Origin of the sequence: Lentibacillus salicampi (assembly GCF_004565465.1) — a bacterium.
Lineage (GTDB): Bacteria > Bacillota > Bacilli > Bacillales > Amphibacillaceae > Lentibacillus > Lentibacillus salicampi.
On the sequence record NZ_SRHY01000026.1, the window covers coordinates 1 to 47,117 of the forward strand.

General features: G+C 46.3%; 49 protein-coding genes. 2 read left to right on the plus strand and 47 right to left on the minus strand.

Going from position 1 to position 47,117, the window contains the following annotated elements:
* Nucleotides 1-141 precede the first annotated feature (141 nt).
* On the plus strand, nt 142-570 hold the full coding sequence (locus tag E4U82_RS13245) for a DUF2935 domain-containing protein (protein WP_135110649.1): 429 nt from the start codon (nt 142-144) through the stop codon (nt 568-570).
* A gap of 159 nt (nt 571-729) precedes the next feature.
* Here E4U82_RS13245 and E4U82_RS13250 read toward each other — a convergent pair whose 3' ends face one another.
* From E4U82_RS13250 to E4U82_RS13310, 13 genes are all read right to left on the minus strand, one after another.
* Complete coding sequence (locus E4U82_RS13250; RefSeq protein WP_135110650.1) at nt 730-1,050, minus strand: hypothetical protein; 321 nt, start codon at nt 1,048-1,050, stop codon at nt 730-732.
* 227 nt (nt 1,051-1,277) lie between these two features.
* Nucleotides 1,278-1,580, minus strand: coding sequence for a hypothetical protein (locus E4U82_RS13255; RefSeq protein WP_135110651.1), 303 nt, complete (start codon nt 1,578-1,580; stop codon nt 1,278-1,280).
* Nucleotides 1,581-1,785: 205 nt separating this feature from the next.
* Complete coding sequence (locus tag E4U82_RS13260) at nt 1,786-4,854, minus strand: efflux RND transporter permease subunit (RefSeq protein WP_135110652.1); 3,069 nt, start codon at nt 4,852-4,854, stop codon at nt 1,786-1,788.
* The gene (locus E4U82_RS13265) at nt 4,851-5,717 is read right to left on the minus strand and encodes an efflux RND transporter periplasmic adaptor subunit (RefSeq protein WP_135110653.1); all 867 of its coding nucleotides are present in this window, start codon (nt 5,715-5,717) and stop codon (nt 4,851-4,853) included. Before E4U82_RS13265 ends, E4U82_RS13260 begins: the two co-directional genes overlap by 4 nt.
* A 23-nt stretch (nt 5,718-5,740) precedes the next feature.
* Nucleotides 5,741-6,604, minus strand: coding sequence for a TetR/AcrR family transcriptional regulator (locus E4U82_RS13270; RefSeq protein ID WP_167751415.1), 864 nt, complete (start codon nt 6,602-6,604; stop codon nt 5,741-5,743).
* A gap of 357 nt (nt 6,605-6,961) precedes the next feature.
* Nucleotides 6,962-7,462 carry a competence protein ComK gene (locus E4U82_RS13275; protein ID WP_135110655.1) on the minus strand — a complete coding sequence of 167 codons (501 nt, stop codon included), beginning with the start codon at nt 7,460-7,462 and terminating at the stop codon, nt 6,962-6,964.
* Nucleotides 7,463-7,734: 272 nt separating this feature from the next.
* Complete coding sequence (locus tag E4U82_RS13280; protein ID WP_135110656.1) at nt 7,735-8,091, minus strand: hypothetical protein; 357 nt, start codon at nt 8,089-8,091, stop codon at nt 7,735-7,737.
* A 188-nt stretch (nt 8,092-8,279) separates the two neighbouring features.
* Nucleotides 8,280-8,699, minus strand: coding sequence for a 3-hydroxyacyl-ACP dehydratase FabZ (gene fabZ / locus E4U82_RS13285; protein ID WP_135110657.1), 420 nt, complete (start codon nt 8,697-8,699; stop codon nt 8,280-8,282).
* A 297-nt stretch (nt 8,700-8,996) separates the two neighbouring features.
* On the minus strand, nt 8,997-9,383 hold the full coding sequence (locus E4U82_RS13290; protein ID WP_135110658.1) for a DNA-directed RNA polymerase subunit beta: 387 nt from the start codon (nt 9,381-9,383) through the stop codon (nt 8,997-8,999).
* 213 nt (nt 9,384-9,596) lie between these two features.
* Nucleotides 9,597-10,427 (minus strand): flagellar hook-basal body protein, encoded by an 831-nt coding sequence (locus E4U82_RS13295; protein ID WP_135110659.1) that lies wholly within the window; start codon nt 10,425-10,427, stop codon nt 9,597-9,599.
* Between the two features lie 10 nt (nt 10,428-10,437).
* Nucleotides 10,438-11,241 (minus strand): flagellar hook-basal body protein, encoded by an 804-nt coding sequence (locus E4U82_RS13300; RefSeq protein ID WP_135110660.1) that lies wholly within the window; start codon nt 11,239-11,241, stop codon nt 10,438-10,440.
* 83 nt (nt 11,242-11,324) lie between these two features.
* Complete coding sequence (gene mreB, locus E4U82_RS13305; protein ID WP_135110661.1) at nt 11,325-12,326, minus strand: rod shape-determining protein; 1,002 nt, start codon at nt 12,324-12,326, stop codon at nt 11,325-11,327.
* 130 nt (nt 12,327-12,456) lie between these two features.
* Nucleotides 12,457-13,131: a hypothetical protein gene (locus E4U82_RS13310; protein ID WP_135110662.1), complete on the minus strand. Its 675-nt coding sequence runs from the start codon at nt 13,129-13,131 to the stop codon at nt 12,457-12,459.
* Here E4U82_RS13310 and E4U82_RS13315 point away from each other — a divergent pair.
* Entirely contained in the window at nt 13,118-14,161 is a 1,044-nt protein-coding gene (locus tag E4U82_RS13315; protein ID WP_135110663.1) for a nuclease-related domain-containing protein, read from the plus strand. The two genes, E4U82_RS13310 and E4U82_RS13315, sit on opposite strands and share 14 nt — an antisense overlap.
* Nucleotides 14,162-14,875: 714 nt before the next feature.
* On the opposite strand, the gene spoIIID is transcribed toward E4U82_RS13315, so the two are convergent.
* From spoIIID to rpiB, 34 genes are all read right to left on the minus strand, one after another.
* Nucleotides 14,876-15,160 (minus strand): sporulation transcriptional regulator SpoIIID, encoded by a 285-nt coding sequence (gene spoIIID / locus E4U82_RS13325; protein ID WP_135110665.1) that lies wholly within the window; start codon nt 15,158-15,160, stop codon nt 14,876-14,878.
* A 613-nt stretch (nt 15,161-15,773) separates the two neighbouring features.
* Nucleotides 15,774-15,905: a hypothetical protein gene (locus E4U82_RS20480; RefSeq protein WP_280689145.1), complete on the minus strand. Its 132-nt coding sequence runs from the start codon at nt 15,903-15,905 to the stop codon at nt 15,774-15,776.
* Nucleotides 15,906-15,994: 89 nt separating this feature from the next.
* Nucleotides 15,995-17,044 (minus strand): AimR family lysis-lysogeny pheromone receptor, encoded by a 1,050-nt coding sequence (locus E4U82_RS13330; protein WP_135110666.1) that lies wholly within the window; start codon nt 17,042-17,044, stop codon nt 15,995-15,997.
* 585 nt (nt 17,045-17,629) lie between these two features.
* Nucleotides 17,630-18,562, minus strand: coding sequence for a stage II sporulation protein SpoIIQ (gene spoIIQ / locus E4U82_RS13335; protein WP_135110667.1), 933 nt, complete (start codon nt 18,560-18,562; stop codon nt 17,630-17,632).
* Nucleotides 18,563-18,869: 307 nt separating this feature from the next.
* The gene (gene spoIID, locus E4U82_RS13340; protein WP_135110668.1) at nt 18,870-19,991 is read right to left on the minus strand and encodes a stage II sporulation protein D; all 1,122 of its coding nucleotides are present in this window, start codon (nt 19,989-19,991) and stop codon (nt 18,870-18,872) included.
* Nucleotides 19,992-20,132: 141 nt separating this feature from the next.
* Entirely contained in the window at nt 20,133-21,152 is a 1,020-nt protein-coding gene (locus tag E4U82_RS13345; RefSeq protein WP_135110669.1) for an ABC transporter ATP-binding protein, read from the minus strand.
* On the minus strand, nt 21,152-22,108 hold the full coding sequence (locus tag E4U82_RS13350) for a C40 family peptidase (RefSeq protein WP_135110670.1): 957 nt from the start codon (nt 22,106-22,108) through the stop codon (nt 21,152-21,154). The genes E4U82_RS13345 and E4U82_RS13350 overlap by 1 nt, the downstream gene beginning before the upstream one ends.
* A gap of 184 nt (nt 22,109-22,292) precedes the next feature.
* Nucleotides 22,293-23,213 (minus strand): S66 peptidase family protein, encoded by a 921-nt coding sequence (locus tag E4U82_RS13355; protein ID WP_135110671.1) that lies wholly within the window; start codon nt 23,211-23,213, stop codon nt 22,293-22,295.
* A gap of 334 nt (nt 23,214-23,547) precedes the next feature.
* Nucleotides 23,548-25,209 (minus strand): peptide ABC transporter substrate-binding protein, encoded by a 1,662-nt coding sequence (locus E4U82_RS13360; RefSeq protein WP_135110672.1) that lies wholly within the window; start codon nt 25,207-25,209, stop codon nt 23,548-23,550.
* A gap of 19 nt (nt 25,210-25,228) precedes the next feature.
* Entirely contained in the window at nt 25,229-26,236 is a 1,008-nt protein-coding gene (locus E4U82_RS13365; RefSeq protein ID WP_135110673.1) for an ABC transporter ATP-binding protein, read from the minus strand.
* A gap of 8 nt (nt 26,237-26,244) precedes the next feature.
* Nucleotides 26,245-27,201, minus strand: coding sequence for an ABC transporter permease (locus E4U82_RS13370; RefSeq protein ID WP_135110674.1), 957 nt, complete (start codon nt 27,199-27,201; stop codon nt 26,245-26,247).
* A gap of 1 nt (nt 27,202) precedes the next feature.
* Entirely contained in the window at nt 27,203-28,135 is a 933-nt protein-coding gene (locus E4U82_RS13375) for an ABC transporter permease (RefSeq protein WP_135110675.1), read from the minus strand.
* A 317-nt stretch (nt 28,136-28,452) separates the two neighbouring features.
* The gene (gene murA, locus E4U82_RS13380) at nt 28,453-29,787 is read right to left on the minus strand and encodes a UDP-N-acetylglucosamine 1-carboxyvinyltransferase (protein ID WP_135110676.1); all 1,335 of its coding nucleotides are present in this window, start codon (nt 29,785-29,787) and stop codon (nt 28,453-28,455) included.
* A gap of 33 nt (nt 29,788-29,820) precedes the next feature.
* Entirely contained in the window at nt 29,821-30,537 is a 717-nt protein-coding gene (locus E4U82_RS13385; RefSeq protein WP_135110677.1) for a YwmB family TATA-box binding protein, read from the minus strand.
* A 184-nt stretch (nt 30,538-30,721) separates the two neighbouring features.
* Entirely contained in the window at nt 30,722-30,955 is a 234-nt protein-coding gene (locus E4U82_RS13390) for a DUF1146 family protein (protein ID WP_135110678.1), read from the minus strand.
* A 176-nt stretch (nt 30,956-31,131) separates the two neighbouring features.
* Complete coding sequence (locus E4U82_RS13395) at nt 31,132-31,320, minus strand: hypothetical protein (protein ID WP_135110679.1); 189 nt, start codon at nt 31,318-31,320, stop codon at nt 31,132-31,134.
* Nucleotides 31,321-31,416: 96 nt separating this feature from the next.
* Nucleotides 31,417-31,560: a hypothetical protein gene (locus E4U82_RS19925; protein ID WP_167751416.1), complete on the minus strand. Its 144-nt coding sequence runs from the start codon at nt 31,558-31,560 to the stop codon at nt 31,417-31,419.
* A gap of 16 nt (nt 31,561-31,576) precedes the next feature.
* Nucleotides 31,577-31,705 carry a hypothetical protein gene (locus E4U82_RS20485; RefSeq protein ID WP_280689157.1) on the minus strand — a complete coding sequence of 43 codons (129 nt, stop codon included), beginning with the start codon at nt 31,703-31,705 and terminating at the stop codon, nt 31,577-31,579.
* A gap of 293 nt (nt 31,706-31,998) precedes the next feature.
* Nucleotides 31,999-32,397 carry a F0F1 ATP synthase subunit epsilon gene (locus E4U82_RS13400; RefSeq protein WP_135110680.1) on the minus strand — a complete coding sequence of 133 codons (399 nt, stop codon included), beginning with the start codon at nt 32,395-32,397 and terminating at the stop codon, nt 31,999-32,001.
* 280 nt (nt 32,398-32,677) lie between these two features.
* Nucleotides 32,678-34,081: a F0F1 ATP synthase subunit beta gene (gene atpD / locus E4U82_RS13405; RefSeq protein ID WP_135110681.1), complete on the minus strand. Its 1,404-nt coding sequence runs from the start codon at nt 34,079-34,081 to the stop codon at nt 32,678-32,680.
* Nucleotides 34,082-34,121: 40 nt separating this feature from the next.
* The gene (gene atpG / locus E4U82_RS13410; protein WP_135110682.1) at nt 34,122-34,985 is read right to left on the minus strand and encodes an ATP synthase F1 subunit gamma; all 864 of its coding nucleotides are present in this window, start codon (nt 34,983-34,985) and stop codon (nt 34,122-34,124) included.
* Nucleotides 34,986-35,080: 95 nt separating this feature from the next.
* Nucleotides 35,081-36,592 (minus strand): F0F1 ATP synthase subunit alpha, encoded by a 1,512-nt coding sequence (gene atpA, locus E4U82_RS13415; RefSeq protein WP_135110683.1) that lies wholly within the window; start codon nt 36,590-36,592, stop codon nt 35,081-35,083.
* 21 nt (nt 36,593-36,613) lie between these two features.
* Nucleotides 36,614-37,153 (minus strand): F0F1 ATP synthase subunit delta, encoded by a 540-nt coding sequence (locus E4U82_RS13420; protein ID WP_135110684.1) that lies wholly within the window; start codon nt 37,151-37,153, stop codon nt 36,614-36,616.
* Complete coding sequence (gene atpF, locus E4U82_RS13425) at nt 37,146-37,673, minus strand: F0F1 ATP synthase subunit B (protein WP_135110685.1); 528 nt, start codon at nt 37,671-37,673, stop codon at nt 37,146-37,148. The genes E4U82_RS13420 and atpF overlap by 8 nt, the downstream gene beginning before the upstream one ends.
* A gap of 118 nt (nt 37,674-37,791) precedes the next feature.
* Nucleotides 37,792-38,001, minus strand: coding sequence for a F0F1 ATP synthase subunit C (gene atpE / locus E4U82_RS13430; protein WP_135110686.1), 210 nt, complete (start codon nt 37,999-38,001; stop codon nt 37,792-37,794).
* Between the two features lie 98 nt (nt 38,002-38,099).
* Complete coding sequence (gene atpB, locus E4U82_RS13435) at nt 38,100-38,822, minus strand: F0F1 ATP synthase subunit A (protein WP_135110687.1); 723 nt, start codon at nt 38,820-38,822, stop codon at nt 38,100-38,102.
* Between the two features lie 24 nt (nt 38,823-38,846).
* The gene (locus E4U82_RS13440; protein WP_135110688.1) at nt 38,847-39,215 is read right to left on the minus strand and encodes an ATP synthase subunit I; all 369 of its coding nucleotides are present in this window, start codon (nt 39,213-39,215) and stop codon (nt 38,847-38,849) included.
* Between the two features lie 380 nt (nt 39,216-39,595).
* Nucleotides 39,596-41,782, minus strand: coding sequence for a S8 family serine peptidase (locus E4U82_RS13445; RefSeq protein WP_135110689.1), 2,187 nt, complete (start codon nt 41,780-41,782; stop codon nt 39,596-39,598).
* Complete coding sequence (locus E4U82_RS13450; protein WP_135110690.1) at nt 41,782-42,285, minus strand: hypothetical protein; 504 nt, start codon at nt 42,283-42,285, stop codon at nt 41,782-41,784. The genes E4U82_RS13445 and E4U82_RS13450 overlap by 1 nt, the downstream gene beginning before the upstream one ends.
* Nucleotides 42,286-42,524: 239 nt before the next feature.
* On the minus strand, nt 42,525-43,640 hold the full coding sequence (gene wecB, locus E4U82_RS13460; protein ID WP_135110691.1) for a non-hydrolyzing UDP-N-acetylglucosamine 2-epimerase: 1,116 nt from the start codon (nt 43,638-43,640) through the stop codon (nt 42,525-42,527).
* Nucleotides 43,641-43,658: 18 nt separating this feature from the next.
* Nucleotides 43,659-44,288 (minus strand): uracil phosphoribosyltransferase, encoded by a 630-nt coding sequence (gene upp, locus E4U82_RS13465; RefSeq protein WP_135110692.1) that lies wholly within the window; start codon nt 44,286-44,288, stop codon nt 43,659-43,661.
* A gap of 427 nt (nt 44,289-44,715) precedes the next feature.
* Nucleotides 44,716-45,951, minus strand: coding sequence for a serine hydroxymethyltransferase (locus E4U82_RS13475; protein ID WP_135110693.1), 1,236 nt, complete (start codon nt 45,949-45,951; stop codon nt 44,716-44,718).
* Between the two features lie 104 nt (nt 45,952-46,055).
* Complete coding sequence (locus E4U82_RS13480) at nt 46,056-46,628, minus strand: TIGR01440 family protein (protein WP_135110694.1); 573 nt, start codon at nt 46,626-46,628, stop codon at nt 46,056-46,058.
* The gene (gene rpiB / locus E4U82_RS13485) at nt 46,628-47,095 is read right to left on the minus strand and encodes a ribose 5-phosphate isomerase B (protein ID WP_135110697.1); all 468 of its coding nucleotides are present in this window, start codon (nt 47,093-47,095) and stop codon (nt 46,628-46,630) included. The genes E4U82_RS13480 and rpiB overlap by 1 nt, the downstream gene beginning before the upstream one ends.
* Between the last annotated feature and the right edge of the window lie 22 nt (nt 47,096-47,117).

Genomic DNA, 47,117 nt, shown 5'->3' on the forward strand with positions numbered 1-47,117 from the left:
TATGAATAAATCACAATTCATCATGAGCAGCTTAATCAGCTGCCGAACCATTAGCCACCGTGCTAAATGACGACATCATAACCCCCCGGTAAATGGCATAAATATTATTGGACAAAAGTTTTGATATCAGGAGGCTGGATCATGCAATTCTATTACGGAAATCAAATGCCGCTCAGGGTACTGGATGAAACGGAATTTTGGAAGCAGCAGGAAGCTGAGCACACAGTGGTCATGCGTGAATTAGTCACCAATTTGGAAGAAACGTATGTTGCTGCGCTGAAACGCTGGAAGGTTGAACTTGAGGCGTCACATCAGCACGTCAGACGGTTTATCGAGTCGGTCATTAGAAGCCATAACACCATTTCGCCGGCGCTGCATAAGCAAGTGCTCGAGCTCGTCTCATTCTGTCTCCAGGAATCGGTGGCTTTCATTCAATTTTGCAGGCAGGTCAAAAATGATAGTTCTGCTGTTTCAGACAATCAAACGGCAAAAGTTGTGATTGACCATATTGTTGATGAGTCAGAATACTTTATCGGCATTGCTCAAACGATTTTGTACGAGCAGACTTGAGTTTGAATAGCTATTGAGGAGAATTTTTGCAATGGACAAGCGGTTGTTGCACGATTGTAGGGGGATTAGAAGATAAGCCAGGTGTTACAAAAAGACTTGTATACTCAAAAAAGTAACAAGTCTTTTGCAAATTGTGATCGTTAAATTATTCAAACACTATTAAGCGATGGTTCCGCTGGCTTCTTCGACATTCCGATCCTTTTGCGCAGCATTGAGCATTAAGAATATTGCTGAAAGAATATGCATAATCATACCTACAAATGGAATCCATCCAATACAGGACGTTACGATACCCAAAATACTTCCTGTTGTTGCACCCTCATCCCTTTTAGTCATTACAAGCGTAATAATATGTAAAATTAACATGATTACAAGTGGTGACCAATAAAGACCTACGATGAATGCTCCTCCAATGACCGGTATTCCCAGAAATGCTTCAAATCCACCAGTTACCCATTTCAAAATTCGTGATGGCGACATATGAACACCTCCTATCAAAAAAATTATTTACATGAAATATAGGTATATAGTACCATTACTCTTTTCCTCTGTCTACATAAATTGACATATTTTTTATATTACTCTGGAAATAAAAAGAAAAAGAAATACCATTATCATTTATTGACTTGAGTATCTATTAATACCCGATTGCCGCAATGGTGTGCATGATTGATACTCGTAGGGACACCATTGAATCGGGGTGGCTTCTACGTCTGTGATACATGATCTCTTGTAGCGCCATCAATGATTAATATAATAGCGGTTATGATATGCATGATCATACCGATGACTGGAATAACACCGATAAACGAGGTGACCATACCGAGTGCGCTTCCTGCTATACTTCCTTTTTCATTGCGTGCGATAAACAGTGTGACGGTATGCAGGATGAACATGACGAACAGGGCTCCCCACGTTGTACTAAGGATAAACGACCCACCGATAATCGGAATACCAAGAAACGCCTCACATCCGCCAGTTACCCACTTCATAATCCTGGACAACGACATATGATGCCTCCATTCACTATTGCTCTTATTAGCATAGCATATTTTCGGGAGCAGAAACTATTCAGAGCTGGATAATTTTAAAAAATGTGTTGGTCGCGTGGGCGGTACTCGCTCGATTTCGGGCGCTGCTCGCTCGTTTGCCGGCACCACTCGCCCCTGCCCTACCATAAAAAGCTCCCTGCCGCGGCAGGGAGCTTTCATTCAATCATGATTCCGTCTTTTTTCGGCGCTTAAATTTTGCTGCCAGATCATCGAAAAGCGTGTACACGACCGGGATCAGCAATAACGTAAAGATACTTGAGATGGTCAGGCCGAATATAATCGTCACGGCTAGTGGCTGCTGCATTTCGGCGCCTTCCCCTAATGCGAGACCGAGCGGCACCATGGCCAGAATCGTTGTCAATGTTGTCATCAGGATTGGACGCAGACGGCTTGGGCCTGCTTCCAGTATGGCCTCGTAGCGAGCTTTGCCATTTCGTCGGACAATATTGATGTAGTCGACGAGTACAATCGAGTTGTTGACGACAATACCGGCGAGCATAATAATGCCGATAAATGCCGGGATGCTTAGTGGCAGACCGGTGACAAACAGTCCGAACAGCACACCGACAATCGTAGCCGGAAGTGAAAACATAATAATGAACGGGAACAGGAAGTTTTCAAACTGGATAGCCATTACGACATACACCAGAAATATCGAGAAAACCAGGGCGATGGACAGATCCGTAAATGAATCAGTCATGTCCTGTGCCTGACCGCCAATTTCATATGAATATCCTTCAGGCATGTTCAACTGCTCCAGCCGTTGTTCGACGTCCCCCATAATGCTCCCAAGGTCACGGTCGATAATTTCAGATGTCACGTTCACTTGCGGCTGCTGGTTTTCTCGCTGCAGAGTGACGGGACCTTGAATCTGTTCCAATGTTACGAGTGACTCTAGAGGAACCGCTGCGCCACTCTCTGACTGGATGGTCATCCCTTCCACATCACTGATGGTACTCCGTTCATCTTCCGGATACATCAGTGTCACATCCATTTCATCGCCTTCTTCACGATACTGTGCTGCCGTCTGGCCCGTAAACTGGAGCTGGATTTGATTGGTAATTTGCTGCTCAGTCAGTCCGTACATCGCAGCTTTTTCCGAGTCGACTTCGATACTCATCTGCGGGACGCCTTCTTCGGCTGATGACGTCGCATTATGGACGCCCTTAACTTCAGAAATGGCCCCTGTTACCTCGCCCGCTAACTCACGGAGCACATCATGTTCAGGCCCTTTAAGACTGATTTGGATTGGGTCGCCGGTTCCTGTGGCACTGTCTGTTGCCATCACGGATATTTCCGCACCCGCAACAGATGCCATGTCGTCACTGATATCTTTCACCACGTCATTTGTGCTAACAGAACGTTCAGATGCAGGAATCAACTCCAGCATATATGTCGCCTGGTTGCCTGATGAACCCATGCCCATACCGGCACCGCCGCCACCGACATTCAAATAGTTCATTTCCATCACATCATCATACGCCTCTAATTTTTCACTGACTTGTTCGGTTACTTCCTGTGTATGTGCCAGTGAACTTCCCGGCTCGGTTTCCACCGTTACTTGGAGTTGTCCCTGGTCAGATGACGGGATAAATGATGCACCGATCATCGGAATAAGTGCCAGACTTCCAGCAATAATGGCAATCGTTCCAAAGACGGTCGTTTTCCGGTGGCCGAGAACCCATTTCAAAACAGCGCGATACCCATTGTTGACACGGTCCAGAAGGCGGTTGAACCAATAACGCCGCCCACTTTCCTGAGTAGCTTTGGCAAGCAGTTTAGATGATAGCATCGGTACCAGTGTCACCGCTGCAATGAGTGATGCGATCAGTGAGAATGAAACAGCCAGGGCCAATGGTGTGAACATATCAGATGCGATGCCGTCCACAAAGACCATCGGCAGAAAAACCACCAATGTCGTTGTCGTGGATGCAATGACGGCGGGTGCCAGTTCAGAGGCCCCTTTAATCGCCGATTGCACCAGTGAGTAACCACGCTGCCGGTACGTATAAATATGTTCGAGTATGACAATGGAACTGTCGACCATCATACCAAGGCCAAGCGCCAGTCCGCCCAAGCTCAGCACGTTCAGTGTTTCCCCGGTAAAATACATCAGGGTGAACGTGGAAATAATAGCGATTGGAATCGACAGCCCAATGACAATCGTTGCCCGAATACTTTTCAGGAACAGTAGCAGAATCAGGAACGAAATGATGCCGCCTATCAGGATGTTTTGCACAACTGAACTGATCGACATTTTAATGTATTCAGACGTGTCAATGATCACATCCGATTGGACATCTGCAGGCAGTTCTTCTTCAATGTCTGCCATACTTTCATTGATGTTGTCCGCCACCTCAACCGTATTGGCATCGGTTTTTTTCATGATGGACAGGACGACGGCGGATTCGCCATTCACTAGTGTTTCACCTGACGATTCCTTGTGCGTATCGTTCACCTCACCAAGTTCATCAACATGAACAGTGCCATCTGACTCGGTTTGAACGAGAGTTTGTTTAATATCGTCTATCGACTCAAATTCACCGGTCACCCTTAGTTGCAGATCCTTGTTGCCTTTTTCAACAGTACCAACTGATGCCGATTGGTTGGAACTGTTCAAGGATTGTGTGATAGTTTGCGCCGTCACACCATACTGTTGCATTTTCGCCTTGTCGAGGACAATCTGAATCTCCCGTTCTTTTGCACCCTCCACAGTGACAGAAGCGACACCGCTCTGGCGCTCAAAATACGGCACAATCTGATCATCAGCAACTTCTGTGAGTTGAGCCGCTTTGTCGCCGGTCAAACCGACCCACATAACAGGCAGCTGATCAGGGCTGAACCGCATAATATTTGGATCGCCGGCCCCATCCGGCAGAGCACCTTTCACCTGATCAACACTTTCACGCACATTGAGCAAGGCCTGGTCAAGATCTGTGCCATTATTGAACATCATGAGAACAAGTGATGAGCCAGCCTGGGATTGGGACTGTACAGTTTGAATGCCTTCCACCGAACTGACTGAAGATTCGATTGGACGGCTGATTAAATTTTCGACTTCCTGTGGTGCAGCATCCTGATACGATGTTGCGACAACTGCAATCGGTAAATCAATTTTGGGAAAAAGATCGACGTTCAGATTGCGCAGTGACACCGTCCCGAGGGCGATAATCGCCAAGACGATCATGATGACACCGACAGGCCGTTTAACGGATGTATTGACGAGCTTCAAGAATGATCCCCCTCTTCGGTGACGTTAACTTCCATGCCATCCGACAGGGTCAATAAGCCATTGATAACCACCTGATCGCCTTCTTTGACATCACCTTTGACAGCTGTTTCGTCAGACTGGGTTTCCTGGATGGTCACGGTCTTTTTCACGGCTTGATTGTCTTCTACTGCATAAACAAAGGTTTCGCCACCTTCAGTGACAACCGCTTCTGTCGGCAAAAGAATCGTATCCTCCACACGTTTCTCCGGGACATTCACAGCGGCGACCACACCGGGCAGAATGTTGTCATCTTCATTACTGACTTCAGCTTCGATCGGGTAAAGCCCTGTATCATCAGGCATCGAGCTGACAGATGTCATTTCCGCTTCATATTCCTCATCATCAATCATAACCGGGTACGTGTCCCCTGTTTCCAAAAGATCAAGAGTTTCTGCGGCAACGGTTAAATTGACAGTCATCGTGTCAAAATCAGCGATGACCATAAGCGGCTCTTCACTGGAAGCCATTCCACCCTCTTCTGTTGTCAATTGTGCAATTTCACCATCTGCCGAAGCGTAAATGGTTTGATTGCCAGCAGACGTCTTAACGGTTGTCAAATGGTCATCCTCTTCAACCATATCGCCGTTTTCCACTTCAAGCGCAGCAACTTCTCCTGGAGACTGAACCATGACCGGCGTGGTGCTGCCCGGCTCTGTTCGCCCGTATAATGATTTTTCGACGACTAAATCACCGGTTGTCGCTTCAGCCGTTTCAACTGATGTAACCTGCTCCTCCTGTTCTTCATTGTCTTCATCGTTCTGACTGCATGCAGCAAGAATGCCAATCAGCATCATTGCCATTGCCACTACCACAAATTTTCGCATAGGTGTAACTCCTCTTCTTTGTTTTAATCAAGCAACTGAATATGTAAAAGGCGTGCCATCTCCTGACATTCCTGTTCAAATTCCGGGATTCGCTGAAAATGGACCAGGAGCCCTTGAATCACTGGCTTTTGCGGATGATCCTTTCCCGTTTCGGTGAACATGATTCCAATCACGTCTTCCAGTTCACGTACCTTTTCCGGAGTCAGCCCCAGTGTATCGATTTTATCTTTCATGGCTGTTAATATAGTTGATACGGGAACCTCTTCACGATACGGTTCAGGGATATCATCAGGCGTAACCAGTGGTGTCTCTTCCCGTTCAAGCAACCCACTGACAATGTCATCCATTCTTCTTACGATATAAGGGCCTAATTGGTTTCGTTCAATATGAATGTCGTCTATAATAATCCATTTAAAATAACCGCTTATCAAACCTTCCAGCTGGATGATCATATCCGGATAATAAGGCGCCATCTTATCACCATAAATACGATTCAAATTTTGCCGCAACCAGTGAAAATTTTCTGCGTTCATTTGTTTCATGAATACATCGGTATTTTCCCCGATTGAAATATTTTGATAGAGGTGCATCATGAGAAAATCCTTATACCGATAAATATATTTTGTGACCACTTCAATTTGTTTCGCAAAGCTGTCACGTGGTGCCAGGTTTTGTTTTTGGACGCTTTCGACCCGGGCCGTGATTTCTTGGTGATAATGACGAAATGCCGTCACGATAAAGTCTTTCTTAGATTGAAAATGCAAATAGAACGCACCTTTGGAAACGCCCGCACCCTCCGCAATTGCTTCAACCGAGGTCATATGATAGCCTTTTTCGGCAAACAATTTCATCCCGGTTTCGATTAATTTTATTTTTTTCTCTTTCATGTAAACACCCGGTTTCATGTTCATTAAATTGACAGGTGGCTTTACCAGCCCGAAAACTGGACTAACCAGTCAGTCATTTTTCAATTCTACATCTGTACACCTGTGAAAGCAAGTAAAATTAATAGACGATATGATAAAACGATCTCGTGTAAACTCCATCGTCATTAAGATAACGAGCTTCTCGTTTTATAGAACAGACAATCCCTCTCTCCACGAAGGTATGTCTGGTGCCCATATGTTATGTCGTTAAGAAGCCGTTCCAGTTTTTCTTTTGCCCTCCTAAAGATGGTTTAACTTATATAAAGATTCCGGTAACCCCTCTCCCCATTCGAAATGGAGAGGGGGTTCACCATAATCCTAAAATTGGCGCCACATGAACGGCCGACCCCCAAAAATGCGCGGCCGGTTCAGCTTGGCAATGATTTGGCTTGTCCGTTTATATTGCATGTCAAACGCGTTCTCGGACGTATTAATGAACAACCCGGTTCCATCATGAAACGTAATATATGTCTTGTCATCACGCTGTTCAAAATGTTCAATGTGATAAAAGGAAAGCCATACATTGTCTTTGTTTTTGATAGACGAGGTCGGCAGCATATAGACGCCTTTATCAGGGATAGCGGGCACCGGTATTTTGCTGTTCAATTTCAGCAAATCTTTCATTGATTTACGCCGGCCTTCCATGGTTGAACCGTATAACAGACATGTGTGATCAATAATTCGTTCGGGACTGTGCACGGAATGCCGTTCCCTGGACACTTCTATAATGCGCGAGCGGTAATAAGCGGACTCTTTCGTCATGATGGCTTTCGTTTGTCGGCCAATAATGTAAACTGGCGATGAAAATTGTCCTTCCATTTTAATTCTCCCCCTATTTTAATTATGTCAAAATTCCGTTTTTGATCCGGTACTATTGTACTACGAATAGGCATTATATACCAGACAATTTTAAAATAATTTGGAATAAAGTGGATGCGATTGGAAAGTTTATGTCTATCGGGGGCGGGGGTGTGCGCGTCCGTATCCGACAAGATAGGAAGACTCAGCTTTAAAATCTTCTTTCAGGGGGGGTCGTGGACAGGAACTGAAAAAATCCCCTTAATAGAAGGGGATTTTAAATGTCATAAACTTTATCGGTCGTCATCTTCATCAAGCTTGTTGTCATTATTGTTATTATTATCGTCCATGCCGTTTTTATTATCGTTCTGATTGCTATTACCGTTTCCATCTTGGTTCATACCATTGTCATTGTTGCCATCCTGATTTGTATCTGTTCCATCCTCATTCGTGCCATTGTCATTATCATTATCAAGCTGTGGATCATCCTGGTTGTCACCATTCATATCAGGATTATCTTCCTCCTGATTCAATGGCGCCTCATCTTCATTATCACCAACAGGATCATTCTGGTCGTCATTTCCGCAAGCGGCCACCAGTGACAATGCCAAAATCGGTGCACCAATTTTTATAAGCCATTTACGTTGCATAGATGTCCCTCCTTTACAGTTCATTTTCGCCTATAGCTTAACCATTTTATAAAAAGTGATACTTATTTTTACAAATTGTTACGGTGGAGGGAGCTTTGCATCAAGTCCAAATTCAATTGGAGAAAGGTTGATTAAAATCAAAAGGGCAAAAAAATTCCCCACGCCTAGGTGGAGAATGATATAACGCATTATTTGACGGCAAAGGTGATTTCCGCTTCACAGGCTATTTCCCCATCGACTGTTGCAACACCTTTCCCTTTGCCAACGGGACCTTTTATCCGAAGAATGTCGACTTCCAATTGCAGTTGGTCGCCTGGTTTGACCTGCCGTTTGAATCGGCATTTGTCAAGGCCTGCAAGAAAACCGATTTTACCCTGATTTTCTTCAATGCCAAGCACACCAATCGCACCGGTCTGGGCCAGTGCTTCCACGATCAGCACACCAGGCATGACCGGATAGTCAGGAAAATGCCCCTGGAAAAATGGCTCATTTGCGGTCACATTTTTCAGTGCGGCAACCCGCTTGCCTTCTTCTAGTTCGGTCACTTTGTCAACTAACAAAAACGGGTAGCGGTGCGGGATGGTTTGTTTAATTTGGTCGATCTCCATGCAATCGCTCCTTTACGATATGTATATGATTTTCATTATAACAGAAATTCAGGTGGTATCGGGATTAAAAAGAAGAGCTGTGATGGTGGCTTTTTTGCTATCACGCTCATGTTTGGAGGATTATGACTGTATGGCGGTTTGTTCCGTACATGACTTGAAGATCGTGCTCACGTTCCCATGTTCCATGTCTGCCATAAAAAATAAAAGCTGTGCGATTCGCATTCACTCACACTTTAATGAATAACGTATAATTCTGGACGCTACAATAAACATGCCCGGTAGCCAGTGGACATGCATTTATTCTTTTTTCACGACGATATCGATAATATGCTGCCATGTTTCCCATTTCAATGCATCTGTTGGATTGCCGCCTCCCATGACACCATAACCAACCATCAAGCCTGCTGCCAGTGCAACTGCCGAAATAGCCAGAACAACAATAATCCGTAGCCAGATTGGAAAAATACGGCGGCGGGGTTTTTTCCTTTTCCGCTTTTCCTGTTTACGGTCTTTCTTTTGTTCTTTCCTTGTTGTTTTGTCCGTTGACGTTTCCTGCTGCTTTTTCTGCTTTTGCTCTTTGCGGGTCACCTTGTCCGAATTCTTTTCCTGCTGCAGTTCTTGTTCCTGCTCTTCCGTTTGGCTGTGCTGTCCGGTCACCGCTTTTTCTTTCTGTTGTGTTGGCATGGCTTGTTTCTCCTTATATCTGTTGTTGCTTGTGAAGTCCTGATGGCTCATGAATGCCTGAACCCATTTGTAAAGACCCGTTTCCCGCCAAACGACGACGGATAACTGTCCCGAGTCGTTCAGGTCTCGGGAGGCATTGGCGATATTCGTGGCGTTCTTAGCCTTTATTCCCTAATATCCGTGGAAAAAACACCCACTGACTGCCGTTTCACTCTACCGCAGCTGATTGACGAGCCCCATCATTTGGTCTGTCATGGAGATCGTTCTGGCGTTAAACTGATATGACCGCTGCGTGTTGATCATGTCGGTCATCTGCTGCGCAAGATCCACATTCGATTGTTCCAGCGCACCACTTTGCAACGCATCCGTATTAGCTTCAGCCGGCTGTATGATATCGGCAATATCATATCCTAACTCTTCCAGGTCTGGGAGGCGGAATGCATTATCCCCGGTTGTTTCCAGCAATTCTGGCTGAATAGCTTCCGAGATTGCCAGACTCCCAGCATTTTCATTTACATTACCACGCTGAACCGAAATTTGTCCATTTGGCTGAATGGTTATGTCATCAAAACCGTCTGCTATGATGATTGGTCCATCTTCTCCCAACACTGGGTAACCGTCCTTCGTCGTGAGCATGACATCCTGATCATCGTTAACAGGGGTTATGTAAAAGGACCCGTCTCGTGTATACCGTGGTTCCGTGACCCCATTTTCGGTTACCTGAATTTCAAACAGATGATTTTCTTCCAATAGGGCGGTGTCAAGTGCACGGTCTGTTTCCTGGATCGAACCCGGCCTCAGATCAACGTTCACCGATCCAAGCTTAGCACCTGAGCCAACCCGCACACCATCCGGGGTCAGGCGCCCTTCAGCATTAGCAGGGTCTGTCATGTTGTCGATTTGCTGAAACAGCAGTGAGGAAAAATCCGCCTGCCGCGTTTTGTACCCGGTTGTCTGGCTGTTCGCCATGTTATTGCCGACAATATCCAATTTATTTTGCAGCTGGTTCATCGTTACAGCCGCCTGAATCATTGTTCGTGACATCCAACCCCTCCTAGCCTAATCGGGCAATTTCACTAACGGCTTTGCCCATGCTTTCGTCGTAAGCCTTCAGCACACGTTGGTTCGTTTCAAACATCCGATACGATTCCATCATTTGCGTCATGGACTGGGCTGCATCTGTATTCGACCGTTCCAGGACGCCCTGCCTGACAGTAAATGTAACTCCGACGGGCACTGGTCCGGCTTCCCCGTTGTACAGGCCATTTCCTTCCTTGGAAAATTGGTTGACATTTTCAGTATATGCGATGCCGAGCGGAATATTTCTCCCTGACATCTGTAAAATACCATCCTCAGTGACTGTGAATTCCATGCCATCTGTCTGAATCGGGTCACCTGCATCATCCAGCACGTAGTAACCCTGCGTTGTCGTGAGGAAGCCCTGTCCGTCCACGGTGAAATTGCCATTCCGGGTGTAGCGCGCTTCACCATCGGCATTTTGCACAGCAAAGAAAAGACCGCCCGTCTCATCCGGCATCTCACCGTTAACCAGCGCCATATCAGTAGGGATGCCTGTTTCCCGGACGTCACCCTGGCCATAATCCGGGATGTTTTCGTGGACATACACACCCGTGTTCAGCGGACCAATCGGATTCTGCCTTGGAAAATTCAATCCTCGTTCAGTCGGGACATTGGTTTTACCCATTTGGTCCATCAACAGTTCAGGAAAAGCGCGCAATGCAGGCTGGTCTGCTTTGTAACCAGGTGTCTGCGCATTTGTTATATTATTGGATAAAGCCTCCTGCTGTCGCTGCTGTGCAATCATTCCGCTGGCAGCTGTGTAAAATCCCCTCAACAATTGATTCAGCTCCTTTATACGATAGGTGGAAAGTCGTGGAATCCCGACGTGTTGTGGCAGGGGTGCTTCTCAAGCCGCTTTGGTTAAACGATCTTTTTCCGCTCGATTTTATCGATATTTTCCAGCATGATTCCCGTCCCTTTAGCAACACAATCCATTGGCTCTTCAGACAGGAGAACCGGCACTTTCAACTCATCAGCCAGAAGCTGGTCAATCCCGTGTGTCAATGCGCCGCCACCGGTCAGAATCACCCCGCGGTCAATGATGTCCGCTGACAATTCTGGCGGCGTTTGCTCCAGCACCTGTTTAGCAGCCTGAACAATCATGGCAGCCGACTCCTGCAGTGCCTTTTCGATTTCTTCTGAGTAAACCGTGATCGTCCTTGGCAGACCGCTCACCATATCCCGCCCGCGAATTTCCATCTGCTCGTGGCGCGAATCTTTCCAAACTGTCGCAACATTAATCTTGATCGCTTCAGCCGTCCGTTCACCGATCAGCATTTTGTATTCTTTTTTGATGTATTGCAAGATTTCCACATCAAATTTATCCCCCGCCATTTTGACGGATTGCGCTGTCACGATATTGCCCATCGATAGCACCGCCACATCCGTTGTACCACCACCGATGTCCACGACCATATTCCCGCTCGGCTGGTAAATTTCCATACCGGCCCCAACTGCCGCCACTTTCGGCTCTTCCTCCAAGTAAACCTTTTTACCGCCAGATTTTTCAGCCGCTTCCTTAATCGCCTTTTGCTCGACTTTCGTAATGTTTGTCGGACAGCAAATCAGCATTTTCGGTTTAGATAGAAATCCCTTCACATTTATTTTCTCAATAAAATGCCGCAGCATCGCTTCCGTCATATCAAAATCCGCAATCACACCGTCTTTCAACGGGCGAATCGCTTCAATGTTTCCCGGCGTCCGCCCTACCATGCGGCGTGCAGCTTCCCCAACCTCAAGCACACGGCCGGAACTCTTATCAATCGCCACAACAGACGGTTCATTCAAAACAATTCCTTTTCCTTTCACATGGATCAACACGTTAGCCGTTCCAAGGTCGATCCCGATATCTCTCGAAAACATTCATTAGGTCCTCCCTGCTATCAAATACTTCCCCGCATCCATACGTAAACATACTACTACTAATATTATATTTTACCACAAAATACAACATATAACTGCTATTTCCGAAAAAAAGATTAGGGAAAATTCACTACGCCTGAAGCTGGGGATGACCACTGATGTTGGGGGGTCTATCGTCGATGTCGAGGCTCCTGTCGTTGATATTCGTGCTTCTACCGTTGATGCTGGCACTCTCACCGTTGATATTCGCGCTCCCACCGTTGATGCTGGCTCCTCCACCGTTGATATTCGCGCTCCCACCGCTGATGCTGGCACCTCCACCGTTGAAGTTGGTGCTCCCACCGGTGATATTGGTGCTCCTGCCGTTGATGCTGGTGCTTCCACCGTTGATGCCGGCACCTCCTCCGTTGATGTTGGTGCTTCTACCGTTGATGTTGGCACCTCCACCATTGATGTTCGCGCTCCCACCGTTGATGCTGGCTCCTCCACCGTTGAAGTTGGTGCTCCTGCCGTTGATGCTGGCTCCTCCACCATTGATGTTCGCGCTCCCACCGCTGATGCTGGCTCCTCCTCCGTTGATGTTCGCGCTCCCACCGTTGATGCTGGCTCCTCCTCCGTTGATGTTCGCGCCCCCACCGCTGATGCTGGCACCTCCTCCGTTGATGTTCGCGCCCCCACCGTTGATACTCAATATTTTTTTGAAATATTTATGATTTAAAGCAGGAATTTGACTGACCATGTCGAAATATAATCTTTGAGAAAGAAAATATGTATAAAGGAGTGTTTCATTTTTGTTCCCGACCATTATAAAACATCGAAAAAAGCCGCACGAGCTACTGGCTTACGAGGCGCTATTCAGGCGTATTTTGGAACACTATCGGCAACATGAAGCCATCGTTTCGGAGTACAAGCGCGTAAAGGCAGGTTACGACGGTGAGAGGAATGTTGACTACAAACTTTCCACCTATCCACAAAAAAATTTCTTCGTTTTTCAAGGCATCCGTCTGCAAAACCCTCCATTTCCTTTTCAAATTGATACGCTCATTCTGACTGAAAAAATGATCTATATTCTCGAAGTTAAAAATCAGAAAGGGGTATTTCAATACGACTCAGAACAGCAACAACTAACGCAAATAGTTGATGGAGAGGTGAAATCCTACAAAGACCCAATTCTACAAGCCGAAGCGCAAAAAACACATTTGCAAGGATGGCTGGCGCGGCATGGCGTTTTCAATATGCCAATTGAAACCCTTGTCGTCATCGCTTACCCGTCAACCGTCATTGAAAATATCACGAAGGACCCGGAAGTTTATAAAAAAATCATTCATAACGAAAGCCTCCACGAGCACCTCAACAGGCTCAACAACCGTTATACAGAAAACATACTTACCAGTGCGCATTTAAAAAAATTGTGCCAGGCGCTATTGAATGAGGATACGCCACTCCGGACAGACATCTTGCAGCAACATAATATAGGATGGCAGCATATGATAAAAGGGATTCCTTGTGAAAAGTGCTATCAATATCCGATGGAGCGCTTGAATAAAAAATGGCAATGTCCTAAATGTTCTGCTGTCAGTTCCAAAGCTCATGAACGGGTTATTCTCGACCACTTGCTTCTTCATAGTACCACGATCACAAATCGGCAATGCCGTGAAATTCTTCAAGTTGATTCACCAGGGACCGCATATCTCTTAATGAAATCGATGAACCTTTCAAGGTCCGGTAAAAATAGCGCCAGGGTATATTATTCACCCTTAGTAAATGAATTTCCTCAAAGTTCCAACATTCCGATCAAGTTTAAAAATAATTTTGCAAAACAAAGCCTGGACTGAAAGATATTCTCACAACCAAGGAAGGGGATACTCTCTCCCCTTCTGTTAATATTTACGCGCTTCCACCTTTGATACCTTCGCCCCTAACGTTGATGTGCACGCTTCTACCATTGATACAACCACCTCTGCCACTGATGTTCACGCCCCCACCGTTGATGTTCGCACTCCCACCGTTGATGCTGGCTCCTCCACCGTTGATGTGCACGCTCCCACCGTTGATGTTCGCGCTTCTACCATTGATACAACCACCTCTGCCACTGATGTTCACGCCCCCACCGTTGATGTTCGCGCCCCCGCCGGTGATGCTGGCTCCTCCACCGTTGATGCTCGCGCTCCCACCGTTGATACCACCCCCCCACCATTGATATCATCGCTCCTACCGTCGATGCCCGCGCCTCTACCGTTGATGTTTCTATGCTCGCCTGTTCGCCGACGTCCACATCACCCCCAAAAACCCGGCCACACGTGGGCCGGGTTTTCAATATAAGTAATACCTCCTTGTTCAATAGCTTCGTTGGTTAGTGGGTGTCACCTCCTATGAAGTACCTGTTTGTACGATACGCAGGCTTACGATTAAAGCAGGCTTCGTTTATGCAGTACCCCACCTCCTTGTGAAGATGACTTGTTTCGGTATCAACTGCACCTCCCATAATGCAGATTGTGGTAATGCGGTGATACCACCTCCTTTAGTGCTCGTCAGTCGTGGAAAATCACTCATCCTACTGGCTTGAAGGTGGTGTCTTCTGTCCTATTATCTTCTCTGTATTTGTTTCGGGTTGCTTCGCCTCCACGAAGATGGCGGATTGATTTGTGATAGTCGAGTACGTCTTTGACCTGGTTGTAGAGTTCGGGATGTATTTCCGGCAAGCGTTCTGTTAAATCTTTGTGGACTGTGCTTTTGGAGACACCAAATTCCTTGGCTATCAATCGGACAGTTTTCCTCGTCTCCACGACATATTTACCTATCCTGATTGTCCTTTCTTTGATGTAATCGTGCACACCGTTCGCCTCCCTAAGTTGGATATTTCCGAGGTGTGGTTTGAGACAAGGTGATACAATGGACGCTGTTCACTTATCTTTTGGACAATTATTGTGTGCAGCTCTGGTTGTGTTTTCTTTATTGGATCAACTGTGGAAAAACCCCTTCACATATGACGTTTGTATGTATTGGATTAAAAATCGGATGGCTGGATGGAAAGCTACACAAGCTCTCACCTCAGACTTTTCTGAATGCTTGGTTTGTAATATTTTATTAACGGACAGCGTGGATTATGATTAAAATTACATGTTCGGGGAAATGGGGACAAGATGTATTTTTAGTCTGTTGCAAAAAAATGGCTTTTCGATGCTCATTGCAAAATCGGCTTATACACAAAAAATCCCGAAATCCTCAGGCAGCTCTTGTGCCTTTGGAAATACTTCGGGAGTCACTCGATTTTTTATTTACTTTGAGATATAATAAAAATGAAAACAGGGATAGGCTTTGAAGCTGTTTGCACACAGCTACGTAAATTGTCAATACAGAAAACCAATATACTGCCGGACTTGAGGGAATATCTTTTGCAAACTCATCCGGACTTTGAATCTTTTTAGTTATGAAACCCGACTGTCATTACAGCATATCACCGGTATCCGGATCATAATTCATTCCCGGTTGATCTGCGGGTGACCCCGTTGAGCCAATTGGCAAAACACCTAACAGTAATGTTGCAGCGACTCCTAAAGAAACAATAAATTTTTTCAATTGTAAGCTCCTCTCCGTGTAATTTTAAAAGCCTTCCCTGTTTTCATATCAAACAAATTGGCAGAAATGGTGCTCTCAATCCAGCGTATTCACAGTGTCTGCCGCCTTTCTTTTTGTTGAAGGACACGCAATGGCAGCCTGCTGAAAAAATAATCGCTTCGTTTTTCAATAAACTGGTTATACGCTTGAAGAAGAATGCTTTTATCCTGTTTAGCGACGCCCAAATAATACATTTTAAACGGGCTGTCCATTTCCATACGGTTTAAAATAGCTTCTGCTTTGGCATGGTTTCCTTTCGCGATTTCAATATGGGCTTGTTCACTTTCGTCCGTGGATGTGACGCCTTCTACCTTGCCAAAGTGCGCTGAGATAAAAGGAATATTCTGCTGTTCGATGATCTCCACAATCTTATGCAAATCTTCCTTTTGTGCGATTTTCAATGCTTCCGTAAAATGGTACATCGCCTGGAAATATGTGTCGTACGTGTACGATAATCCAAGACCCATGTGCAGACTAATTTTTGTTTCGGGATTGACTGTATGCGTAAGAATACGAAAAGCGTACTTGCGCGCAATAATCACTTCATTGCGGTAAAGGTAATAAATGAATAAGTTATGATATAACCGGCTGCGGAAACATTCGAGCAGAAATCCATCATTAATCTTTTCAAATAAATTTTGTTGTTTTTCCATGATATTGCCCAATTTTCCGTATTCATTCCATCTATAATAAATCGACGTTTTAATGAATTCCAGTAAGCACTTCAGCTCGGGTTCGTCTGTTTGCATTGTATTGGCCGACCTCAAAATGTCATGTGCTGAATACCGCCTTTTTTTACGGTCCAGTGTTAGTTGATAGACATCGGCCCAGTTTCGGTTGGATGAGGACTCTGAAGATTTATTCTTGATGATTAACCGCTGCAAATCATCATAACGGCCATTTGTAAATAAAAATTCCATGCCCTTTTTCCTGATATCATCGGAGGTTGCTTCCAGGCAAAATTTCCCCACCAGCTGCTGAACAGTGCGCTCATCGTATTCTTGCCGCAATACCAGTAATATTTGTTCCAAAGTCAGTTCATTATTGCCGGATAGGCTTACGATTGAATCAGACATAAGTTTCGCTCTGGAATTTGGCATGACTTCACCTCCTGTATCAAAAAGTTATCAGAATAAATTACTTCACAAAACATTCTGCAAAATCCTCTGTTTATATATATAATATCACAATTTTCGTCAAAATAAAGGGAAATCGTTCGACAAATTTTGCAGATATGGCAAAGTTTGGGTAGTGTGACACTTTATTCAGCAGATCGTTTTTTAATAATGTGAAAATCAACTGGAGACGTCAGCCATAAGAAAAGCGCAAGCGCCTTGTTCACCCCCGAAAAGCTTAAGCAAGAATTTGCAGTGGCGGGTTTGGCCACGTAAAATTATTGCTTAAGACCTCGAGGGGGTAGGCGCTGGCCGGCTAAGTTCGGCACGTCCTGTGCCAACGCCGGCACTAGTACGTCCTGTACGTCGAAGCTGGACATGGCTATTGCTGACAAAGAGCTTCATATAGCCGGAAATTTATACTTTCTTATCTTTAAAAAAATAACCCTAGTTACATTTACTAGGGTACTTGTGTTCATAGATTAAGTCTTATGTGATGTGGAAGATGAAGCAGCGTTCCTTTCACCTTCCACATCTATTAATCTTTACCGCCAGGTCTTGGCACATTATTTACGCGTCTTCCTCATCCCCGTCTGATTCTGAATTGTCATTGTCAGACGCATCAGATCCGCTGTCTTCTGCGCCATCGGAATCGGACTCAGTGCCGTCTTCTTTCGGAATGTCGGATTCAGTATTATCCTCTTCCGTTGCATCGGATTCAGATTCTCCCTCTTCCGTTGCATCGGATTGTTCATTTTCATGTTCGCTTCCGTCAGATTTCGGCTTTTCGTTTTCCGCTTTTTCATTTTCTGCTAAAGCTTCGTCAATAGCGCTCATTGGCTGATTGAAAAAGTTTTCCGGATTAACATCCTGGCCATCTTTTCTGATTTCAAAATGCAAATGTTTTCCGTTGTCTTTTCCGAAAAGGTTGTTTCCAGCGGTTCCAATCGTATCGCCTTGTTTAATTTGATCGTCAGCAGAAACCTGAACGTCTCCCAGGCTGGCATAATGGGTCGTTACGTCATTTTCGTGTGTTACTGTCACGACATTGCCCAGCATTGGATCTTCCTTGACTTCTGTAACTGTTCCACTTAATGACGCCAACACATCAAATGTTTCACCTTCAGCAGATGCAATATCGATACCTGTGCTTTGATAGTAACGGTCGTTGAATACGACAATTGCATTCTCCTGTTCTTCCTGGTCTGCATTGTAGTCATAGTATTTAGTTACGATTTCTGCTTGATCCATGTTTTCGACAGGCATTTGAATGACTTCCTGCTGATCCATGACAGGTTGTGCGTCCTCATCATGTTCGACTGGTGGATAGTCTTCTGTCCCCTCTTTCTGGCTTTCATCGATCTGGTTGCCAACGTTCTGGTACCAGACCACCAGTGACAGAAGGAGAGCAGCTAGCGTCAAGTACACTGCCGGAAAGAACCATTTCTTACGGAAAATGCGACTCCATTTATTTTTTGGAGTTCCGTTGTTTTCCTCATTCATTTGTCATCACCTCAACAACCATTCTGAGCAGAAAAATCGAAAACTATACATTTCGGGCAAAAAAATTCCCGTTTACATGCATTTTTTCTGACATACGGGATATATTAAGAGGTTTATCCGGCTGTTGAGCGTGACATGTTGACAATGTAGCTGCTGATTGGCATACCATTTGATCGCCCAGCCTAAGAGGGGGCCTATCCGGGTGGGCTCTCTTTTCGATAAAAATTAAACATACCCGGGATGTCATGGCACCCCGGGTATGCATTTAATTTACCACAGCACCCTCTCCACGGATTGACGCTTTCTTTTATTTAGCCACCAGCGCTGGAGCAGTATCGGATACGGTACTGACGTCCACCCCCTGATAATAATGCTTCACAATTTCTTGATAAGTTTTGCCGTCTTCTGCCATACCGTTTGCGCCGAATTGGCTCATCCCGATGCCGTGTCCGAATCCTTTCGTGGTAAAAATCAGATGGTCGTTCTTTTTTTCAATGGAAAAATCGCTTGACTTTAATCCCAGTTCCTCGCGAATTTTCCTTCCTGAATACGACTTTTCACCCATCGTGAGCTGATCGACGCGGTTTCCCTCCGTTCGGCTAACCTCCATTGACAGTTTATCAAGGGTTGGAAGGTCGGCTCCGAGCGATTCTTCCAGTTCAGTTTTAGTGAATATTTTTTGGTCCATAAATTTTTGTGTATTTGTATCCCATGGGCTTTCCACACTGCGTAAATAAGGGACTTTATTATCCCAATAGTCCTCCGAGTTTTCCGTATAGCCATTGCTTGTGGAAAAATAAGCGGCGGTAATCGGATTATTCTCATAGGTTAAAATTTCACCTTTTGTGGCGGCGACCGCTTTTTTTATTTTTGCCATTTCCTCCTCATAATCGCTTCCCATTGACTGTCGTAATTCCTGATCATTGTGATACACCTGATCACTTGTTGTGTCCGTTACATCCGATTGATCAGCACCATCTTGGTGAAGCAGGCGGTTGACGATAAATGTTCTCGCAGCCAGTGCCTGTGCCTTTAAGGCCTCCAGTTCAAATTCGGCCGGCGTTTCCGAGGCAACTACCCGAGAAACGTATGTCTCGAGCGGAACGGTTTCAACTTGTTCAGAGTTTGCCCGCATGACTTCGACCGCGAACGGGGAGTCCCCCATAGCGAGTTCAACATCATCACCTTTTTTTTCAACAGCTGCTTCCTCCTCGCCGGATTCGGTCATAAACGGTACAACAATTAATGTCGGAATGACCAGAATTATCGTCATTAAGCTGGATAAAAATAATATGGTTGATGCTTTCCATGCTGACGGAGATTTATTGATGTAAACCGGTTTCTTATTTTTTTGAAGCAGCTGCAGGGACTGTGCTTTACGCTGTTTATTCTTTTTTCTAATCCTGGGTATGATTTTATCTTTCTTCATGTATTGCCTCCTTCACAACATTTTCTGTACAGCCTCTAGCATTCCTCCTATTAAATTTTATACAGTTCAGGAAAACAATAGAACCAGAGATTATGAAATTCAATCCGTAAAATGCTCTAAAATCGAAATAAAGCCCGTGCATTATGACTGCACGGGCTTTTTCTTAATATGAACATCTGGACGATCGGTTTCATTCAATGTGTCTTCGTACAAATGACACGCGACATAGTGATCTTTTTCCACTTCTCGCCATTTGGGCGCTACCCTTGCACAGACATCCATTGCAAATGGACAGCGCGTGCGGAATACACAACCGCTCGGCGGATTAATCGGACTTGGCAGTTCCCCCTCCAGAATAATCCGTTCCCGCGTATCCTCAATATCCGGATCCGGGATCGGTATGGCTGACAAGAGTGCCTGTGTATATGGATGGAGTGGATTATCATAAAGCGAACCACTTGATGTCAGCTCGACCAGATTTCCCAGATACATCACACCAATCCGATCGGAAATTTGTTTGACCATGGATAAGTCATGGGCTATGAACAAAAACGTCAACCCTTTTTCCTCTTGCAGATTCTTTAATAGATTAACCACTTGGGCTTGAACGGACACATCCAACGCGGAAATCGGCTCATCGGCAATGATAAAATCAGGGTCAAGTGCGAGTGCACGGGCGATGCCGATCCGCTGCCGCTGTCCGCCACTGAATTCGTGCGGGTAGCGGTTGGCATGATCACGATTTAGACCGACTTCTTCCAAAAGCTCAATGACCCGGTCAAGTTGCTCGTTTTTGTTCGGATAAAGATCGTGCACTTCCATTGGTTCAGCGATCACTTCTTTAACAGTCGAACGCGGATTCAATGATGCATACGGATCCTGGAAAATCATTTGCATATGACGGTAAAATTGAAAGGTTTCCTTATCATCCAATTCATGCACATTTTGACCGTCATAAAAAACATCGCCTGCCGTTTTGTCGTAAAGCCCCATTATGGTGCGTCCGACCGTTGTTTTCCCGCAGCCCGATTCACCGACGAGTCCGAATGTTTCTCCTTTATTAATATGGAACGTCACGTCATTAACAGCTTGCAGTAATTGCCCTTTGCCCATCTTGAAATGTTTGGTCAAGTTGTTGATTTGTAATATTTTCCCATCCATTATGATTGCCCCTCCGCTTGCCTCCAGTATCTGGTTGCAGCACATAACTCTGTTTCATATTTTGTCCCTTTAAGTTCTATCAGTTCAATGCCTCTTCCGGTTTGTGGCGAGTGCAGCATTTTGCCGTTCCCATAGTAAAAACCGACATGATGCAGGCTGCCTTCCCCTTCTTCATAAGCAAAAAAGAGCAGATCACCCGGTTCAAGTGCGTCATACGCGACTTTTTGACCTGCCTGTGCCTGGTCACCGGCATCACGCGGAATCTGATAGCCATTTGCTTGATGCATGGCATAGGCAAACCCTGAGCAGTCATAACCGAATGAACTCATACCGCCCCAGAAATAATCCAGCCCCACGTAAGGTTCCCCGGCTTTTAACAGCTCGGTGCCAGGCTTTGTTGGCAATCCATCTTCTGACCGGAAAACGGTGACGTCTTTTTCGTGTAAAAACTGATACCCATGCGGCGTTTGCACTTTAACGCGATTGCCTGCTTTTTGTTCAACCGGTAAAACCGTCATATAACTGAGTTTCATGATGTTGGTGCCGTCTTCTGCTTCCAGCCACGCATGCGGTGTTGTGATAGCGGCTGATGCCTCATGCTGCCAATTCTGTTTGTTGACTTTTATCAGCTGATTCAGCGGAACCCAGCCTGGATACCCACGTTCATCCTTTACCGAGGGTTGCGCCGGGATGACGACATGTGCCCAGTCTTCCTGTATATCAGTAATCATGACCGCTTCCCCGTACAGTGTTTGTGTCTGGACACGATTTTCATCGGACAGGGCCACGGTGGATTCATAACTGAGATGGTTTAGCCAATTATCGATGTCAGTCGGATTGCTAATACCCGATTCATCCATTGCTCGCGGTGACGACGGTGATGTCCATATTGTTGCGACCTGCACCGCTGTCACCCATATTTCCTCTGAAAATTGATCAAACGTTTGTTTAGTCATCCGGTGCTCCCCCTTTAAGCTGATAATCTGATATTTGCTATTTTCGTACACCCTTCACCTTAGAAAAACTCGGCATTCGCCTCGTCTTATAGCGAGTGTCGAAGTTTTTCTTATAAGGTCAACCATCATTTATACTTTCTGACGTTGTGAAAAATTTCACGTCCTGTAATGGCGATCAATTTAATCACGCCTTTACACCCGCTTCAACCGTCAGTGACTTGTCAGCTGTCCTTAGTGTGGCAGTTTCCCCTAATGGAAGTGAAAAGTTCGGGAAACAGTGACCGATCTTAAATCCGGACACCACCGGACAACTCAGCCCGGAAAAATAGTGGTAAAAGACCTGTTCCAGCGAAAGGGATGGTTTTCCTTCCGGTGGCTCTGCGTCAGCAAAATCGCCGATGATAATTCCCACTGCCGCATGCAATTTGCCGGCAAGTTTCAGCTGATTAAGCATGGCATCAACCCGGTATGGTTCCTCACCGATATCTTCAAGCAAAAGCAATTTACCCTTCGTATCGATTTCAAACGGTGTCCCGAGTGTGCTGACGAGGAGTGACAGATTCCCGCCGACGAGTTCCGCTGTTGCTTCCCCCGGGACGATCACACTCAGCTGGGAAATATCATCTGAATAATGCAGTGTTACAGGATCGAACAGCTGCTCAAACATTTTGGCTGATAACGTGTCAAAGTTTTCATCAGCTATATCCGATACCGGCATCGGTCCATGAAACGTTGTTAAATCCGTCTGCTGGCGGATAGCCGTATGTAAATAGGTGATGTCGCTATAGCCCCATAAAATTTTAGGATGCTGCCGGATTAGATGATAATCCAACCGACTGGCGATTCTAGGCGTCCCATAGCCGCCGCGGGCAAAAATGATCGCGCGAATGGCGTCATCAGCAATCATTTGATGAAAGTCGGCAAGCCGTGCGTCATCTGTCCCGGCCAGATAGCCATGTTCCAGTTGGATCGTGTTGCCGAGCAAAACTCGCAATCCCATCTGTTCGAAAAACGGAATCGCTTGTTGTACAAGGCTCATTTCAGCAGGGCTCGCCGGTGCCGTGATGCCAATTGCATCACCTTTTGCTAAACGTTGCGGCTTCATGTTTAACCAGTCCTTTTTGATATGTATTAAAAAGTGAAGCGGAAGAAGGGCACACGCTGTGAACCCTTCCTCCTTCTGCACTTCTAACGTTTCGCGATTTTTCGATGATTTCGATCGATTTCGTGCTGTTCTCGCTCGGCTTTACGCCGCACTTGCTCGATTTGACAGCTTACTCGCTCGATTTGATAGCTTACTCGCTCGATTTGGCGTCGCCCTCGCTCGACTTTACGCCACTCTTGCTCGATCTCAACGCCCTTTCGCTCAAATTCTTTTTCCATTGGCATGAATGTTTCGGACTGGAGTTTGTCGCCCCCGTCGAAATCAACCCTATTTGCTATTCAATATCCGTCCATTTTAATTCCAAATAGCCAACCGGATGGCGTACCACGTCTTTTACGTTATCTTTGTAAATATAGACCTGGTTATAATAATGGATTGGGAAGAACGGCATTTCATCTGCCAGAACCTTTTCTGCTTCGGACATCAGCTCCCAGCGTTTTTCCTCATCCGTCTCTTGCTTGGCTTGGGCCATCAGTTCATCATACTCCTCATTTGACCAGCCTGTGCGATTCATGGAGGCGTCCGTAATAAAGCTTTCCAGGAAGTTGATCGGATCCCCATAATCAAAGATGAACGAGCTTCTGGAAAATTGCATGTTCAGTGATTTTTGGTCTTCCAGGAAGACGTTCCATTCCGTATTCGCCAGTTCAACGTCAACGCCAAGGTTTTCACTGTACATATTTTGCATCGTTTCAGCAATCGCTTTATGCTGTTCGTCTGTGTTGTATGTCAAGGTCACTGGTGGCAATTCGTCATAGCCTTCCTCTTCCATGCCTTCTTCCAACAATTGTTTAGCCTTTTCCGGGTCAAAGTTTACCAGCTCACCATTCGCTTCACGGAAGTCATCCCCGGATGGAGTCGTAAAGCCTGGTGACACGAACGCTTTCGCTGCTTTTTCTTTGTTCTTGGTCACATAGTCAACAATATCCTCCTGGTTGGTGGCCAGCGCGAATGCTTTCCGGATTTTCTTATTCTGGAATGGTTCTTCCGTGACATTAAAGCGGTAAAAGTAAAGCCCAGCCTGCTCTTCAATAACGACATTGTCGCCGTCAATCAACTGATCCGCCAAATCGGATGGAATTTCAGTCATATCCAGTTCATCACTTTCAAACATCTGGTACTCGGTATTGACATCGTTCACCATGGCCCAATGCACTTTATCAAGGTTAACGGTATCGCTGTCCCAATACTCCTCGTTCCTGGCAAAGACCAGTTCCTGATCATGTGTCCATGACGTCAGCTTAAATGGTCCATTGGAAACGAACGAGTCTGCTTCCGAGTACCATTCCGGGTTTTCTTCGGCAACTTCTTTATTGACCGGAAAAAAAGCCGGGTTGGTCAGCACATGCAGGAAGAATCCTGTTGGTGCAGTCAATGTTACTTCAAACGTTTTTTCATCAATCGCTTCAACCGCCACATCGTCCGCTGAACCATCACCGGCATTGAATGCTTCACCGCCCTCAATGAAATAGCCGAGAAATGCTGCGGACGAGCCTGTTTCCGGATCCAGCAGCTGCTTCCATGCGTAGACAAAGTCTTCAGCCGTTACCGGATCACCATTCGACCAGTTGGCATCCTCCCGCAGGTGAAAGGTATACGTTTTCCCGTCATCGGATACATCCCAATCCTCCGCCATTGCCGGCTGTGGCATGTCATCCTTGCCGAGTCGTGTCAGACCTTCCATCAGGTTGTTCAATACAGTCCACGAAACGCTATCAAACCCGATCGGAGGGTTCAATGATGTCGGTTCTTCGCCATTATTCATGCGTAACACTTTTTCGTCGCCGCTGTCTGTTTCTTCTGTTGCCTCTGTGTCTGAATCCGATCCGGACGATTCCTCTTCACTGCTTCCATCATCTCCAGTTGACGTTGTACATGCCGCCAGCACTAAAACGAAAGCGGCAAACATGAGTAACAAAAACCCCTTTTTCTTCATGCTTTTGTTCTCCCCCTTGTTATGTTTTGTCGGCTGCTTGAGCCACAAGCTGTTCAGCCCGATCATCCTGGAGCCAGCAATCCACTTTGTGTGTATCGCTCAGTTCCGTCTGGAGCGGGTAAACTTTATCACACACCTCCATGGCCATGGAGCACCGCGCTGTGAACGGGCATCCTTGTGGAGGTGAGAATAAATCCGGCGGTGTTCCGTCAATCGGGATCAGATTCGCCCCTTTTATATCCAGTCTCGGCACAGATTTTAATAACCCTTTTGTGTACGGATGTTCCGGATGATAGAATATTTCCTTTCGAGTCCCTTCCTCGATAATTTTGCCGGCGTACATGACGACAATTCGATCAGCTATTTTCGCGACAACGCCAAGATCATGCGTGATTAAAATGATCGAAACGCCGGTCTGCTCTTGAATTGTTTCGAAGAGTTCCAATATCTGTGCCTGGATGGTCACATCAAGTGCTGTCGTTGGCTCGTCAGCAATCAGGAGTTCTGGTTCGCAAATCAGCGCAATGGCAATCACAATCCGCTGTCTCATGCCGCCGCTGAACTGGTGCGGATATTGCTTGAACCGCTCTTCCGGGTTCGGAATCCCGACCAGATTCATCATCTCCAGTGCTCTTTCCTTTGCCTCAGCTCTTGATGTTTTCCGATGTTCCATTAACCCTTCAACAAGCTGTGTGCCAATCGTTAAAGTCGGATTCAATGCCGTCATCGGATCTTGGAAAATCATTGAAATATCAACACCGCGGATCGAACGCATGGCTTTTTGCGAAAACTGGGTCAGATCCTTTCCCTTAAATTCAATTGTCCCGTTTGAAATTTTTCCGGGCGGATCAGGTATCAGGCGCATAATCGCATTTGACGTCACGCTTTTCCCGCAGCCGGATTCCCCGACAATGGCTAATGTCTCCCCTTTATGTAAATCAAAACTGACGCCCCGTACCGCTTGAACGGTCCCGCCAAATGTTGAAAAGGTTACGTGCAGGTCGTTCACTTCCAGTATTTTTTCCATCTGTACACCTACTTTCTCAACTTCGGATCAAGTGCATCCTGAAGCCCGTCACCCAGTACGTTAAACGCGAACATCGTAAATGAAATAAAGAAGGCCGGGAAAAACAACGTCCACCAATAGCCTGATAAAATCGCCCCCAGTGCATCATTTGCCATCACACCCCAGCTGGCGTATGGCGACTGGATACCCAGTCCAAGGAAACTTAGAAACGCTTCAGCAAAAATGGCGTTCGGCACTGTCAGGGTCATTTGAACAATGATCGGTCCCATCGTATTCGGGAGCAAATTTTTCCGGATAATGCGTGGCGTCCTGGTACCAAATGATTTCGATGCGAGCACAAATTCAAAGTTTTTGATCTGGAGGACCTGCCCCCTGACAATCCTGGCCATCCCGACCCAGCCGGTGACAGACAGCGCGATAATAATTGTTGTCAGGCTTGGACCCATCACTACCAGCAGCAAAATGACCACCAGCAGGTATGGCAATCCATATAAAATTTCAATAATCCGCATCATGAGACTGTCTGTCCGGCCGCCTTTATAACCGGACACGCCACCATAGATTACCCCGACAAAAAAGTCAATCAAGGCTGCCATTAACCCGACAAACAGGGAAATCCGGGCACCGTACCATGTCCTTGTGAAAACATCACGCCCGAGTGAATCGGTCCCAAACCAATGGTCAATGGACGGCGGCAGGAACTGGTCCGGGCGATTCTGGTCTGTGACCACGTATGGCGACAGAATCGGACCAATAACGGCAAGGATCCCCAATATGACCAGGAAAACCAGACCGGCCATTGCCAGTTTATTTTTTTTGAGTCGTTTCCATGCATCTTTCCAATAAGAAAGGGATGGGCGCGAAACGGTTTCAGCCGCCTCGGGATCTTTATCTTTCCATTTGAACCAATCATCCGGTATATCGGCAGGAGAATGAACAAATTTTGTTTGATCGCTTGAAGTCATGCTAGTCTCCTCCCTTTGTGTGCAGTTTAATTCTCGGATCAAGGAAGCCGTAAGCGATATCTACCAGGAACAGCATAACAATCAAAAAAGCACTGTAAAAAACGGTTGTCCCCATAATCACCGGATAATCTCTTTGGTTAATGCTTTCGACAAAATACTTCCCCATCCCCGGAATTCCGAAAATCTGTTCAATCACAAACGTCCCTGTCAAAATGCCGGCAAGGAGTGTCCCCATAATCGTCACAACCGGCATGAGGGCATTTTTCAGTGCATGCTTGATGATAATTTTCCATGGCTTTAACCCTTTTGCCCGGGCCATTTTGATGTAATCCTGTGTCAGGACTTCAAGCATCGTCGAGCGGGTCAGCCGAGCGATAATCGCCATTGGACCGGTCGCCAGCGCGATGGTTGGCATAATCATATGCACAGGACTTGACCATGTTGCGGCAGGCAAAATGTTCCAATACACAGCCAATGTTTGAATCAGCAGTGTCGCAAGGACAAAGTTCGGAATCGATATCCCTAAAACAGCAATCGTCATGGCGAGATAATCAATGATGCCATTGTGCTTCAAGGCTGCAAATATGCCGAGTATGATGCCGGAAATGACCGCAACGATGATCGTCGCCATCCCAAGCTCAAATGAAATCGGAAATCCCCGCCCGAGCAAGTCATTAACCGTTTCAGTCGGCTGTTTAATGGATGGACCGAAATCAAATGTGACAATTGATTTTATGTAAAGCAAATACTGTATGTAATAAGGCTCATCTAAATTATAATGTGCCTCAAGGTTGGCCTGGACTGTCTCATTGGTCGTCCGTTCCTCATTCAGCGGTGACCCGGGCAGTGTCACCATCAGAACAAACGTCAGTGTGATAATAATCCAAAGTGTCACAACCATGACGGCGAACCGTTTTAAAATATAACCCAGCATGCTGCCACCCCCCATGTAGATAGTTGTCTTCTGTAAGCGATTACAAATGACTGGTTCAGATATATTCTTTTTTCTACCAAAACGAAAAACGGTATGTGCTCTCCTAATTTTCTTAAATTTTACCATACTTTAAATAAATTGCAATATAAAATTAAACGAATAATCGACAAGGGAATGAGAGGAAAAGCCGTTGCAGGATATAGTTAATGGTTTAGGTATACGTATGAGTAACAAACGCGATGATGACAGACAAAAAACAGACGAATGCGCGATGCACCATCTGTTTTCTGCTGACCGTTTTTTATTTATTTTTCACTTCAGGATTCAGATACTTCTGCCACAGCCTCATCATTCACAATTTCTGCTTGAGCAAACGGATTGACAGGATGCCCATCTTCATCTACACGTTCAATATCGGCTCCCAATCCGGCCAGTTTTTCGGTGAAATCAACATAACCGCGGTCAAGATGCTTTAATTCGGTCACACGTGTATAACCATCAGCGACTAAGCCTGCCAATGTCAGTGCGGCAGCAGCACGCAAATCCGTCGCTGCTACTTCTGCACCCTGAAGACTGGCAGGACCTTCAATTATCACACTGCGGCCTTCAATTTTCATTTTGGTATTCATGCGGCGGAATTCCTCCACATGCATAAACCGGTTCTCAAACACCGTTTCTGTGATTACACTTGTGCCATAAGCATTCAGCATGAGCGCCATCATTTGCGATTGCATGTCTGTTGGAAATCCGGGATGTGGCAATGTTTTAATATCCGTAGCAAGTAATTTATCAGGACCAATCACACGGATACCATCTTCCTCTTCAAAGATGGTCACACCCATTTCTTCCAGCTTGGAAATAACAGAACGCAAATGTTCACTTTCCGCATTTTGGATCAGGATATTCCCGCCGGTTATAGCGCCTGCAACCATAAACGTGCCAGCCTCTACCCGGTCCGGAATAATCGTATGTTCGGCACCGTGCAGTTTCTCAACACCCTCGATACGGATTGTCTCCGTTCCGGCACCAACAACTTTGGCTCCCATTTTATTCAAGAAGTTAGCCAAATCTACAATTTCCGGTTCCTTTGCACAGTTTTCAATAATGGTTTTTCCTTCCGCAAGTGCTGCTGCCATCATAATATTTTCGGTTGCCCCGACACTCGGCATATCCAAATAAATCTTTGCACCATGAAGACGTCCAGGAGCTTCCAATTCCACGTATCCATTCCCAACATGTACATGTGCTCCCATTGCTTCAAAGCCTTTTAAGTGCAAATCAATTGGCCGCGAGCCGATCGCACAGCCCCCGGGCATTGCTACTTTTGCATGACCATAACGCGCCAATAACGGTCCAAGAACCAGTACAGACGCACGCATTTTTCGCACGTATTCGAAGGGAGCTTCAGTTAGAATGTTAGTTGACGCATCCGTATAAACGGTGTTATTTTCAAATTGTACAGTCGCATTCATGTTTCGTAATACTTCATTGATTGTATACACATCAGCCAGGACAGGGACGTCACGAATAACACTTTTCCCTTCGCTGGCAAGTATGCTGGCGGTTATGACTGGTAGAACAGCGTTTTTAGCTCCCTCCACTTTCACGGAGCCATTCAGTCGTTCCCCGCCTCTTACGATGATCTTTTCCATATTCTATTCCCCTTATAATCCAATTTCACTATATTAATATTCATTAATCAGGATAGGTGTGCCTATCATCAAACGCTTGCTGTCGTGTGTACCGTTTTGAACCACCATTTGCACGTTCATCGGTTGTTTCATCGTAATCGACTGTTCCCATAGTGGTGTATACCCGTACACGATTTTCTTAACCGTTGAATTTTCTACGTTATCAGTCTGTTTCCGGATATTCTTTAATTGCAATGATTGTTTCAGTTGTTTAAAAACATATGCATTATTTATTTTAGCATCAATGTCTGCTGTAAGGCAAGCAAATTTTGTCGACTTATGTGTAAAATATGTCGTATGTATGGCATCCATCCGACTGAAGTAACGCTCCGCTATAGAATCATTCCAGTTCTTCCCTTTTAATACAGCAACTAGTTCTGCCTGATGCATCGGGTTTTTCGGAATGACAACACTATACGTTTCGGATAGATGTGCTTCTTTTTGTACGCGTTCAATAAAATATTTTATCGCGTTTTCGTCTTTTGTACGAGAGACCTTATAACTATTTTTATTCTGTATTTTTTCCAAAATGCTTTCGATTGCTTCCTCGTTTATTTCTTCTTTTATCGTCACCTGCCAGTTGTCCACTGAAAAGTTATTGCTGGTCATCGCGTTTGCCAGGCCGGTCATTTCATCGGTCCGATTGGCAAATGCCGTTGTATTTATGGTCATTAAAATAAAAATACTCGTAATCAGTGCAAGCTTTCGCATACAAAAATCCCCCTTGTTCAACTATATAACCAGTATGAACAAGAGGGCTTTCTAACATACGCAAAATAATAGTTTTATAGAATTTGTTCAAAAAGTCCGGTGAAAATGATCCATCGTAGCAGTCGCTCCTTGTGATCCGCCTGTTTGAACAGGCATTTCAGAAAGCTTCTGAGGTTCCGTTAGATCAAAAAAGATACATCAGATCCTGTGACCATTGAATGAACTCAAGGAAAAACCTGCTGACGCCAGTGCCAATGAAAATTGCGATGAACATAATCAGCACTCTGGCTTCCGTTTCCCGGCCCTTTCGGATAAGCGGGTCAAAATTAATGGTCGTGATTACCCGCCACGTAATATAAATAAATATCAAATGCGAAATCATACTTATAATTGCCGTTACACCAATTGAAGAAAACATACTTCCACACCTTTATCTGTTATCAGGAAATTCTCTTTCCTCATGTCAATTGTTACTTTGCCACGGATCAGGCCGCTTGTCAAATCGCGCGACCCATTTGGCAGTTATATTGCATCGACAGCTATTATTATTACCCGGGAAATATCGACAGAAATATTACCCTTTTGGAGTTGCATTCATTGGAATGGCGCAGGGCCTCTTTGAAGGATTCCTGTTGATATTTGCGGTCTTCTGCCGATTCCCGCGCTCTTCTGCTGATTCTTCCGCTCTTCTGCCGATTCCCGCGCTCTTCTGCTGATTCCCGCGCTCTTCTGCCGATTCTTCCGCTCTTCTGCCGATTTCCGCGCTCTTCTGCCGATTCTCACGCTCTTCTGCCGATTCCCGCGCTCTTCTGCTGATTCTTCCGCTCTTCTGCCGATTTCCGCGCTCTTCTGCCGATTCTCACGCTCTTCTGCCGATTCTCACGCTCTTCTGCCGATTCCCGCGCTCTTCTGCTGATTCTTCCGCTCTTCTGCCGATTTCCGCGCTCTTCTGCCGATTCTCACGCTCTTCTGCTGATTCTTCCGCTCTTCTGCCGATTTCCGCGCTCTTCTGCCGATTCTCACGCTCTTCTGCCGATTCTCACGCTCTTCTGCCGATTCTCACGCTCTTCTGCCGATTCTCACGCTCTTCTGCCGATTCCCGCGCTCTTCTGCCGATTCTTCCGCTCTTCTGCCGATTTCCGCGCTCTTCTGCCGATTCTTCCGCCATCCATTCGCGCGTGCAAGCAAAAAATCTCTTATAACAAAATGGTTATAAGAGATTCTACCTTTATTCTATATATAACGGACCGTAACCCGCTAAAGCACGCCGGTAACTGTCCCTTAACGCCCAATTCAGCCGGACGTGCATGTTGCATACCACAAAGGTGTTGCAACAAGACAAGGAAAACTGGGTAAGTGGTCCATCACACGAGAAAAAGTGTTTTTGCTTTTTCGAGGACGCCCGATCACTTAGCCCTTTCCTTACGATCAGTGGGCAGAACTGCCTCACTGGTTGATGTTTCACGACCGTGCAGTATTCAAACGATTCATTGCGCGATTGAGTGCTGATTCCGCCCGCTGGAAGTCAATGTCATCCTGTTTGGACTGGAGGCGGCTCTCGGCACGTTGTTTTGCTTCCTCAGCCCGCTGCACATCTATCTCTGCAGGCTTCTCAGCAGATTGGGCCAGAATGGTTACATTATCCGGGCGTACCTCCAAAAATCCACCACTAACAGCTAGGTTTTTGGTATCATTTTCGAGCTTTAACCGTACTGAGCTGATTGTCAGTGGCGCGACCATCGGAATATGTCCCGGCAATATACCAAGCTCACCATTTTCTGCTTTACAGCTGACCATATCAAAACTGTCTTCCAATACTGGACCATCAGGAGTAACAACACTCACAGTCAGTGTTTTCAATGGAACCCCTCCTTGAGACAGGCTAATAGCTGGATGAAACATAGAGACTGTTCAAAGAGTTCAGCAAAAATGACCCTTCGAACTTTTGACGTGCAGGGCGTGCCCGTGCCGCGTTGAAGAATGTCGCATGAGAACTCAACTTGCTGGCATACAGGCCGTGCTAAAGCAGGCGTCCCTTGTGGTTGCCCGGGGATCGCCCGGCCTGTCCTTTTTATCCCGCTGGTTGAACATGCAACAGAGCTGTCTGACGTGGCTTTCATCCAGTATTATGTCTGCGTTATTATTCCATGCCTTTTGCTTTTTCCACGACTTCTTCAATGCGGCCAACCAGACGGAATGCATCTTCCGGCAGATCATCATACTTGCCGTCAAGAATTTCCCGGAATCCACTAACTGTTTCATTGATTGGTACATATGAGCCAGGCTGTCCGGTAAACTGCTCAGCAACGTGGAAGTTTTGGGATAGGAAAAATTGAATCCGGCGTGCGCGGGAAACCGTTAATTTATCCTCATCTGACAGTTCATCCATACCAAGGATTGCGATAATATCCTGCAATTCTTTATATTTCTGAAGTGTTTGCTGAACTTCACGTGCCACTTCATAATGATCTTCACCAACGACTTCCGGGTCAAGCGCACGTGACGTAGATGCCAGCGGATCCACGGCTGGATAAATACCTTGCTCGGACAAACTTCGGTCAAGGTTGGTCGTTGCATCCAAGTGTGCAAACGTTGTGGCCGGTGCCGGGTCTGTATAGTCGTCGGCAGGCACATAAATAGCCTGAATCGATGTAACCGACCCTTTATCCGTTGTCGTAATTCGTTCTTGTAATTGTCCCATTTCCGTTGCCAGTGTTGGCTGGTAACCAACTGCTGATGGCATCCGGCCCAGCAGTGCGGAAACTTCCATGCCTGCCTGAGTAAAACGGAAAATGTTATCGATAAATAACAGCACGTCTTGTCCTTCTTCATCACGGAAGAATTCAGCCATCGTCAAACCTGTCAAGGCCACACGCATACGAGCACCAGGTGGTTCGTTCATCTGACCGAATACCATGGCTGTTTTGGTAATAACCCCTGAATCCTTCATTTCATAGTACAAATCGTTTCCTTCACGTGTCCGCTCACCGACGCCGGCGAATACGGAAATACCACCATGTTCCTGGGCAACGTTGTTAATCAATTCCTGGATTAAGACGGTTTTACCAACACCAGCACCACCAAATAGACCAATTTTACCACCTTTGGTATATGGTGCTAATAAGTCAACAACCTTGATGCCTGTTTCCAGAATTTCAGTATCTGTCGTCAGACTTTCAAATTTAGGTGGTTCCCGATGGATTGGATCACGTCGTGTGTCTGCCGGTACCGGATCATCAAGGTCAATATGATGTCCAAGAACATTGAAGACACGGCCAAGTGTGGCATCACCAACCGGAACGGAAATCGGACCGCCTGTATCTTCAATGGTCATATTCCGTTTCAGACCGTCTGTTGAGTCCATCGCAATTGTACGAACTGCATTATCCCCAAGATGAAGCGCGACTTCAAGTGTCAGGTCAGTGTCGATATCATCTTCGCCAGGGCGGACAACTAATGCGTTATTGATATCAGGGAGCTGGCCTTCATCAAATTTAACGTCGACAACAGGTCCCATGATTTGTGTAATATGTCCTTTGCTCAATTGTTTCCCTCCTATCCTACTATCGAACGCCTCGAAAGAACTATTCCAGTGCAGCTACACCGCCGATGATTTCAGTAATTTCCTGTGTGATTGCTGCCTGGCGGGCACGGTTATACGATAATGTTAAGTCATCAATCAGCTCATTGGCATTATCGGTCGCACTGCGCATTGCGGTCATCCGTGCGGCGTGCTCACTCGCTTTGCCATCCAGCAAGGCGCCATAAATTAAACTTTCGGCATATTGCGGCAATAATACTTTAAGAATCTGCTCCTGATCCGGTTCATACTCATACTGGCTGCTGCCGGTATTTGCTGTTTCCACCATATTGGTTAACGGCAATAGCTGTTTTGCCGTCACAACTTGCGAAATAGCACTTTTATAATGATTATAATAGATCGTCAGTTCATCAATCTCTTCATCAACAAACATTTGAACCGTTTCAGATGCGAGTTCTTTTATATCATTGAAATCAGGCTGATCCGCCATTCCAAGAATACTTTTAGAAACGGGCATACCACGTTTTTGGAAAAACTCATAACCGACACGCCCAACAACAATGACTGTATACTCGTCGGTTGACTGATGGTTTTTTTGAATGGCTTCATACGTTTTTTTCAGAATGCCGCTGTTATAAGCACCTGCCAAGCCACGATCAGATGTGATCACAAAATAGCCGGTCTTTTTAACATCACGTTTCTCAAGCATCGGATGAGCGGCATCCATATTACTATTCGCGATATTGGCGACGACTTCCTGTATTTTTTCGCTATAAGGAACAAAAGATTTGGCGTTTTCCTCGGCTTTACTCATTTTTGAAGCCGACACCATTTCCATCGCCTTTGTGATTTGTTTTGTCTTGGTAGTCGAATCAATCCGTTTTTGTATATCTCTAAGTGATGCCAAGCATTTCACCACCCTTCCTTTACAGAGGTTGGAGGTTAGAAGTCAGAGGTCGGTATGAAGCCGTATCCTCCCGTCCAAACTCGTTTAAACGCATCCTACTGATCACTTGGTAAAAATGTTTTTTTGAAAGCTTCAATGGCTTTATTCATGTCGTCCGCTTCAGCCAGTTTTCCGGTTTCACGAATGGTTGAAAGCAATTCTTTTCCATTTTCATCAAGCCACGTATGGAGTTCTGATTCAAACCGGGTGATATCTTCCACCGGAACATCATCAAGGAACCCTTTTGTCAGAGCATAAATAATCATGACCTGTTTTTCAACAGCAAGCGGTTCATGCAAGCCTTGTTTCAAAATTTCTACTGTCCGTGCACCACGGTCAAGTTTTGCCTTGGTCGATTTATCCAAATCTGAACCGAACTGTGCGAATGATTCCAGTTCACGGAACGATGCCAGGTCAAGCCTTAATGTACCGGCAACCTTCTTCATCGCTTTCAGCTGGGCTGAACCTCCGACACGTGATACGGATAAACCTGCATTAATGGCGGGACGTACGCCTGAGAAAAACAAATCAGACTGCAGGAAGATTTGTCCGTCCGTGATGGAAATGACGTTGGTCGGGATATACGCACCGATATCGCCTGCCTGCGTTTCAACAAACGGCAGTGCTGTCAGTGAACCGCCGCCTTTCGCATCACTCAATTTAGCCGCACGTTCCAGCAAACGTGAGTGGACATAGAAAACGTCCCCAGGGAATGCTTCACGACCTGGTGGGCGACGAAGCAGCAAGGAAAGTTCACGGTATGCTGCTGCCTGCTTAGTTAAATCATCATAAACAACAAGTACGTGTTTTCCGTTATGCATGAACTCTTCACCCATGGAAACACCTGCATATGGTGCCATATACAGAAGTGGTGCAGGTTCTGATGCACCAGCGGAAACAACGATTGTATTATCCAGTGCACCATGGCGGCGGAACGTTTCAACGGTGCCTCTTACCGTTGATTCCTTCTGTCCGATGGCAACATAAATACAAATCATATCCTCATCTTTTTGATTCAGAATCGTGTCAACCGCGACGGTCGTCTTACCGGTCTGACGGTCACCAATGATCAATTCACGCTGTCCCCGTCCGATCGGGACAAGAGCGTCAATTGCCTTAATACCTGTTTGTAATGGCTCGTTAACTTCTTGACGATCCATAATCGACGGTGCAGGTGATTCAATCGGACGGTTTTTCGTTGTTTCAACCGAGCCTTTGCCATCAATCGGCTGTCCCAATGGATTGACAACACGTCCAAGCAGTTCCTCCCCTACAGGTACTTGCATAACCCTGCCTGTCCGGCGAACCTCATCACCTTCATTAATATCCGTGAATGGGCCTAAAATGACAATACCGACGTTACCTTCTTCAAGGTTCTGGGCCATACCCATGACACCATTGGAAAACTCAAGAAGCTCACCGGCCATGGCATCATCAAGTCCATGTGCACGTGCAATACCGTCACCGACTTCTATGACGGTGCCGACATCGTTGACTTCAATATCAGAGTCAAAATTCTCGATTTGCTGTTTGATCAGTGAACTGATTTCTTCAGCCTTAATGCTCATACCATTTCACCCCAGTCTTCATTAGTCTGCCGTAACAATATTCCGTTCAATCCGTTTTAATTTACCGCTTATGGTGCCATCATAAATCGTGTTGCCCAGCCTCAATTTCAGGCCGCCGATAATTGATGGATCCACAATGGTGTCAAGCTTAATGGCCTGTTTATTAAAACGTTTCGCAAACGTGATTTCAAGCTGTTCTTTTTCACCTTCTGACAATTGCCGGACGGTGTATACTTTCGCTTCTGCAATGCCTTTAGCATCATTGACCATCCGACCAAAATGATCGATAATAGCGGGCATACTTCCAATGCGATGCCGCTCCGTCAAGATTTTCACTGTGTTCAGAACATTTTCTGAGAACCCTTGAAACACATCATTTACAAACTGTCTTTTCTTATCATGATTAACGCGCGGATGTTCCAGGAACGCCACAAGCTTTTCGTTTTCATCAAAAATCGTTTTCAGGACACGCAATTCTTCAGCCAATTGTTCCAATGTTCCGTTTTCATTTCCAATCTGAAAAAGAGCTTCGGCATAGCGGCTGGCGACTACTTCACTCATTGCTCTCTCCTGCCTCTTTAATGTATTGATTAATCAGCTCTTCCTGATCCTGTGCACTGATTTCTTTTTCAATCACCTTGCCGGCAATGAGAACAGATAATGAAGCTACTTTGTCCTGAAGTGTCTGGATCGCTTTTTCTTTTTCATTTTCGATTTCTTCCTGCGCCGATTCTTTAATGCGGGATGCCTCAAGACGTGCAGATTCAATGATATCTTTTTCCTGTTTCGTACCGGCGCTTTTGGCATCTTCAATCATTTGCTGTGCTTCCTGTTTGGTCTGTTTCAATTGTTCGGCTGCTTCCGCCTGCGCTTTTTCAGCTTCGGCACGGCTTTTTTCGGCTGCTTCAATTTCACCTGATACATATTCTTCACGTTTTTGCATGGTGTTGATTAATGGACCCCATGCAAATTTACGAACCAATAGGATTAGGACAATAAAGAAGAACAGCTGCGTCACCATATCGCCAACCTGAAGGCCGCCGATTGCAGCGTTAATCGTTAACCCTGTAAATGCCTGCACAGAATTCACTCCTTTCACTATACGTATCGGTCTTTCATTGTTTAGGCTGGCAGTACAAACAACGGCGAAGGTTCTTTGTGAAGAAAAACTCCGCCATCATCCGGTTTTTTCCATTCAGTTACATGACGATCAGAGCAATAACGACTGCGATGATCGGCATCGCCTCTACCAGACCGACACCAATGAACATGGTTGTCTGAAGCTGACCTCTTAATTCAGGTTGACGTGCAATCCCTTCAACCGTACGACTAACGATCAGACCGTTACCTACACCGGCACCTAATGCCGCCAAACCTACTGCTATTGCTGCTGCTAATGCTCCTGACATAATATAAATCCTCCTCAAAATGATTAGATTAATTTTTTAGTAATTCCAGTCTCGGCAATCAATTGCCAAAACGGGTTACTTAACAATTTTTATAAAGCCTAATGATCGCTTGATACTTTGTGCGAGATATAAACCAGTGACAACATGGTAAAGATAAATGCCTGAATGGTCCCGATAAACAGACTGAATCCTTGCCATGCCAACATCGGAATGGCTCCTCCAAAGAATCCTAAGACCGTTGTCGATGTCAGACCGGCCAGCAGTCCGAGCAGAACTTCGCCGGCATAAATATTCCCAAACAAACGAAGGCCCAATGTCAACGTGTTTGAAAATTCCTCAATGATTTTAATTGGGAAAAACAATGGAAACGGACGCAGATAGTCTTTCCCATATTCTTTTGCCCCGCGTGTCTTAATGCCGTAATAATGGCTCAACACAATAACCATTGCTGCCAGCGTCAATGTAATCCCGGCATCCGACGTTGGCGATTTCCACCACAGTTCATGACCGAACACACCCAGTGTGGCAACACCAAGAAGATTGCTCACTAAAATATAGGTGATGAGTGTCAATGCAAATGGGAGAAAGATTTTGCCGGTTTTCCAATCCATTGTGTCACTGATCATGCCTTTAATAAAATCAACAACCCACTCCATGAAGTTCTGTGTTCCTGTCGGCTTCATTTGCAGTTTTCTGGCACCCAGGACACTAAGGATAAATACAATGAGTGAAGCAATCGCTATCATCATGACATTGGATAAATTAAAATCAAGCCAGGATATCCCGAATACATCATGTGCGATTGGTGCTTCATGATCCATTTCTTTTCACCCCTCTTCCAAACATTATTCTTCAGATTCAGACATAAAAAAATCGATCACAATGACCAGATAGGATGTCATTAATCCAACGATAACAAAAATCATGTCGAAATACGCATCATAGCGAAGTGCAATGAAAACAGCCAAAACGGCTGCTGCCATCCTTGAAAGCGTCCCGATACCTGTTGCCCGCTTATTGGTCTCCACCGATTCCGCAAGCGCACTAACTTTACGCTGCAGCAGCCATAAGTTGTAAAAACTTGCGGCACCGCCTAACAGAAGCCCGAGAAAAATACGCGGGTATGGCGTGAAACCTGCTCCCAGCACAAATAGAGCGAGGAGATACAGCATCCATTTACGCTGCCTGTTAACCGTCATTCCGGAATACGACATGATTTGACTCTTCTCCCAATAAAATCGTGCATGATAAATCCCCTCTGTATGCGCTCTCTTAGCTGGACCTGAGCCTTCGTAACAGAAGTGAAGTAAATCACAGTGCATGCGGAACAAACATCCTATTATTATGTAAGGAATGGGCTGTCCTATAGACAGGCAGACACTAAAAATCCTTACTATTCCACACTAAGCTAGTTTACATTAGCCACATCCCGTTGTCAATTAGTATCTCAGTCAAATGACCTGCCATCTCCTGCCATTATCGCACCGCTTGGGGGCACGTTTTTTCACCTGTTATGGTCTCTCTCAACTCTTATTATATAGGAAGATAAAGCGCCTTTTCTATGAACATTATGTGAACAATTTTTTGTCAAAATTTAGTTGCGTGTTTCTGACCCCGGTATGTGAATAATGGTCTGATAACCAGCCATTTCCTCATTAGCTAGTTTGACATTGATGACAGCCAGGTACTGACCGGGTTTACCTAGATCTGATTGTTCAAGGCGGCCTTCATTTAAGCCGACCTGAACATCATCCGTCTCCAACAGTGTCCGCTCGTACATCAGTGTATCTGGGTTATACAGCATGACATCGATATGCTCCGCCTGATCTGTCAAATAAAGCTGATACCCATACATATCATTAGAGAAAGGCTTTAACGAAAAGTCGAATCCCATCGCTTTCGGGTAGTCTGCTGTCTTATTAACAAAAAGATATGGCAGATGGTATTGAGTGTCATCCTGGTTCAAGGTCAACCAGCCCTGATGAACGCCTTCGTCAACTTGTGTGCTGTTAATGGACAACCCGATCGGCAGCTGTTTGGTCTCCCCTTTGTCCAGCGTAAAGCTTAGAGGCACGTGCCAGGTCAGTCCTTTCTGTTTTGCCGGAACCGAAAAGTTATAGGTCTGCTGCTGATTGGACTGATTTTCAATGGTGATTTGACGTGTTTTGGTTTCATTATGGCCGTCAGCTTTGCCAAATGACAAGAGCGGTTTGTTGATAATGGTAGTGGCGCCCGCGGCTTTTTCCGGCCGAATTTCCCCCATCCCCTGGATAATGGGAGAAAAGGGCTCCCCCTGTTCATTCCTGACGCGTTTCGCCGTTGTCTTTAACGCGCCCGCCAATTGTTCTATCGACCAGTCCGGGTGCGCCTCCATCAGCAGTGCCATTGCCCCGGTGACATGCGGGGCTGCCATACTTGTTCCCTGCAGTTCCTGATAACCACCGGGGACCGTGCTTAAAATATTGGTGCCTGGCGCACTAACTTCCGGTTTTAAGTCCCAGTTCACGGTAACCGGCCCGCGCGAACTGAAGTCGGCAATGGTTTCTTTCGTTTTTTCATATTGCGTTTTCATGTAGGTCGTTTGGCTTTCCGTGTTTTGAACGAGCCATTGGCCGTCCTGTTTCGAAATGGACGCGACAGGAATTTTAATGTCGGCATCAGCCGTGTCAATCATCCCCTGAAAATGACCCGGTTCGTTGTTATAAACGACAGCAGCGATCGCACCAGCAGCTTGCGCTTGTTTTGCCAGCTTAGAAAAAGGAGTCTCACCACGTGCCATCACTGCGATTTTCCCGCGAACATTTTCGCCGTTAAAAACAGCCGCTTCATAGCTTTTCCTCAGGTCCCACGCTTCCGATCCATCCATCACTGCCAGCGGAATTTTCTTGTTGCTCAGTGATTCAAACAAATAAGGAACCGTCTGTGGACTTGACGCAGCACCAACGGACAGTGCATTGGCAGCAGTGGCCGGGGAGCCGATCGTCCAATTTTCCGGACCATTATTGCCATTGGCGGTCACGACAGGCACACCAAGCTCCCCCGCCCTGTTCACAGCAACACTTGTCGGAAAATCCGGCCCGTTAACCGTATTTCCCAGCGAAAGATTGATGATATCTGCTCCGTCATCGACTGCCTGCTCCAATGCGGCAATTACCTGGATCGAACTCCCCATCCCGCCGGGTCCAAGTGCACGGTAGGAATGAATCGAGGCATCGGGCGCCACACCTTTTAGCTTGCCATCCGCTGCAATGATGCCTGCCACATGCGTCCCATGTTGTGTCGGCATGCCTTCTTCGGCCGTTGTTTCCATCGGATCATCATCCAAATCCACCAGATCATAGCCACCTGCATAATTACCGGCAAGATCAGGATGCTCATAGTCAATACCAGTATCGATAACCGCAACCTGAACTCCTTTTCCCGTGTAGGAGGTATCATTCAGTGCCGCCGGAATAACACTGTTCCCGTTTTGATTGAGTGCCTCTGCTTGTGTTTCATACGTGGTGACCGGGTGAACAGCTTTAATGAACGCCAGTGATTCTATTTTTTCAAATTGTTCCGGCTCTGCTTTCAATGCCAGGCCGTTGAATAATGTGTCATATGTATGAACCACTTCGATGGAAGGGTGATAGGTATTGAGATAGGACTTGTGCTCCTCAGGGTTGCCGTCCACTTCAATGATAACAGATTCCTCATCCGGCTGACTGCTTTGGGAAAAGACGGACGGGGGTGCAAGCAAAAACGGAATGAGAAATATAAGGATGATGAGCAAACGGCGCATTAGAAGGTCTCCTTTGGCGTAATGATATACCGATAGCATTTGAAACGTATGGGAAAAACATACATGTCGGGCGTGGGTGTTTTGAGTCTGCCGTTGGTGATTGGGGCTTTACCGTTGATGGGCGCGCTTTTACCTTCGATGTCTCGCGATCTACCGTTGATGCTTGCGCTTTTACCTTCGATACCTCGCACTCTACCGTTGATGCTAACGCTTCTACCTTCGATACCTCGCGTTCCACCGTTGATGCTCACGCTTTTACCTTCGATACCCCGCGATCTACCGTTGATGCTTGCGCTTTTACCTTCGATACCTCGCGAACTACCGTTGATGCTTGCGCTTTTACCTTCGATGCCCCGCGCTCTACCGTTGATGCTTGCGCTTTTACCTTCGATGTCTCGCGATCTACCGTTGATGCTCTTACTTCTACCGTCGATATCTCGCGCTTTATCGTTGATGCTCGTGCTCCTACCTTCGATACCTCGCGTTCCACCGTTGATGCTCACGCTTCTACCTTCGATACCTCGCACTCTACCGTTGATGCTTGCACTTTTACCTTCGATGTCTCGCGATCTACCGTTGATGCTCTCACTTCTACCTTCGATACCTCGCGCTTTACCGTTGATGCTCGTGCTCCTACCTTCGATGCACCCTGCTCCACCGTTGATGTTATACCGATCGTGGCAAAAAATCATCGTTGCCAAATCATACAGAAAGGATCCGGCCTCGCCGGATCCTTTTTTTCCTATTTATTAAAATATGCCACAATCGCATCGGCAATTTTGCCTGATGCCTGGCCGTCGCCATATGGGTTGGAGGCTTTTGCCATTTTGTCATGGGCAGCTTCATCGCTTACTAACTGATCAGCAAGGTTAAAAATCGCTTCCTCATCAGTACCGGCCAGTTTCAGTGTTCCAGCCTGAATGCCTTCCGGGCGCTCGGTCGTATCCCTCAGGACAAGCACCGGGACGCCCAATGATGGCGCTTCTTCCTGCACGCCGCCCGAATCTGTCATTATTAAATGGGCCTTCGCGGCGAAATTATGAAAGTCAACGACACCGAGTGGTTCAATTAGCTTTATGCGATCGTCATCACCCAAAATGCTGTTCGCTGTCTGCTGAACAACCGGATTCAGATGGACCGGGTAAATAACTTGGATATCGCTGTGCGCATCAACAAGCCGCTTAATAGCGCGAAACATCTGCTCCATATTGCGACCCAGGTTTTCCCGGCGATGAGCGGTCACAAGCACCAGCCGGCGATGCCCAATTTCATTTAGTATCGGACTGGAATAATCAGCATCAACTGTTGTTTTCAGTGCATCAATCGCCGTATTACCAGTAACCATAATACGGTCAGCAGGTTTGTTCTCATCCAAAAGGTTCTGCTTTGAGTTGTCTGTGGGTGCAAAATGTAAATCAGCCATGACGCCTGTCAACTGCCGATTCATTTCTTCCGGATAAGGGGAATATTTGTCCCATGTACGCAGCCCTGCCTCAACATGACCAACCGCAATCTGGTTATAGTAAGCGGCTAGTGATGCCGCGAACGTTGTCGTTGTGTCACCGTGCACAAGCACCATGTCTGGCTCTGTCTCTTTCATAACACCATCCAGACCAACAAGCGCGCTTGTGGTAATTTGCGCAAGTGATTGATTCTGTTTCATAATGTTCAAGTCAAAATCCGGGGTGATACTGAAAATGTCCAACACCTGATCAAGCATTTCACGATGTTGGGCGGTCACCGTTACAATCGGATCAAAAGTTTCAGGTCGTTTTTTCAACTCTAGGACGAGCGGCGCCATTTTGACCGCTTCAGGCCTTGTCCCGAAAATCGTCATGACTTTAATTCGTTCACGCATCGTTTATTCACTCCACGATTATTTTGTCCCGTACAAACGGTCGCCGGCATCACCAAGTCCTGGAATGATATAACCGTGATCATTTAATTTTTCATCAAGCGCACCAAGGAAAATATCAACATCAGGGTGCGCGTTTTGAATTACTTCAACGCCTTCCGGGGCTGCGACAAGACACATCAGACGAATTTGCTTGGCGCCGCGTTTTTTCAGAGAATGAATCGCGTCATTGGCTGAACCGCCTGTTGCCAGCATCGGATCAATCACAATCAGTTCACGGTCCGCTATATCGGATGGCAATTTAATGTAGTATTCATGCGGTTGCAACGTTTCCGGATCCCGGTACAACCCGACATGACCGACACGGGCTGCCGGAATCAGTTTCAGCATACCATCAACCATGCCAAGCCCTGCACGAAGAATCGGAATCAGACCAATTTTTTTGCCGGCAAGAACCTTGGTTTGTGCCTCCATGACCGGTGTTTCAATTGTTTTTTCCTGCAGTGGCAGGTTGCGTGTAATTTCAAACGCCATCAGCATTGCAACCTCATCAACCAGCTCGCGGAATTCCTTTGTCCCCGTTTGTTTATCACGTATGTACGTCAGTTTGTGTTGAATTAATGGATGATCCAGCACGTGTACTTTTCCCATTTTTACTGAACACTCCCTATCATTAGTGGCATCTTAAAAATTGTACTGAAAAATGAACGAGCTTGCAAGTAGGCTGGAGTTAATTAAAGGAGCCGGAACCTAGCATTGAAAGAACTTTGCGCTTGTCTGAGCCGGATTATGCTCCTTTGTATAATGATGCCTCGCCTGCACGATTTCGCCCGGCTCTCGCTCAAGTTAACGCCGCTCCTGCTCGAGTCCATACCGCTCTCGCTCGAGTTAACGCCGCTCCTGCTCGAGTCCATACCGCTCTCGCTCGAGTTAACGCCGCTCCTGCTCGAGTCCATACCGCTCTCGCTCGAGTTGACGCACCTCCCACTCGAGTCCATACCGTTCCCGTCCGCTCGATGATGCAGACCTTTCCTCCCCCCCTGAAAAAAGGACGCTCCCTGAAGGAACATCCCTAAACTTATGCATATAATGGAAATTTGCTGGTTAATCCTTTAACACGCTCTTCCGCCTCAAGCAGCACGTTTTCATCTTCATGTTTTTTCAAAACCAAGGCGATGATTGAAGCGATTTCCTTCATTTCTGCTTCTTTAAAACCGCGTGTGGTCACGGCTGCTGTTCCCATGCGGACACCGCTTGTAACAAACGGGCTTTCCGTATCAAATGGAATCGTATTTTTATTGGCGGTAAGTCCAACATCATCAAGGGCTTTTTCAGCCACTTTTCCAGTAAGGTTTAGCGGTGTCACGTCAAGCAGCAGTAGATGATTATCCGTTCCACCTGATACAATACGGATCCCTTCATTTGTCAATGCGTCGCTTAATGCCTTGGCGTTTTGGATAATTTGCTTGGAGTAGGCCTTGAAATCATCGGTTAATGCTTCTTTAAAAGAAACGGCTTTGGCAGCGATGATATGCATCAGCGGTCCGCCCTGCATGCCCGGGAAAACATTTTTATCGATTTTTTTCGCATAGTCTTCTTTGCATAAAATCATGCCGCCACGTGGCCCTCTTAATGTTTTATGGGTGGTGGTCGTCACGAAATCGGCATAATCAACCGGATTCTGATGGAGTCCGGATGCAACAAGCCCCGCAATGTGCGCCATGTCCACCAGCAGATAAGCGCCTACTTCATCGGCGATTCCCCGGAATTTGGCAAAATCAATTTCGCGGGAATATGCACTGGCGCCGGCAATAATTAGTTTCGGTTGGACTTCTTTGGCTCGTTCGAGAACGGCATCATAATCAAGCTGCTCGGTCTCCTGATCGACACCGTAATCCACAACATGGAACAATTTGCCGCTGAAGTTAACCGGGCTGCCGTGTGTCAAATGACCGCCATGGTTCAGATTCATACCGAGAATGGTGTCACCCGGGTCCAACACGGAAAAATACACCGCCATATTTGCCTGTGCGCCGGAATGCGGCTGAACGTTGGCATGATCTGCACCGAACAGTTGCGTTGCCCGGTCGCGTGCCAGGTTTTCCACAACATCCACATGCTCACAACCACCATAATAGCGTTTACCCGGATAGCCTTCCGCGTATTTGTTCGTCAGTACCGAGCCCATTGCTTCCATGACTGCCTCGGATACGAAATTTTCAGATGCAATCAGTTCAATCTTTTCCTGCTGGCGCGTTTTTTCTGCCTGCATTGCTTCGTACACTTCATAATCTGTTTGCTTGACATGGTCCATATGTCATACCTCCTTGGTTTATGATGTGAATGCTTCCCTGCTCAACTGGATTTATGTGGCAGCAGCCAAAGTTCTCCACCAACCTTGTGCAGTCAGCGACCCGGCTAATCGGCATCGATACCGGCAGCTTCCTGATCATAGACAGCACGTTTTCCACCGATCAATTTCGGACGGGTGCGTGCAGCAGTGACCCGTGCATTGCCGATCATTCGCTGTGCAAATCGCAGTGGCACGGCAACCGGTTTCAAATGCATGCCGATCATGGTGTCGCCAATATCAATGCCACTGTCCGCATTGATGGCTTCAACAACAACAGGTTCTTTCATATGTTTATAGGCAAATGATGCCATCGATCCGCCTGCACGGGGCACTGGGATCACCGAAACTTCTTCAAGCCGTTGCCGTTTCATCGTTTCTTTTTCCACAACAAGTGCACGATTCAGATGTTCGCAGCATTGAAAAGCGATGGCAATGCCAGTTTTTGATTGTAACGCCTGCAATACTGCAAACAGAGCAGCAGCGATTTCCTCACTGCCGGACGTACCAATCCGCTCTCCTATAACTTCACTGGTTGAACAGCCGACAACGAACAAGTCATCTGCATGCAAATAGCCGCTTGCCTGCCAGTCACTGGATAAGGCTTCCACATCCTGCCTGACTTGCTGTTTAAGATCCATCACCGATCACCTGCTGCTTGCTTCGGCTGATTGGTTTCGTAAGCTGTCACTTTTTCGATGCGGTTTGCATGCCGGCCGCCGTCAAATTCGGTTTCCAGCCATGTTTGGGTGATCTCGCGGGCAAGCCCGGGACCGATGACCCGTTCACCCATTGCCAATACATTGGAATCGTTGTGCCGGCGGGTCAGTCTGGCGCTGTAGACATCACTGACCAGCGCACAGCGGATGCCGTTCACCTTGTTTGCTGAAATTGACATGCCAATGCCTGTTCCGCAAATAAATATACCACGGTCAAACTCCCCGCTGGCAACACGCTCGGCTGCTGGCAGAGCGTAATCGGGGTAATCGACCGAATATTCACAGGAACAACCCGTATCCTCGTATTCAATAGCCAGTTCGTCAAGCAGTTTTTTTACCTCGTTTCGAATGCCATTGCCTGCGTGATCCCCTGTTATCATCACTTTCATCATGCGCCACCTCCTGATCAAA

Coding starts and splice junctions, on each gene's coding strand:
- E4U82_RS13245 (WP_135110649.1), top strand. CDS start 142: ATGCAATTCTATTACGGAAATCAAATGCCGCTCAGGGTACTGGATGAA.
- E4U82_RS13250 (WP_135110650.1), bottom strand. CDS start 1,050: ATGTCGCCATCACGAATTTTGAAATGGGTAACTGGTGGATTTGAAGCA.
- E4U82_RS13255 (WP_135110651.1), bottom strand. CDS start 1,580: ATGTCGTTGTCCAGGATTATGAAGTGGGTAACTGGCGGATGTGAGGCG.
- E4U82_RS13265 (WP_135110653.1), bottom strand. CDS start 5,717: ATGCGAAAATTTGTGGTAGTGGCAATGGCAATGATGCTGATTGGCATT.
- E4U82_RS13270 (WP_167751415.1), bottom strand. CDS start 6,604: ATGAAAGAGAAAAAAATAAAATTAATCGAAACCGGGATGAAATTGTTT.
- E4U82_RS13275 (WP_135110655.1), bottom strand. CDS start 7,462: ATGGAAGGACAATTTTCATCGCCAGTTTACATTATTGGCCGACAAACG.
- E4U82_RS13280 (WP_135110656.1), bottom strand. CDS start 8,091: ATGCAACGTAAATGGCTTATAAAAATTGGTGCACCGATTTTGGCATTG.
- fabZ (WP_135110657.1), bottom strand. CDS start 8,699: ATGGAGATCGACCAAATTAAACAAACCATCCCGCACCGCTACCCGTTT.
- E4U82_RS13290 (WP_135110658.1), bottom strand. CDS start 9,383: ATGCCAACACAACAGAAAGAAAAAGCGGTGACCGGACAGCACAGCCAA.
- E4U82_RS13295 (WP_135110659.1), bottom strand. CDS start 10,427: ATGTCACGAACAATGATTCAGGCGGCTGTAACGATGAACCAGCTGCAA.
- mreB (WP_135110661.1), bottom strand. CDS start 12,326: ATGTTTTCGAGAGATATCGGGATCGACCTTGGAACGGCTAACGTGTTG.
- E4U82_RS13310 (WP_135110662.1), bottom strand. CDS start 13,131: ATGGTCGGGAACAAAAATGAAACACTCCTTTATACATATTTTCTTTCT.
- E4U82_RS13330 (WP_135110666.1), bottom strand. CDS start 17,044: ATGCCAAATTCCAGAGCGAAACTTATGTCTGATTCAATCGTAAGCCTA.
- spoIIQ (WP_135110667.1), bottom strand. CDS start 18,562: ATGAATGAGGAAAACAACGGAACTCCAAAAAATAAATGGAGTCGCATT.
- spoIID (WP_135110668.1), bottom strand. CDS start 19,991: ATGAAGAAAGATAAAATCATACCCAGGATTAGAAAAAAGAATAAACAG.
- E4U82_RS13345 (WP_135110669.1), bottom strand. CDS start 21,152: ATGGATGGGAAAATATTACAAATCAACAACTTGACCAAACATTTCAAG.
- E4U82_RS13350 (WP_135110670.1), bottom strand. CDS start 22,108: ATGACTAAACAAACGTTTGATCAATTTTCAGAGGAAATATGGGTGACA.
- E4U82_RS13355 (WP_135110671.1), bottom strand. CDS start 23,213: ATGAAGCCGCAACGTTTAGCAAAAGGTGATGCAATTGGCATCACGGCA.
- E4U82_RS13360 (WP_135110672.1), bottom strand. CDS start 25,209: ATGAAGAAAAAGGGGTTTTTGTTACTCATGTTTGCCGCTTTCGTTTTA.
- E4U82_RS13365 (WP_135110673.1), bottom strand. CDS start 26,236: ATGGAAAAAATACTGGAAGTGAACGACCTGCACGTAACCTTTTCAACA.
- E4U82_RS13370 (WP_135110674.1), bottom strand. CDS start 27,201: ATGACTTCAAGCGATCAAACAAAATTTGTTCATTCTCCTGCCGATATA.
- E4U82_RS13375 (WP_135110675.1), bottom strand. CDS start 28,135: ATGCTGGGTTATATTTTAAAACGGTTCGCCGTCATGGTTGTGACACTT.
- murA (WP_135110676.1), bottom strand. CDS start 29,787: ATGGAAAAGATCATCGTAAGAGGCGGGGAACGACTGAATGGCTCCGTG.
- E4U82_RS13385 (WP_135110677.1), bottom strand. CDS start 30,537: ATGCGAAAGCTTGCACTGATTACGAGTATTTTTATTTTAATGACCATA.
- E4U82_RS13390 (WP_135110678.1), bottom strand. CDS start 30,955: ATGTTTTCTTCAATTGGTGTAACGGCAATTATAAGTATGATTTCGCAT.
- E4U82_RS20485 (WP_280689157.1), bottom strand. CDS start 31,705: ATGGCGGAAGAATCGGCAGAAGAGCGCGGAAATCGGCAGAAGAGCGGA.
- atpA (WP_135110683.1), bottom strand. CDS start 36,592: ATGAGCATTAAGGCTGAAGAAATCAGTTCACTGATCAAACAGCAAATC.
- E4U82_RS13420 (WP_135110684.1), bottom strand. CDS start 37,153: ATGAGTGAAGTAGTCGCCAGCCGCTATGCCGAAGCTCTTTTTCAGATT.
- atpE (WP_135110686.1), bottom strand. CDS start 38,001: ATGTCAGGAGCATTAGCAGCAGCAATAGCAGTAGGTTTGGCGGCATTA.
- atpB (WP_135110687.1), bottom strand. CDS start 38,822: ATGGATCATGAAGCACCAATCGCACATGATGTATTCGGGATATCCTGG.
- E4U82_RS13440 (WP_135110688.1), bottom strand. CDS start 39,215: ATGTCGTATTCCGGAATGACGGTTAACAGGCAGCGTAAATGGATGCTG.
- E4U82_RS13445 (WP_135110689.1), bottom strand. CDS start 41,782: ATGCGCCGTTTGCTCATCATCCTTATATTTCTCATTCCGTTTTTGCTT.
- wecB (WP_135110691.1), bottom strand. CDS start 43,640: ATGCGTGAACGAATTAAAGTCATGACGATTTTCGGGACAAGGCCTGAA.
- upp (WP_135110692.1), bottom strand. CDS start 44,288: ATGGGAAAAGTACACGTGCTGGATCATCCATTAATTCAACACAAACTG.
- E4U82_RS13475 (WP_135110693.1), bottom strand. CDS start 45,951: ATGGACCATGTCAAGCAAACAGATTATGAAGTGTACGAAGCAATGCAG.
- E4U82_RS13480 (WP_135110694.1), bottom strand. CDS start 46,628: ATGGATCTTAAACAGCAAGTCAGGCAGGATGTGGAAGCCTTATCCAGT.
- rpiB (WP_135110697.1), bottom strand. CDS start 47,095: ATGAAAGTGATGATAACAGGGGATCACGCAGGCAATGGCATTCGAAAC.